The 54,741-nt window shown below is 72.6% G+C and carries 62 protein-coding genes (1 of these 62 only partly in view); 26 read left to right on the top strand and 36 right to left on the bottom strand.

Annotated features, from left to right (window positions below):
- From BOSE127_RS00900 to BOSE127_RS00870, 7 genes are all read right to left on the bottom strand, one after another.
- Positions 1–5: the start of an RBBP9/YdeN family alpha/beta hydrolase gene (locus tag BOSE127_RS00900; protein ID WP_031259252.1), read on the bottom strand. Its footprint begins 610 nt before the window's first position; the window shows 5 of its 615 coding nt (coding positions 1–5); its start codon is at positions 3–5; its stop codon lies off the left edge, out of view.
- A gap of 64 nt (positions 6–69) precedes the next feature.
- The gene (locus BOSE127_RS00895; protein WP_140448001.1) at positions 70–1,053 is read right to left on the bottom strand and encodes a helix-turn-helix transcriptional regulator; all 984 of its coding nucleotides are present in this window, start codon (positions 1,051–1,053) and stop codon (positions 70–72) included.
- 124 nt (positions 1,054–1,177) lie between these two features.
- A complete protein-coding gene (locus BOSE127_RS00890) occupies positions 1,178–1,591 on the bottom strand; it encodes an ATP-binding protein (RefSeq protein ID WP_017886069.1) in 414 nt (137 codons plus the stop codon).
- Positions 1,591–1,926 (bottom strand): STAS domain-containing protein, encoded by a 336-nt coding sequence (locus BOSE127_RS00885; RefSeq protein WP_017886068.1) that lies wholly within the window; start codon positions 1,924–1,926, stop codon positions 1,591–1,593. Before BOSE127_RS00885 ends, BOSE127_RS00890 begins: the two co-directional genes overlap by 1 nt.
- Before the next feature lie 59 nt (positions 1,927–1,985).
- The gene (locus BOSE127_RS00880) at positions 1,986–3,194 is read right to left on the bottom strand and encodes a multidrug effflux MFS transporter (RefSeq protein WP_236559467.1); all 1,209 of its coding nucleotides are present in this window, start codon (positions 3,192–3,194) and stop codon (positions 1,986–1,988) included.
- A 490-nt stretch (positions 3,195–3,684) separates the two neighbouring features.
- Positions 3,685–6,342, bottom strand: coding sequence for a phosphoenolpyruvate carboxylase (locus tag BOSE127_RS00875; RefSeq protein ID WP_159555988.1), 2,658 nt, complete (start codon positions 6,340–6,342; stop codon positions 3,685–3,687).
- 135 nt (positions 6,343–6,477) lie between these two features.
- Positions 6,478–7,161: a biliverdin-producing heme oxygenase gene (locus BOSE127_RS00870; protein WP_159555987.1), complete on the bottom strand. Its 684-nt coding sequence runs from the start codon at positions 7,159–7,161 to the stop codon at positions 6,478–6,480.
- 84 nt (positions 7,162–7,245) lie between these two features.
- On the opposite strand from BOSE127_RS00870, the gene BOSE127_RS00865 reads away from it, so the two are divergent.
- Together BOSE127_RS00865 and BOSE127_RS00860 are read left to right on the top strand one after the other, a co-directional pair.
- Complete coding sequence (locus BOSE127_RS00865) at positions 7,246–8,091, top strand: siderophore-interacting protein (RefSeq protein ID WP_159555986.1); 846 nt, start codon at positions 7,246–7,248, stop codon at positions 8,089–8,091.
- A 116-nt stretch (positions 8,092–8,207) separates the two neighbouring features.
- A complete protein-coding gene (locus BOSE127_RS00860; protein ID WP_159555985.1) occupies positions 8,208–8,774 on the top strand; it encodes a GIY-YIG nuclease family protein in 567 nt (188 codons plus the stop codon).
- Positions 8,775–8,823: 49 nt separating this feature from the next.
- On the opposite strand, the gene BOSE127_RS00855 is transcribed toward BOSE127_RS00860, so the two are convergent.
- The 3 genes from BOSE127_RS00855 to BOSE127_RS00845 all read right to left on the bottom strand — a co-directional run bounded on the left by BOSE127_RS00855 (position 8,824) and on the right by BOSE127_RS00845 (position 12,810).
- Positions 8,824–10,374: a GMC family oxidoreductase gene (locus tag BOSE127_RS00855; RefSeq protein WP_159555984.1), complete on the bottom strand. Its 1,551-nt coding sequence runs from the start codon at positions 10,372–10,374 to the stop codon at positions 8,824–8,826.
- Entirely contained in the window at positions 10,371–11,747 is a 1,377-nt protein-coding gene (locus BOSE127_RS00850; RefSeq protein ID WP_159555983.1) for an alpha/beta fold hydrolase, read from the bottom strand. The genes BOSE127_RS00855 and BOSE127_RS00850 overlap by 4 nt, the downstream gene beginning before the upstream one ends.
- 82 nt (positions 11,748–11,829) lie before the next feature.
- Positions 11,830–12,810 (bottom strand): hypothetical protein, encoded by a 981-nt coding sequence (locus tag BOSE127_RS00845; RefSeq protein ID WP_159555982.1) that lies wholly within the window; start codon positions 12,808–12,810, stop codon positions 11,830–11,832.
- Between the two features lie 159 nt (positions 12,811–12,969).
- Between BOSE127_RS00845 and BOSE127_RS00840 the strand changes: the two genes are divergently transcribed.
- On the top strand, positions 12,970–13,530 hold the full coding sequence (locus tag BOSE127_RS00840) for a histidine phosphatase family protein (RefSeq protein ID WP_140447996.1): 561 nt from the start codon (positions 12,970–12,972) through the stop codon (positions 13,528–13,530).
- 70 nt (positions 13,531–13,600) lie between these two features.
- Here the strand turns inward: BOSE127_RS00840 and BOSE127_RS00835 are convergent, their stop codons facing one another.
- Together BOSE127_RS00835 and BOSE127_RS00830 are read right to left on the bottom strand one after the other, a co-directional pair.
- Positions 13,601–14,623 carry a transporter gene (locus tag BOSE127_RS00835; RefSeq protein WP_159555981.1) on the bottom strand — a complete coding sequence of 341 codons (1,023 nt, stop codon included), beginning with the start codon at positions 14,621–14,623 and terminating at the stop codon, positions 13,601–13,603.
- 78 nt (positions 14,624–14,701) lie between these two features.
- Positions 14,702–15,532 carry a DUF1684 domain-containing protein gene (locus tag BOSE127_RS00830; RefSeq protein WP_236559466.1) on the bottom strand — a complete coding sequence of 277 codons (831 nt, stop codon included), beginning with the start codon at positions 15,530–15,532 and terminating at the stop codon, positions 14,702–14,704.
- A gap of 318 nt (positions 15,533–15,850) precedes the next feature.
- Between BOSE127_RS00830 and BOSE127_RS00825 the strand changes: the two genes are divergently transcribed.
- Entirely contained in the window at positions 15,851–17,083 is a 1,233-nt protein-coding gene (locus BOSE127_RS00825) for a cobalamin-independent methionine synthase II family protein (protein WP_159555979.1), read from the top strand.
- A 102-nt stretch (positions 17,084–17,185) separates the two neighbouring features.
- On the opposite strand, the gene BOSE127_RS00820 is transcribed toward BOSE127_RS00825, so the two are convergent.
- Positions 17,186–18,145 carry an SDR family NAD(P)-dependent oxidoreductase gene (locus tag BOSE127_RS00820; protein WP_042541176.1) on the bottom strand — a complete coding sequence of 320 codons (960 nt, stop codon included), beginning with the start codon at positions 18,143–18,145 and terminating at the stop codon, positions 17,186–17,188.
- Between the two features lie 75 nt (positions 18,146–18,220).
- Between BOSE127_RS00820 and BOSE127_RS00815 the strand changes: the two genes are divergently transcribed.
- Positions 18,221–18,481: a hypothetical protein gene (locus tag BOSE127_RS00815; protein ID WP_017885652.1), complete on the top strand. Its 261-nt coding sequence runs from the start codon at positions 18,221–18,223 to the stop codon at positions 18,479–18,481.
- Between the two features lie 125 nt (positions 18,482–18,606).
- Positions 18,607–19,464: a glycoside hydrolase family 16 protein gene (locus tag BOSE127_RS00810; RefSeq protein ID WP_159555978.1), complete on the top strand. Its 858-nt coding sequence runs from the start codon at positions 18,607–18,609 to the stop codon at positions 19,462–19,464.
- 27 nt (positions 19,465–19,491) lie between these two features.
- Here BOSE127_RS00810 and BOSE127_RS00805 read toward each other — a convergent pair whose 3' ends face one another.
- Positions 19,492–19,707 (bottom strand): hypothetical protein, encoded by a 216-nt coding sequence (locus tag BOSE127_RS00805; RefSeq protein WP_159555977.1) that lies wholly within the window; start codon positions 19,705–19,707, stop codon positions 19,492–19,494.
- A 23-nt stretch (positions 19,708–19,730) separates the two neighbouring features.
- Positions 19,731–20,069, bottom strand: coding sequence for a DUF3140 domain-containing protein (locus BOSE127_RS00800; protein ID WP_071251121.1), 339 nt, complete (start codon positions 20,067–20,069; stop codon positions 19,731–19,733).
- Between the two features lie 114 nt (positions 20,070–20,183).
- Between BOSE127_RS00800 and BOSE127_RS00795 the strand changes: the two genes are divergently transcribed.
- Together BOSE127_RS00795 and BOSE127_RS00790 are read left to right on the top strand one after the other, a co-directional pair.
- Positions 20,184–20,330, top strand: a complete 147-nt coding sequence (locus BOSE127_RS00795; RefSeq protein WP_156155412.1) for a hypothetical protein — start codon at positions 20,184–20,186, stop codon at positions 20,328–20,330.
- A gap of 115 nt (positions 20,331–20,445) precedes the next feature.
- The gene (locus BOSE127_RS00790) at positions 20,446–21,393 is read left to right on the top strand and encodes a methyltransferase family protein (protein WP_056068402.1); all 948 of its coding nucleotides are present in this window, start codon (positions 20,446–20,448) and stop codon (positions 21,391–21,393) included.
- A 192-nt stretch (positions 21,394–21,585) separates the two neighbouring features.
- On the opposite strand, the gene BOSE127_RS17260 is transcribed toward BOSE127_RS00790, so the two are convergent.
- On the bottom strand, positions 21,586–22,203 hold the full coding sequence (locus BOSE127_RS17260) for an acyltransferase (protein ID WP_052481956.1): 618 nt from the start codon (positions 22,201–22,203) through the stop codon (positions 21,586–21,588).
- A gap of 135 nt (positions 22,204–22,338) precedes the next feature.
- Complete coding sequence (locus BOSE127_RS00780; protein ID WP_159555976.1) at positions 22,339–23,295, bottom strand: AraC family transcriptional regulator; 957 nt, start codon at positions 23,293–23,295, stop codon at positions 22,339–22,341.
- A 106-nt stretch (positions 23,296–23,401) separates the two neighbouring features.
- On the opposite strand from BOSE127_RS00780, the gene BOSE127_RS00775 reads away from it, so the two are divergent.
- Complete coding sequence (locus BOSE127_RS00775) at positions 23,402–23,731, top strand: hypothetical protein (RefSeq protein WP_017885660.1); 330 nt, start codon at positions 23,402–23,404, stop codon at positions 23,729–23,731.
- 35 nt (positions 23,732–23,766) lie between these two features.
- Here the strand turns inward: BOSE127_RS00775 and BOSE127_RS00770 are convergent, their stop codons facing one another.
- The gene (locus tag BOSE127_RS00770; RefSeq protein WP_152427129.1) at positions 23,767–24,081 is read right to left on the bottom strand and encodes a hypothetical protein; all 315 of its coding nucleotides are present in this window, start codon (positions 24,079–24,081) and stop codon (positions 23,767–23,769) included.
- A 202-nt stretch (positions 24,082–24,283) separates the two neighbouring features.
- Here BOSE127_RS00770 and BOSE127_RS00765 point away from each other — a divergent pair, with 202 nt between their 5' ends.
- On the top strand, positions 24,284–24,781 hold the full coding sequence (locus tag BOSE127_RS00765; protein WP_017885662.1) for a hypothetical protein: 498 nt from the start codon (positions 24,284–24,286) through the stop codon (positions 24,779–24,781).
- 25 nt (positions 24,782–24,806) lie between these two features.
- Here BOSE127_RS00765 and BOSE127_RS00760 read toward each other — a convergent pair whose 3' ends face one another.
- Positions 24,807–25,160, bottom strand: a complete 354-nt coding sequence (locus BOSE127_RS00760) for a hypothetical protein (RefSeq protein WP_017885663.1) — start codon at positions 25,158–25,160, stop codon at positions 24,807–24,809.
- A 293-nt stretch (positions 25,161–25,453) separates the two neighbouring features.
- Between BOSE127_RS00760 and BOSE127_RS00755 the strand changes: the two genes are divergently transcribed.
- On the top strand, positions 25,454–26,641 hold the full coding sequence (locus tag BOSE127_RS00755) for a glycosyltransferase (RefSeq protein ID WP_017885664.1): 1,188 nt from the start codon (positions 25,454–25,456) through the stop codon (positions 26,639–26,641).
- Between the two features lie 191 nt (positions 26,642–26,832).
- Here the strand turns inward: BOSE127_RS00755 and BOSE127_RS00750 are convergent, their stop codons facing one another.
- A complete protein-coding gene (locus tag BOSE127_RS00750; protein ID WP_159555975.1) occupies positions 26,833–27,501 on the bottom strand; it encodes an arsenate reductase/protein-tyrosine-phosphatase family protein in 669 nt (222 codons plus the stop codon).
- 45 nt (positions 27,502–27,546) lie between these two features.
- Here BOSE127_RS00750 and chrA point away from each other — a divergent pair, with 45 nt between their 5' ends.
- A complete protein-coding gene (gene chrA / locus BOSE127_RS00745) occupies positions 27,547–28,758 on the top strand; it encodes a chromate efflux transporter (RefSeq protein WP_159555974.1) in 1,212 nt (403 codons plus the stop codon).
- Between the two features lie 14 nt (positions 28,759–28,772).
- Positions 28,773–29,165: an arsenate reductase ArsC gene (locus BOSE127_RS00740; RefSeq protein ID WP_017885667.1), complete on the top strand. Its 393-nt coding sequence runs from the start codon at positions 28,773–28,775 to the stop codon at positions 29,163–29,165.
- Here the strand turns inward: BOSE127_RS00740 and BOSE127_RS00735 are convergent.
- Positions 29,143–29,937 (bottom strand): alpha/beta hydrolase, encoded by a 795-nt coding sequence (locus BOSE127_RS00735; protein WP_159555973.1) that lies wholly within the window; start codon positions 29,935–29,937, stop codon positions 29,143–29,145. The genes BOSE127_RS00740 and BOSE127_RS00735 overlap by 23 nt on opposite strands.
- Positions 29,938–29,939: 2 nt before the next feature.
- Positions 29,940–30,467 (bottom strand): phenolic acid decarboxylase, encoded by a 528-nt coding sequence (locus BOSE127_RS00730; protein WP_017885669.1) that lies wholly within the window; start codon positions 30,465–30,467, stop codon positions 29,940–29,942.
- A 63-nt stretch (positions 30,468–30,530) separates the two neighbouring features.
- On the opposite strand from BOSE127_RS00730, the gene BOSE127_RS00725 reads away from it, so the two are divergent.
- A complete protein-coding gene (locus tag BOSE127_RS00725; protein ID WP_042541067.1) occupies positions 30,531–31,001 on the top strand; it encodes a MarR family winged helix-turn-helix transcriptional regulator in 471 nt (156 codons plus the stop codon).
- Positions 31,002–31,241: 240 nt separating this feature from the next.
- A complete protein-coding gene (locus tag BOSE127_RS00720; RefSeq protein WP_017885671.1) occupies positions 31,242–32,186 on the top strand; it encodes a nuclear transport factor 2 family protein in 945 nt (314 codons plus the stop codon).
- A 31-nt stretch (positions 32,187–32,217) separates the two neighbouring features.
- Here BOSE127_RS00720 and BOSE127_RS00715 read toward each other — a convergent pair whose 3' ends face one another.
- A complete protein-coding gene (locus BOSE127_RS00715) occupies positions 32,218–32,793 on the bottom strand; it encodes a GrpB family protein (protein ID WP_159555972.1) in 576 nt (191 codons plus the stop codon).
- A gap of 105 nt (positions 32,794–32,898) precedes the next feature.
- Here BOSE127_RS00715 and BOSE127_RS00710 point away from each other — a divergent pair, with 105 nt between their 5' ends.
- From BOSE127_RS00710 to BOSE127_RS00690, 5 genes are all read left to right on the top strand, one after another.
- Entirely contained in the window at positions 32,899–33,747 is an 849-nt protein-coding gene (locus tag BOSE127_RS00710; protein WP_042541063.1) for an alpha/beta fold hydrolase, read from the top strand.
- Positions 33,740–34,312, top strand: a complete 573-nt coding sequence (locus BOSE127_RS00705; protein ID WP_042541061.1) for a TetR/AcrR family transcriptional regulator — start codon at positions 33,740–33,742, stop codon at positions 34,310–34,312. The genes BOSE127_RS00710 and BOSE127_RS00705 overlap by 8 nt, the downstream gene beginning before the upstream one ends.
- Positions 34,309–34,761: a hypothetical protein gene (locus BOSE127_RS00700; RefSeq protein WP_159555971.1), complete on the top strand. Its 453-nt coding sequence runs from the start codon at positions 34,309–34,311 to the stop codon at positions 34,759–34,761. The genes BOSE127_RS00705 and BOSE127_RS00700 overlap by 4 nt, the downstream gene beginning before the upstream one ends.
- Before the next feature lie 49 nt (positions 34,762–34,810).
- Positions 34,811–35,350, top strand: a complete 540-nt coding sequence (locus BOSE127_RS00695; protein WP_139179683.1) for a hypothetical protein — start codon at positions 34,811–34,813, stop codon at positions 35,348–35,350.
- Positions 35,351–35,453: 103 nt separating this feature from the next.
- Positions 35,454–35,981 (top strand): COG4315 family predicted lipoprotein, encoded by a 528-nt coding sequence (locus BOSE127_RS00690; RefSeq protein WP_159555970.1) that lies wholly within the window; start codon positions 35,454–35,456, stop codon positions 35,979–35,981.
- A gap of 63 nt (positions 35,982–36,044) precedes the next feature.
- Here BOSE127_RS00690 and BOSE127_RS00685 read toward each other — a convergent pair whose 3' ends face one another.
- On the bottom strand, positions 36,045–36,698 hold the full coding sequence (locus BOSE127_RS00685) for a helix-turn-helix domain-containing protein (RefSeq protein ID WP_017885678.1): 654 nt from the start codon (positions 36,696–36,698) through the stop codon (positions 36,045–36,047).
- A 178-nt stretch (positions 36,699–36,876) separates the two neighbouring features.
- On the opposite strand from BOSE127_RS00685, the gene BOSE127_RS00680 reads away from it, so the two are divergent.
- A complete protein-coding gene (locus BOSE127_RS00680; protein WP_042541053.1) occupies positions 36,877–37,374 on the top strand; it encodes a hypothetical protein in 498 nt (165 codons plus the stop codon).
- 24 nt (positions 37,375–37,398) lie between these two features.
- Positions 37,399–38,202 (top strand): trypsin-like serine protease, encoded by an 804-nt coding sequence (locus BOSE127_RS00675; RefSeq protein ID WP_159555969.1) that lies wholly within the window; start codon positions 37,399–37,401, stop codon positions 38,200–38,202.
- A 622-nt stretch (positions 38,203–38,824) separates the two neighbouring features.
- Here BOSE127_RS00675 and BOSE127_RS00670 read toward each other — a convergent pair.
- On the bottom strand, positions 38,825–40,237 hold the full coding sequence (locus tag BOSE127_RS00670; protein ID WP_017885811.1) for a protein kinase domain-containing protein: 1,413 nt from the start codon (positions 40,235–40,237) through the stop codon (positions 38,825–38,827).
- 239 nt (positions 40,238–40,476) lie between these two features.
- Between BOSE127_RS00670 and BOSE127_RS00665 the strand changes: the two genes are divergently transcribed.
- Positions 40,477–41,082, top strand: coding sequence for a dihydrofolate reductase family protein (locus BOSE127_RS00665; protein WP_042540421.1), 606 nt, complete (start codon positions 40,477–40,479; stop codon positions 41,080–41,082).
- 12 nt (positions 41,083–41,094) lie between these two features.
- Here the strand turns inward: BOSE127_RS00665 and BOSE127_RS00660 are convergent, their stop codons facing one another.
- The 4 genes from BOSE127_RS00660 to BOSE127_RS00645 all read right to left on the bottom strand — a co-directional run bounded on the left by BOSE127_RS00660 (position 41,095) and on the right by BOSE127_RS00645 (position 44,146).
- A complete protein-coding gene (locus BOSE127_RS00660; RefSeq protein WP_042540423.1) occupies positions 41,095–41,583 on the bottom strand; it encodes a hypothetical protein in 489 nt (162 codons plus the stop codon).
- A 94-nt stretch (positions 41,584–41,677) separates the two neighbouring features.
- Positions 41,678–42,541, bottom strand: coding sequence for an ABC transporter permease (locus tag BOSE127_RS00655; protein WP_042540425.1), 864 nt, complete (start codon positions 42,539–42,541; stop codon positions 41,678–41,680).
- On the bottom strand, positions 42,538–43,470 hold the full coding sequence (locus BOSE127_RS00650; RefSeq protein ID WP_017885815.1) for an ABC transporter ATP-binding protein: 933 nt from the start codon (positions 43,468–43,470) through the stop codon (positions 42,538–42,540). Before BOSE127_RS00650 ends, BOSE127_RS00655 begins: the two co-directional genes overlap by 4 nt.
- Positions 43,471–43,660: 190 nt before the next feature.
- The gene (locus tag BOSE127_RS00645; protein WP_236559465.1) at positions 43,661–44,146 is read right to left on the bottom strand and encodes a luciferase domain-containing protein; all 486 of its coding nucleotides are present in this window, start codon (positions 44,144–44,146) and stop codon (positions 43,661–43,663) included.
- 70 nt (positions 44,147–44,216) lie between these two features.
- On the opposite strand from BOSE127_RS00645, the gene BOSE127_RS00640 reads away from it, so the two are divergent.
- Together BOSE127_RS00640 and BOSE127_RS00635 are read left to right on the top strand one after the other, a co-directional pair.
- Complete coding sequence (locus BOSE127_RS00640) at positions 44,217–44,753, top strand: ArsR/SmtB family transcription factor (protein ID WP_159555968.1); 537 nt, start codon at positions 44,217–44,219, stop codon at positions 44,751–44,753.
- Positions 44,750–45,979 carry an MFS transporter gene (locus BOSE127_RS00635; protein WP_159555967.1) on the top strand — a complete coding sequence of 410 codons (1,230 nt, stop codon included), beginning with the start codon at positions 44,750–44,752 and terminating at the stop codon, positions 45,977–45,979. The genes BOSE127_RS00640 and BOSE127_RS00635 overlap by 4 nt, the downstream gene beginning before the upstream one ends.
- On the opposite strand, the gene BOSE127_RS00630 is transcribed toward BOSE127_RS00635, so the two are convergent.
- From BOSE127_RS00630 to BOSE127_RS00600, 7 genes are all read right to left on the bottom strand, one after another.
- Positions 45,980–46,834 (bottom strand): hypothetical protein, encoded by an 855-nt coding sequence (locus tag BOSE127_RS00630; RefSeq protein WP_159555966.1) that lies wholly within the window; start codon positions 46,832–46,834, stop codon positions 45,980–45,982.
- Positions 46,835–46,861: 27 nt separating this feature from the next.
- Positions 46,862–48,610 (bottom strand): AMP-binding protein, encoded by a 1,749-nt coding sequence (locus tag BOSE127_RS00625; RefSeq protein WP_159555965.1) that lies wholly within the window; start codon positions 48,608–48,610, stop codon positions 46,862–46,864.
- A gap of 19 nt (positions 48,611–48,629) precedes the next feature.
- Positions 48,630–49,280 carry an HAD family hydrolase gene (locus BOSE127_RS00620; protein WP_083389270.1) on the bottom strand — a complete coding sequence of 217 codons (651 nt, stop codon included), beginning with the start codon at positions 49,278–49,280 and terminating at the stop codon, positions 48,630–48,632.
- Entirely contained in the window at positions 49,277–49,939 is a 663-nt protein-coding gene (locus BOSE127_RS00615) for an HAD-IA family hydrolase (protein WP_017885821.1), read from the bottom strand. Before BOSE127_RS00615 ends, BOSE127_RS00620 begins: the two co-directional genes overlap by 4 nt.
- Positions 49,936–50,451 carry a GNAT family N-acetyltransferase gene (locus BOSE127_RS00610; protein WP_017885822.1) on the bottom strand — a complete coding sequence of 172 codons (516 nt, stop codon included), beginning with the start codon at positions 50,449–50,451 and terminating at the stop codon, positions 49,936–49,938. The genes BOSE127_RS00615 and BOSE127_RS00610 overlap by 4 nt, the downstream gene beginning before the upstream one ends.
- Positions 50,452–50,730: 279 nt before the next feature.
- Positions 50,731–51,936 (bottom strand): acyl-CoA dehydrogenase family protein (locus BOSE127_RS00605; RefSeq protein ID WP_159556196.1); only part of this gene is annotated, 1,206 nt, incomplete at its 3' end.
- Positions 51,933–53,354 (bottom strand): LLM class flavin-dependent oxidoreductase, encoded by a 1,422-nt coding sequence (locus BOSE127_RS00600; RefSeq protein WP_071252231.1) that lies wholly within the window; start codon positions 53,352–53,354, stop codon positions 51,933–51,935. The genes BOSE127_RS00605 and BOSE127_RS00600, both read right to left, overlap by 4 nt.
- A gap of 102 nt (positions 53,355–53,456) precedes the next feature.
- Here BOSE127_RS00600 and BOSE127_RS00595 point away from each other — a divergent pair.
- Positions 53,457–54,741, top strand: a 1,285-nt coding sequence (locus BOSE127_RS00595; protein WP_159555964.1) for an MFS transporter, incomplete at its 3' end; no start/stop codon positions are given.

Here is a 54,741-nt window from a genome sequence, read left to right as displayed (position 1 = left end):
CTCATCCGGGCAGCGTAGCGAACCGGCGACGCACCGAGCCGGAGTGTGACGCGGGGCGTCCTGCCCCGGTCAGGCGTGCGGCACCGCTCCCCGCGGCTGCTGCAGCGTGTCACGCGGGTACTGTCCGAAGCGCGAGGCGTACGCCGCCGAGAACCGGCCGAGGTGCGCGAAGCCCCAGCGCAGTGCCACGCTCGCCACCGTCAGGTCACCGGCCGCCCCGCGTCGGAGCTCCTCGTGCACGCGGTCCAGGCGGATCCCCCGGAGCATGGCGTTCGGTGCCGTGCCGACCTGCCGCTGGAAGGCCTGCTGCAATCCCCGGACGCTCAGTCCGACGTGCTCGGCGACGTCGGTCGTCGTGATCGGGGTGTGTGCGAAGGCGTGCATGAACTCGACGGCCTCGCGGACGCGCCCGGTTGCACCCTGCGGCAGTGTGACGTCGGGGGCGATGGACTCGTGCGGGAAGGTGTCGAGGAAGGCCAGCGCGGTCTCGCGCACCGTCTCGGCGAGGGCGAGGCCGGTGAGTGGCGCCTGACCGAGCACCACGGCTGCCGCACGCTGCACCTGGGCGTTCCACGCGCGGAGGTCCTGGGGCCGGGGCGCCGCGGTGTGGTCGAACACCAGGGGGCCCGGCCGGGTGCCGTGCACCTCGGCGGCGAGGCCTTCGAGGTACGTGCGGTCGAACTGCACCAGGCTCTGCCGGACGTCCTGCAGGTCGAACACGAAGGGGCGTCGCGACGGGAACACCCGGGGCGTCCCCGGTGCGAAGTCGACCTCCTGCCGACCGACGTCCACGCGGCCGCCACCGTCCGAGGTCCACATCACGACGTACTCATCGGGGACCTCGACCTCGCCGCGCATCCGCCCGTCGAACCGGGTGGAGCGGAAGGTCATCGCGTCGTCGCCCACGACCTGGAACCGGTACGCGAACGGACGACCGGTCCGGGACGCCGAGAACCCCGAACTCCCGTAGGCCTCTTCGTACAGTTGCACGGCCGCGTCGAGTCCGGCGCCGGACGTCTCGAACCGGATCCGGGGATCAGGGTCGACAGTCATCGCGCGAATCGTGACACGGTGTCCGGGAAACGCGTCAATCGTCTCCGCGTCATTGCGGTTTGCGGCCCGCGCAGTGCGCTGTGCGGATGAGCGGTCCGACTGCTGGTGCTGGTCCTGGCCCTGGTCAGTGCCGCGACCGCAGGACCGTCCAGCGGTTCCGGTCCGCGACGCGCTCGTACCGCAGGTCGTCGACGACCATGCGGACGAGGGCCAGCCCGCGGCCACCCTCGGCGAAGTCGTCCGGCAGCACGGCGGCATCGGGGTCCACGGTGGCGGCGACCCCGTCGTCGGAGAGCAGCGCCTGGACACGCTCGTTGCCGACCTGGAGCCGGAGTTCGCACGAGACACCGTCCGCACGCGCGCCGTGCTCGATGACGTTCGAGGTGAGTTCGACGAGTGCGAGCTCGAGGGCCATGCGGTCCTCGGCGGAGACGGTCGGCTCGTGCTGCCACACGCCCGCCAGGAACTCGTGCACGGCGGACACGTCGTCCGGCGGGCACGCCAGTGCGAGCATGTGCTCGGCGACGGGGGCGGTCATCACCAGTCGGTCACCGCGGCGTCCCCGTCGGGGTACGTCCGCAGGATCTTGTCGATGTTGGAGAGCTTGAGCACCATCTGCACCTGTTCCGACGGTGCCGCGATGCGGAGGTCGCCGCCGGCCTGTCGCGCGGTCTTCAGGCTGCCGACCAGTGCGCCGAGGCCGGAGGAGTCCATGAACTCGACCCCGGAGAGCTCGACGACGAGCCGCGACCGCCCGTTGCCGACGATCTGGGCGACGGTCTCGCGGAACGTGGGTGCGGAGACCATGTTGAGCCGGCCACTGCACTCCAGCACGGCGGTGTCGGTCTCCGCCTCGTGTACGACGATGTCCATCTCGGTGGGTCTCCTCAGATCGGTGCGCCTTGCAACCAGCAACCTACCGGCTCAGACCCTCAGGTGTGGGACCGGTTTCGCCGCGTCGCCGTCACCTGCACCACGACGGCCGCAGCCATCAGCGCCGCCATGACCCCGCCCATGGCCAGCGCGGTCCCGCCGAGGGCGCCGGCGAGCGGGGTGCCGAGGCCACCGATGCCGAAGGTCAGCCCACCCTGCAGCGCGGCCGCGGTGCCCGGGTGCGCCGAGCCGACGTGCTGCGTCCGGGTCATCGCAGCCGGCAGGACGAAGCCCCACGCGGCCGTCACGACCGCGAGTGCGCACCACACCGGCACCGGCCCGAGGTCGAGGATCGCGGACACCACCACGGCCGTGGCACCGAGGGTCCCGACGACCAGGCCGAGGGTCAGCAGGGCATCCTCGGTGACCCGCCCGACGAGCCGGCCGAACAGCAGCGTGGTGATGATCATCATCGACGCGTTCGTGGCGAAGACGAGCGTGTACAGCCCTTCGGAGAACCCGTACTCCGACTGGAACACGAACGAGCTCGTCGCGATGTACGCGAAGAACCCGACCGTCGACAGCACCCCGCTCAGCACGTACGCCCGGAAGCGCGGGATCGCCAGGAGCTCGCGGATGCGCCGCCCGTTCGCGGCGAACCCGACGCCACCGCGACGCTCGGGCGGCAGGGTCTCGCGGAAGCGCAGCACCACGGCCACGAAGAACACGGCACCGAGCACCGCCAGCACGACGAACATGAGCCGCCACGTGCCGATCGTCAGCACCGCTCCCCCGGCCAGCGGGGCGATCACGGGGCCGATCGCGTTGATGGCCGCGAGGGTGCCGAACACCTTCGCCATCCGGGTACCGCTCGTCACGTCGGACACCATCGCCCGCCCCGCGACAGCACCGGCCGCACCGGCGAGTCCCTGCGCCACGCGGGCCACCACCAGCGTCACGACGTCCGGGGCGAGTGCGCAGCCGACCGACGCCAGGGCGAACAGGGCGGTCCCGGCGACGAGCATCGGCCGACGACCGATCCCGTCGCTCACCGGGCCGACCAGCAGCTGACCCACCGCGAACGCGACGAGGAACGCCGTGAGCGACAGCTGCACGGCGCCGGGGGTCGTCCCGAGGTCCCGCGCGATGGCCGGGAGCGCCGGGATGTACATGTCGGTCGCGAAGGGCGAGACCCCGACGATGAGCGCCAGCGGCACGATCGGGGGCAGCACGGTCGTCGTCGGTCTCGGCATGCGCTCCGTCGTCACCTCGGACACGCTACGCGTCCCCGAATCGATTCGACAGGGCACTTCGTGAGCAGCAACTGTCGGGTCGCGGTGCCGGAGGCGACCGTTGCTGCTCACGGATCGCGGGCCCGCGACGTGCGCGCGGACGGACGGGAGGCCCGGTGCCGGCCCGCCACGGGCCTCCCGTCCGCCGCCGCGAGCGGTCACGACACCCCGCTCACGTCCGCCGAGCGGTCGCGTACCGTCGCCCGGCGACCGCGCGGCCGACGCTTCGTGACCACTCGGCCGGGGCCACCCGACGTGTCGCGACCCCTCGGCGAGGGCAGCGGCGCGAAGCTCCAGCGGTCACGACACCCCGCTCACGTCCGCCGAGCGGTCGCGCTCCGTCGCCCGGCGACGGCGCAACCGACACTTCGTGGCCGCTCGGGGGCGCGGCTCGGGACGTGCGCGGAGACGGACAGGAGGCCCGGTGCCAGCTGGCACCGGGCCTCCTGTCCGTGGGGTGGGGGCGTCAGCCCGTGTTCTGCAGGCCGGCGGCGATCCCGTTCACGGTGAGCAGCAGGAGCCGGTGGTCGGCGTCCGTCGGGTCCGTGCTGCCGGACGTGCGGATGGCGCGCAGCGCGCGGAGCTGCAGGTGCGACAGGGCGTCGACGTACGGGCTGCGCAGGCGCACGGCGCGGGCCAGGACGGGTCGGTCCTCGAGCACGTCGCTGCCGCCGGAGACGCGGAGCACCCAGTCGCGGGTGCGGACCATCTCGTCGAGCACCTTCGCGGCGAGGTCGTCACGGTCGGCGAGCTCGAGGTACCGGCGGGCGATGTGCTCGTCGGTCTTCGCGAGCGACATCTCGACGTTCTTGATCATCGCGGCGAAGAGCGGCCACTCCGCGTAGGCGGCGCGGAGCACGTCGACGTCGCCGACGGCCTCGAGCGCCGATCCGAGCCCGTACCAGCCGGCGAGGTTGATGCGCGCCTGCGTCCACGAGAACACCCACGGGATGGCGCGGAGGTCCTCCAGCGACTCGACCGACAGCCCGCGACGGGCCGGGCGGGAGCCGAGGGGCAGCAGGCCGATCTCCTCCATCGGGGTGACCCGGGCGAACCACGGCGCGAACCCGTCGGCCTTGACCAGGTCGTAGAAGGCGACGCGCGAGACGTCGTCGAGCTGCTGGGCGAGGTCGGCGAAGCGGGCGGCCGCGGCGGCGGTCCGTGCCTCGTTGGACGGCGAGGACGCGAAGAGCGTCGCCGAGGCCATCTGCTCGAGGTGGCGGGCGGCGATGTCCTGGTCGCCGTACTGGGCGAAGATGACCTCGCCCTGCTCGGTGAGCTTCAGCCGACCGTCGATCGATCCCGGCGGCTGCGCCAGGACGGCTTCGTTCGCGGGACCGCCACCGCGGCCGAGCGAACCGCCGCGGCCGTGGAACAGGGTCAGCTCGATGTCGTTGTCGCGGGCCCAGTCGGCGATGCGGGCCTGGGCGTCGTAGAGCGCAAGGTTCGCGGACACCGGGCCGACGTCCTTCGACGAGTCCGAGTACCCGAGCATGACCTCGAGCCGACGGCCGGTCGCGGCGAGGCGTCGCTGGAACGCCTCGGTGCGGACAGCCTCGTCGAGGATGTCGACACTGGCGTGCAGGTCGGCGAACGTCTCGAACAGCGGGATCACGTCGAGCACCGGCGCGGCCTCGGCGGACCCGAGCGCGGCGACCGCGAGCTCGTGCACGTTCGCCAGGTCGGCCGGGGACTGCGTGAAGGACACGATGTACCGGTTCGCCGCGCGGACGCCGTAGCGGGACTGCAGCCCGGCGATCGTGCGGAAGACGGCGAGGACCTCTTCCGTGGTCTCGCTCAGTTCACCACCGGCGCGGATCTCGGCCAGGGCCGTGCGGTGCACCTGCGAGTGCTGGCGGACCTCGAGCTCGGCCAGGTGGAACCCGAAGGTCTCGACCTGCCAGAGGAGGTTCTGCAGTTCACCGTTCGCCGGTCGGATCGCACCGGCGGCGATGAGCGAGGCCTGGATGACACGGAGGTCGGCCAGCAGCGCCTCGGGCCCGTCGTAGGCCAGCGTCGTGCTGCCGGTCCGGGTGGCGTCGATGCGCGCGGCGACGAACAGGAGCGCACGTCGGTGCGTCTCGTTCGGTGCGCGGACACCGATGCGCTCCGCGATGCCCGGGTCGAGCGACTCCTGCGCGGCGACGAGGGCGGTGAGCCCGGCGTCGGCCGGGGTGTCGCTCGCGTCGAGGGTCAGGGCACTGCCGATGCGGGTCGTCGCGCGGGCGAGGCCGAGCAGGATGTGCTCCGCCGCGATCTCGGCGGCCTGACGCGTGACGTCGGCGGTGACGTGCGGGTTGCCGTCGCGGTCGCCGCCGATCCAGGTGCCGAAGCGCACGAACGCGGGGGCGATCACGGGCGCCCGGCCGGCGTCGTCGCCCTGCAGCCGGTCGTCGAGCAGGCGGTACACCTGCGGGACGATCTCGAACAGGGTCTGGTCGAACACGCTCATCGCGGTGCGGACCTCGTCCAGCGGGGTCGGCCGCGTGGTCCGGAGCGGCGAGGTCCGCAGGAGGGTCGTGATCTCCTCGAGCAGGCGGCGCTCGTTCTCGGCGCGGGCCGTGGCGTTGCGGGCACGGTCACGCTCGTCGATGAGGTCCGTGATGCGGCGGACACCCGTCGTGACCGCGCGCCGGCGGGCCTCGGTCGGGTGGGCGGTCAGCACCGGGTGGAACCGCAGGGTGCGGAGCCGCTCGGCCGCCTCGGCCTCGCCCACCTCGGCGACGAGTTCGGCGTACGTGGCGGGGAACGAGTCCCCGGGCACGCCGCCGTCGTCTCCGCGCTGCCGGAGGACGCGCACGCGGTGGTGCTCCTCGGCCAGGTTCGTCAGGTGGAAGTAGGTGGTGAACGCCTGCGCCACTGCCTCGGCGCGTTCGACCGACATGCCCGAGACGATCGCCTGGGCACGTGCGGCGCCCTCGGCGTGGTCGCCCTCGTAGGCGTCGATCACGGCCGCGCGCAGTGACTCCACGTCGTGGAGCAGTTCGTCGCCCCCGTTCTCGCGCAGCACCCGGCCGAGCAGGTTGCCGAGGTACCGGACGTCGGCGCGCAGGTCGCTGTCGACCGCACCGCTGACGTCGTCCCGCGCGCGCTCGTGGCGTGCAGATCCGTCGATCGCCGTCATGGAGTCCTTTCCGGGTCGTCCGGGAGGCTGGTCCCGGGTCCCAGCAGCGTATCGGCACCCGGGGGCGCATGACGTCGACCGTCCGGACGGACGCGGGGCGGGGTCCGGGCCCGGTGCCGGGCTGCCGCTGCCGCGTCAGGCCGGGACGGAGGCCCCGCCCGGCTCCTGCCGGAACGGCGCACGTCGGGCATCGAGGCCGGCGAGCAGCCCGCGGTTCAGCTCGTAGGCCAGCTCGACCTCGGCTATCACCCGTTCCTGCTCGTCGGCCGACCACGGCGCGGCGTCGAGCTGGGCCCGGTAGGTGTGCTCGAAGTCGCTCGGGTCGGCGACCTGGTCGAAGATGTAGAAGAGGATCCCGTTCGTGTCGAACCCGAACCGCTCCGCCAGCACCTGCCCGATCACGTGCCCGCCGGACACGTCGCCGAGGTACCGCGTGTAGTGGTGTGCCACGAAGCCGCCGGGCCACTCGGCCGCGACCTCGTTCAGCCGTCGCACGTACGCGGTCGTCGCGGGCAGCGGGCACACCAGCTCGGACCAGTCCGGGCCGATCAGGTACTCCAGGTCGGCGCGGATCGCCGGCATCCGGGTGAGCTGCGCGGTGACGAACGGCGCCGCCACGGGGTGGTCGGCCATGCGGTCCGCCGCCCGCTCGAGCGCGTCGTACACGAAGGCGTACTGTCCGAGCAGGTCCGCGTAGTCGGCGACGTCGCAGTCGCCGCCGAGCAGGTCCTGCATGAAGCCGCTCGTGGCCGAGGCACCGTGCGAGCGCCGCGTGCGTCGCCGCAGCAGCTCGGAAAACGGGATGACGGTCGAGTCCATGAGGTAAGGCTAACCTTACTGATGCGCGCGTCAAGCAGGGATCACCCAGGTGACGCCGAGCCTCCGAGAGGAAGCTCCCCCACGATGAGCTCGAAACCCAAACGCCAGCAGCACGTCTTCGTCGTCGACCGCACCGAGCGACTCTCGCCCCACATGGTGCGCGTGCACCTGGGCGGCTCGGCGTTCGAGGACTTCGTCGCCCAGGCCGACCCCGACCGCCTCGCCGCCACCGACAAGTACGTGAAGCTCCTGCTCGCGAAGCCGTCGCTGGGGCTCGTGCCGCCGTACGACCTCGAGGCCCTGCGCGAGACCCTGCCGAAGCACGACCGCCCCGCCCGCCGCACCTACACCGTGCGCGCCGTCGACCACACCACGCGGACGATCGCGATCGACTTCGTCGTGCACGGCGACGCGGGCCTCGCCGGTCCATGGGCAGCCTCCGCGCAGCCCGGCGACCGGATCGCCCTGTCCGGACCCGGCGGCGGCTACGCACCGACCACCGACCCGGCCTTCACGCACGTGCTGCTCGGTGACGACAGCGCCCTGCCCGCGATCGGGGCCGCACTCGAGTCGATGCCCGACACCGCCACCGGGGTCGCCCTGGTCGAGGTGGCCGGGCCGGCGGACGAGCAGGACCTCCGGCACCCGGCCGGGGTCGACCTGCGGTGGCTGCACCGGGACGCCACCGGCGCACAGCCGGGCACGCTCCTGCTGGAGACGGCCCGCGGGCTGCCGCGTGCCTCCCGGCCGGTCCAGGTCTTCGCGCACGGCGAGCGGACCGCGATGAAGGCGATCCGTCGACTGCTGCAGGACGACTGGGGGCTGGAGAAGCGCGAGATGTCGCTGTCGGCGTACTGGGCGCTCGGTCGTGGCGAGGACGAGTTCCAGGAGGAGAAGCGCGAGCCGGTCGGGGTGATCTTCACCGACTGACGGCGGGCCTGCGTGCCCGTTCTAGGTCGGTACGCCCGATTCGACCAGGGACGCCCGGCGCGCGCAACGGCCGGGAGGGCCGGGGCACGTCGGTGGGTCCGGCTAGCGTTCGGCGCATGGTCACCTCGTCGTGCTGCGTGCCGGGTTGCGCAGGCGTCCTCACGGACGGACTCGCGGGCGTCCCCCTGTGCGGCACGCACGTCGCGTTGGTCGCCGACCTCGCGGCCGAGCACCCCGGCGTCGAGGACGCCCTGCCCGGCCCGTGCCCGGTGTGCGCGTCGCGGATCGGGGTGCGCTACCCCTCCGGTGCGGTGTGCGCCCGATGCGAGTGGCGGTGGGGCGAGGTACCCGACGGCGATCTGGCTCCCCCACGGGTCGACGTCGTCTACTACCTGCGCATGCGCGACGACTTCGGTGACCGCATCAAGATCGGCACGACGATGAACCCCCGGCAGCGGCTGGCGGCCATCCCGCACCAGGACCTGCTGGCGTTCGAGCTCGGTGACCGGACGCTCGAGCGCCGGCGGCACGCCACGTTCGCGGCCAGCCGATACCCGGGTACCGAGTGGTTCCGGGTGACGCCGGAGCTGCTCGCCCACGTCGACGCCGTCGCCGCCGGGGCCCACGACCCGTGGGACCTGCACGCCCGGTGGACGAGCGAGGCGCTCGCCTTGCGGGGCTGAGCCGCGGCAGGGCGGTCGGGGCGCGTGCGCAGCCGGTCGGGACGCCTGCTCAGGCGGCCTGCAGCATGCGGTCCGCGGTGCGGAGCGAGAGCGCCATGATCGTCAGCGCCGGGTTCGCGATGACCGCGCTCGGGAACACCGAGTTGTCAGCGATCCACAGGTTCGGGACGTCCCACGAGCGGCCGTCCTGGTCGACGACGGAGGTCTCGCGGTCCGTGCCCATCCGCGCGGTGCCGATGGTGTGCGCCGTGCGTTCGAGCACCCGGACGTCCTGACCGCCAGCAGCCTCGACGATGGTCGTCATCGTGCGGACCGCGTGGCGGCGGATCGCCTCTTCGTTCGAGCCCGGGGTGAACGAGACCCTCGCACGCGGGACACCGTGCTCGTCGAGTTCGTCGGTCAGCTGGAGGCGGTTGTCGTCGTACGGCAGGCACTCGGCGTTGATGCCGACGCCGGCCGAGAACGGGTAGTCGTGCAGCGCCCGGACGAGTTCTGCGCCGCGGAGTCCGCCGCCTCGGACCAGCGACGTGGCGAAGGTCTGCGGCTGCGCGCCCAGGCTCTGGATGAGGTAGCCGCCGGCGAAGTCGGCGTCCGCGGGCCGCACGAAGTCCTCGGTGATGATCGACGACGGGTACCCGCGGTACGAACGCATCGACTCGTCGAACCGCGCCCACACCTGGGTGGCTCCGTGCGCGGTGAAGTTGCGACCGACCTGCCCGCTGCCGTTCGCGACACCGGTGTGCAGCAGCAGCCGCGGGGTCTCGACACCGCCCGCGGCGAGGACCAGGGACCGGCAGCGCTGGCGGTGCTCGCGCCCACCCGAGGTGTACACGACCGCCTCGACGCGACCACTCGAGTCGAGCTCGATGCCGTGCACGAAGGACTCCGGTCGGATCTCGGCACCGAAGGCCACGGCCGCCGGCAGGTAGGTCGTGTCCATCGACACCTTCGCACCGTTGCGGCACCCCTGGTGGCACGACCCGCAGGACACGCAGGCCTGGCGCAGCCCGTGGTGCTCCTGGTGGCGGTCCTCGGTGGTCAGCCCGACCGGGGCATCGGTCGCGGTGATCCCTGCGGCAGCGGTGCCGCGCATCATCATGTCCGAAGAAGCGTTCCGGGCCGGCGGGCGCATCCGGTAGCGGCGGGACGGGTCCCACGGGTAGTGCTCGGGACCGGCGACACCGACGTCGTGCTCGACCTGCTCGATCCATCCGGTGAGCTCGGCGTGGCTGATCGGCCAGTCCTGCCCTTCGCCGCTCTCGGTGCGGAGCCGCAGGTCGTGGGCGCTCGGCCGCGGGGTGAACGCGCCCCAGTGCAGCGTCGAACCGCCGACACCCGTCCCGCTGTTGTTCGGACCGAAGGCCGTCGGGGCTCCGCCACCGCTCAGCCGCTCGTCCATCCAGTTGATGTCACCGGGGGCGGCGACCTCGTCCGGCACGTGGTCGCCCGGCTCGGTGTTGCGGCCGGCCTCGAGCGCGACGACCGTCAGGCCACGGCGGGCCAGCGATGCGAGGAGCGGGGCTCCGCCGGCTCCGGTGCCGACCACCACCACGTCGACGACGTCGTCCGTGCCGTACGTGCGTTGTCCGTCGAGTCTCATCGTGCAGCTCCGGTCGTCGGTGCGGTGTCGATCGTGGTGTGGGGTGCGGGGGCTTCGGGCTCCCAGGCCTCGCGCTCCCCCGCCGCGAACAGTCGGAAGCCCTGCTTGCGGACGCCGTCGCCACCGTTCGCGTAGCCGTCGAAGTCGATGGCGGCCATGGTGGCGGGGTGCGCGAGCCAGTGCTTCACCAGGTCGACGCTGGCGTCCTCGAACCACGCACGCAGCTGTTCGGCGTCGAGGCCACCGTCGGCGCGGTACCGACCCACCGCCACGGCCTCGAGCGCCTGGTCGAGCGCACCATCGCGGGCGGGTGCGGCGAGGACGTCGAGCGCGGCACGGTAAGCCTCGGCGTCCACCGGCAGCCCGTCGGGTCGCCAGCCGTCGCCGAGCCCGGCGGCGAGCTGCGCGTCGACCCGCAGCGCCAGGTCGACCTGGTCGGAACCGGGCTGCGGGACGACGATCCTGGCGACCGCGCGGAGGGTGTCCAGCTGCGTCGGGGTGAGGGCCTGCGGTGCGGCCGCCGGGTCATCGGGCAGGGCACGAGCGGCGAGCAGGCCCCGGGTGCGGGCGCTGACCCGCGGCGAAGCGATCACGCGGGCGTGCTCCACGGGGACGACCGGTGACCCAGCGACCCGGCGTTGCCAGAAGTCGCGGATGCGCGCGGCCACGGCCTCGGGCTGCTCCCACGGCAGCAGGTGGGCGGCGCCGTCGACGACGTGGAGCTCGTTGTTCGGCCAGTGCGGCAGGGTCAGGCGGCGCTGGGCGTCGGCGTCGAGGTCGCCGTCCTCGGCGCCGGCGAGCACGAGGGCGGGCACCGGGTTCGGCGCCGCGTCGGACCAGTCTTCACGGCTGCCGCGGGTCAGCCAGTCCCGCCAGGCCTCGGGGTCGGTCCGCTCGACGTCCCGCACCGCCGCTGTGTGCCGCGAGGGCGCGAGGGCCGACGCCGTGTTCGCGGCGACGAACTCCTCGGCGTCGTCGGCGCTGATCGGGCCGTCGGCCGCCCACGACAGCATGGACCGGCGGCGGTCCTCGTCCATCGGCTCCGGGGCGAGCGGGGACGCGGCGAGGAGCACCACGGCACGCAGGCCGAACAGACCGTTCGCACCGGAGATCGTCCGGTCGGCGACCGCCGTGGCGACCTTGCCGCCCATCGAGTGCCCGAGGAGTACCCATTCGGTCGAGCCGCTCGCCCCGATCGCGCGCTCCACCAGGACGGCCATCTCCTCGACGGTGGTGCCGGACGACGCCGGGCTGCGGCCGAAGCCGGGCAGGTCGATGCCGATCAGGTCGAGGTCGCCGACGAGTTCGGCGCGCAGCAGCGCGAACTCCTCGGAACTCGCGCCGAGGGCGTGGAGACAGAAGACGGTGGTCACCATGTATGCCTACCCGTCCCTTGCGGCCGCTCCCAGCCGGGCCGTACCCCGCCGGGTCGTGCGTGTACCCCGATCGACGGCGTCACCGGGCGTACGCGTCGACGAACAGGGCGCCCCGGAGATCACGCAGGGTGTCCGCCAGGCGATCGACGGTGCGGCCGGAGATGCCCGACACCTGCAGGTCGTGCGGGCCGAGCGCCGGCAGCCGTCCGGTGCGGATGCGGACGACCTCCCACCCCACGGCGCGGACGGCGCGGTCCTTCTTCCGGTCGGTCTCCTGCCGCGGGCCGACGTGCTCGAGCCCGTGCCGCCCGGTGGAGTCGTACTCGATGGCGACGCGCAGCTCGGGCAGGATGATGTCCGGCCAGGCCTCGACGTGGTCGAAGAACGGGCGGTCGAGCCGGATCGCGGAGTGGTCGTAGGTGAACGCGAACCGCTCGGACAGCATGCCCCGGAGCTCGGCCTCGACCGCCGAGGCCGTCGCCGGGGCGCAGACGCTCGTGAACGACTCACCCGACGGCAGCCGCGGGGTCTTCGGGCAGATCGTGCGGGGAACGGACTGGGCGCTCCGCCGTGGCGCCCCACCGGCCGACCCGGCGACGGGCCGACGGGACCGGGAACGGCTCGACGCGACGGCGCCGCCCGGGACCCCGCGCACCGGAGCCGCGGGCAGCGTCTGTCGTCCCGCGCTCCGGACGACCCGCTGCGGCACGGGGACCGCCTGGGGCCAGTCCGACGGCAGCACCGGCCACCGCTGCGGCTGCGCCTGCACCGCGCACTCGGGGCACCAGACGGAGCGGCGGCGCTCACGGCCCGGACGGGACCGCTGTTCGGACGGGGTCGCCACGAAGACGTGCCCGACGTCGCACTCCCAGGTGAGCAGGACCTCGGCCGCCGGGGGGACCTGGGTCAGGACGACGCCGTGGTTCCAGTCGGGGTGGTACTGCCGGATGAGCACCGGGTACGGCGCCCAGTCGGCGCGGAACTGTCCGACGGCGTACGGCACCGCTTCGCCGCGCGACCACTGTCGGCGGCGCCACCACGCATCGACGGGTTCGGCCACGCCACCACGCTAGGAACAACCACCGACACCCGCCGCGGCCGGCATTGCTCGGTGCGAGGTTGCCCTCTCGGTGCGGCGGAACAGGGCGGCACGGAGCGGGCAACCTCGCACCAGACTGGGCCAGGGGCGGGCGGGCGCGCACCGTGCGAGGATCGCCGGATGGTCTCGTCGTTCCTGACCCACGCTGAAGTGGTCGTCGACCCCGCGGTCCCGATCGAGTCGTGGGGGCTGTCGCACGAGGGCCGCGCACGGGCCACGTCTGCGCACCGGTTCGCGTGGACGCCAGGCTCCCGGCGGATCGTCTCGAGCACCGAGCGCAAGGCCGTCGAGACCGCCGACCTGCTCGCCAGCGCCGTCGGGCTGTCGGTCGAGCACGACCCCCTGCTCGGCGAGATCGACCGGAGCGCGACCGGCTACCTGCCGCCGTCCGAGTTCGAGGCCGTCGTCGACTCGTTCTTCGCCCTGCCCGAGCAGTCGGTCCGCGGCTGGGAGCGGGCGATCGACGCCCAGGAGCGCATCGTCGCGGCCGTCCGCCGGCACTCCGCCACCGGCGACGTCACGATCGTCTCGCACGGCGCGGTCGGCGCACTGCTCCTGGCCCACCTGCGCGGCGTCCCGATCGCGCGCGCCCTCGACCAGCCCGGCATGGGCAGCGTCTTCCGCTTCGACCCGCCCGCCTGGCAGGCGACCAGCGGCTGGAGACGCGTCCCCGCGACCTGACGGGAGGCGCGGGGCGGGGCCGCCACGGGCCTCCCGTCCGCCGCCTGCGCGGCCCGACCGCCCCGCTTCGTCAGACCACGCGCGTCGCGCCCGTCACGGGGCCGGGAGCGGCGTCCTCGTCGTCGGCGTCGTGCAGGGTCCGCTCGGCCTGTCCGAGCAGGTGGTGCACGGCGAGGCCGATGGAGCGGGCACCGACGACCGCGACGAGCACGCTCAGCAGCGCCAGCAACACGGCGGTGGGGATCCAGGCGGACGGCAGTGCGAGTGCCCGGAACCACTCGACCGATGCGGTGGCGACCGCGGCGGCCGGGAACACGAACGACCAGAAACCGAGCGAGAACGCCAGGCGGACGTACCGCGGCAGCAGGGCCAGCTGCACGAGGGCCATCAGGACACCGAGCCCGGCGATGGCCTGCACGGGCAGGGTGACCGCACCGTCGGTGAGCGCGAACAGCGACAGGGTGGCGACCGCGGGCGGCGCGACGAGGATCGCCATCGTCGGCACGAGCGGCCCCGGCAGCGCCGGGCGGAACGCGAGCCGGATGAGCAGCAGGCCGGTCATGACGCCCCAGAAGAACACGCCGACGCCGAGGGCCGGCCAGGACAGCCAGCCGACGCCGACCTCGTGCGTGGCGACCGAGGCGACCAGGGCCGCGGCGACGGTCGGCAGCAGGTAGCCGCCGTGCACGGACTCCAGGGCGAGCCGGCCCTCGAACCAGGTGCTCAGCAGCCAGGCGGCGAACCCGGCAGCGGTGGCCACGGCGGCGAGCACGACGACCTGCCCGGCGACGGGGGCGAACCGCGCGAGGTCGACGCCGAGCAGCATCGCGGTCGCGGGGACGAGCGCGGCGATCGGCCCCTGGGCCGGGTGGCGGAGCTGGTCGACGAGCCGTTCGCCGACGCGTGCGCCCCGGACGGCGTGCGCCCCGAGCAGCCACACCCACGCGACGGCCGCGATCGCCCAGAACACCTGCGGCACCACGGTGGGCAGGTGCAGCACGGGGGCGGCGTACGACCACGTCTCGGCGAAGCCGGCGAGGCCGAACGGGACGGCGAGGGTGTTGAGCGGGATGCGGGAAGTGGGTCGTGGCATGGCTCCCCCATTCTCCCGGACGGGTCGGCTGCGCCGGTGCGGGCCGTGCGTGCTCGTCGGGCCGTGCCTGCTCCGCGGTCAGGCTGCGGGGCGTTGCTCGCCTGCCTCGATCGCGACGTCGAGCCGGTTCTCGGCGGGCGGCAGCGGGCAGGTCGCGTGCGGGGTGTACGCGCACGGCAGGTTCGTCGCCCGGTTGAAGTCGATGCGGGTGGCACCGTCGGCATCCGGAGCGGCGACGTCGAGGCTCCGGTTGGCCGCGTACGTCGTGACCCCGCTCGTGCGGTCGGTGAACAGCACGTGCAGGCCGCCGTCGTACCCGTTGAACGCGAGGAGCGACCGCGGCCCGTCGAGGTCGAACGTCAGGGTTCCGGGGGCCTCGTACACGTGCAGCAAGCCGTCGACGACGCTGCCCACGGTGACCTCGCGCGGGCTGTCGAACGGCTCGAAGTGCGCGTCCACGACGAAGCGTTCAGCGGGGGCGTACGCCGGAGTGCCGTGGTAGCCGACGCGGGTCGGGTTCGACGGGTGTCGCGGGCGCAGCAGGTCGCTGCCGCCGCGCCGGGCGACCTCGATCACGACGGTCTCGTCGCCGTCGCGCCACACCACGTTCGTGCTCGAGCGCTCCGGCAGCGGGCCGAACCGGTGCGTCCCGCTGACGTGCTGCCCGTCGACCTCGATCGTCTCGCCGTCGGCCAGTGCGACCACCGGGCCGTCCTCGTCCGTCGACCAGCTGCCGGGGGCGTCCTCGAAGCGTTCCGGCGTGGCGGTGAGCCAACGGATGCTGGTGATCGCGAGGAACCCGTGTTCGCTCGCCCGGGCCTGTTCGTGGTCGTCGTGCCAGGCGGTCCACGCTCCGGCGAAGGTCGGAGCGGCCGGGGTCGTGGCGTTCGCCGGGGTCGTCGTGCTCATGGATCGACCGTACGACGCGTGGCCCGGCGGCGCGATGCGCGGCGGCGCGGGCGGCGCGATGCGGAACGACACCGTCGACGTCGCACGACATCGACCCTGTCGTTCGCACGCGCCTGCAACCGTCCGCGCGCGCAACGAGCGACCGAGTCGGTGTCGGACGACGTCGCCCCCCCGTCGTTCGACGTCCGCACGCATCCACAGTCGCGGAACGTAACGGGCCCGATCCCTCGTGGCAGAGTGGCACTGCAGCGCACCGCGAAGCCTCGCGCGCGGCCCCCGACTCCCGACAGTCCGTCCCCATCGAGAGGAAGGCAGCGCATGCCCTTCGAGAACACCGACCGCATCCAGGCCACCACCGCCGGATCGCTCCCCCGGACCCCCGAGCTCATCGCCGCGAACGCCGCGCGGCCCGTCGCCGCCGACGGCTTCACGCTCGAGACCACCGACGAGGTCCGGGCCCTGACGAGCGCGGCCGTCGACGACGTCGTCGCACGGCAGACCGCGCTCGGCATCACGCAGCCCGGCGACGGCGAGTTCGGGAAGGCGATGTCGAACAGCGTCGACTACGGCGCCTGGTGGGGCTACTCGTTCCAGCGCGTCAGCGGCCTGAGCCTGACCGACGAGAACATCTTCTCGCAGCAGCCGGTCCGGTCCACCCCGGGGAACATCCGGCTGACGAGCTTCCCGGACCGCCGCGACTGGACGATCTTCCACGACGCCTACACGGACCCCGAGTCGGGCATCGGCACCGGCACCGGCAAGAACGCCACCGCGTTCCCGACCACCACCGGCCCGATCACCTACACCGGACACGAGGCCGCGGCCACCGACGCCGCGAACCTCAAGCACGCGGTCGAGGCCGCCGGCGTGGACAACGGCTTCATCACGGCACTCTCCCCCGGTTCGGCCGCCCGCATCGCGAACGAGTACTACGCGACCGAGGAAGAACACATCTGGGCCTGGGCCGATGCTCTGCGCGAGGAGTACACGACGGTCCTCGACGCCGGCCTCGTGCTGCAGATCGACGACCCCTCGATCGCCGAGAACTGGGACCAGATCAACCCCGAGCCGAGCATCGAGGACTACCGGGCCTTCACCCGCATCCGCGTCGAGGCGCTCAACCACGCGCTCCGCGGCCTCGACACGAGCCGGGTGCGCTTCCACCTGTGCTGGGGGTCCTGGCACGGCCCGCACACCACCGACATCGAGCTCCGCCACATCGTCGACCTGATGCTCGACATCGACGCCGGCGCGTACTCGTTCGAGGCGGCGAACGCCCGCCACGAGCACGAGTGGGCGCTCTGGCAGGACGTCACGCTGCCCGACGGCAAGGTCATCGTCCCAGGGGTCGTCAGCCACGCCACGAACGTCGTCGAGCACCCCGACCTGGTTACGCAGCGCATCGAGCGGTTCGCCTCGGTCGTCGGACGCGAGCGTGTCATCGCCAGCACCGACTGTGGCCTGGGCGGACGGGTGCACCCGCAGATCGCCGCGGCGAAGCTCGAGTCGCTGGGCGAGGGTGCCCGGCGCGCGAGCGCGAAGCTCTTCTAGCCGCCCGTTCCTTCCCAGAACGGCTGCGGTACCTGGCGAGACCGGGCGCACGCACGAGCGGACTGGAGGCCCGGTGCCAGCTGGCACCGGGCCTCCAGTCCGTCAGCGGCGTCGGCCCAGGGCGACGGCCGCGATCGCCACGAGCGCTCCGGCCCACAGCACCGGGCGCGTGACGCGCCGTCGCTTCGCGACCCAGCCGCCGTCCGTCGCGTTCGCGGCGTCGGCGGGGGCGTAGAGGTTGCCGTCGGTCGGGGCACCCTTGCCGCGGAGCGCGAACGTCTCCACCATCGGCTTCGTGATCTTGTGGAACAGGCCCGGGAACACGTACTGCAGCGGCACGAGCGATGCCTGCAGTCGCCCGACGAAGCGGTAGCGCTTGGGGTGCGTGGCGGCGTGCACCACGGCACGGCCGGCACGCTCGACCGAGACGGTGGGCGGCAGCGGGTGCGAGTTCTTGCCGGTGTAGTTGGCGCCGTTCTGGTAGATCGGGGTGTCGATCGTGGACGGCAGCAGGGCGGTGAACCTGATGCCGGTGCCCGCGAACTCGTCGCCGAGCACATCGACCAGGCCGAGCGCCGCGTGCTTGCTCGTCACGTACGCCGACTGGTACGGGGCGGACAGCAGCGACTGGATCGACCCGACGAGCACGTAGGTGCCCTTCCCGCGCTGCTTCCAGTGCGGCAGCAGGTGCGTGATGGCGTTGAGGTGCCCGTAGAGATTCGTGTCGACGACGCGCTTGAACGCCTCGGTGGGGGTCTGCTCGAACAGGCCGTAGACGAACAGCGCCGCGTTGCCGACGAAGACGTCGATGCGACCGAAGCGCGTCGTGACGGTGCCGATGAGGTCCTTGACCTGGCGCTCGTCGGCGACGTCCGTCGGGATCGCGATCGCCTCGGCGCCCAGCTTCCGGCACTCGGCGGCGGCGGCCTCGAGCGAGTCGTGCCCGCGCGCGGCGAGCACGAGTGTGGCGCCCTGCCGGGCGAACTCGTGTGCGGCGGCCCTCCCGATGCCGCTCGATGCTCCGGTGATGACGACGATCTTCCCGCGGTACCGATGTCCCATGCGTCCTTGGTACCCGTCGTCGGTCCGTTCCCGCACAGCCGGGCCGTACCCCTGGGCACGGTGCGAAGATGGAGCATGCGCAAGGACGACCTGACCGTCGACGAAGCCGCGGTCATCGCCGAACACGCCCGCTCCGGTGCCCTCGACGTCGACGACCCCGAGGTGCGGAAGGTCGTCGAGCAGGCGAACCGGGTGCTCGTGCGTGCGCAGATGTGGGGCGAGGAGCGGAGCCCGAAGCTGCGGCGCCGCCGACGGTTCATCGCGATCGGCGCCCTCGTGATGGTGCTCGTCTGGGTCGCCGGGTTGCTCGTGCCGCTGGCACTGCGCTTCGGCTGACGGGTCCGTCAGCGCCGACTGCGGTGTGCGCGGTGTGGACCGAACACGGTCAGACCCTGGTCAGACGCGCCCCGATGGTGCATGATCCGACGACCACACCACCGCCGCGCTGCAGGGAGCACGACTTGGACCAGCACATCGATCGACGGCGCTTCGTGTCGCTCGGACTCGCAGGCGCTGCCGCCACCGCGCTCGGCGTCACGGCGATCGGCGCGGACGGGTCGGCGCAGGCGGCGACCGGGGCTGCGGCCCCGACTGCCGAACCCGTCCTGCTCGCCGCCGACGAGTTCGACGGCCCGGCCGGCAGTGCACCGAACCCGGCGGTCTGGCGGTACGACCTGGGTGCCGGCGGCTGGGGAAACGCCGAACTGGAGACCTACACGGACTCGCGGCGGAACGCGGCGCTCGACGGCGCGGGCAACCTCGTCATCACCGCACAGCGCGAAGCCGACGGCTCGTACACCTCGGCCCGGCTGAAGTCCGAAGGCACCTCCACCGCGCAGTTCGGCCGCATCGAGGCGCGGATCCGGATCCCTCGGGGGCAGGGCATCTGGCCGGCGTTCTGGATGCTCGGCGCCGACATCGGGCAGGTCGGCTGGCCCGCGTGCGGGGAGATCGACGTCATGGAGAACGTCGGGTACGAGCCGGGGATCGTGCACGGCACGGTGCACGGGCCCGGGTACTCCGGTGCCCAGGGCATCTCGGCGTCGTGCACGGCTCCGTCCGGCGCAGCGTTCGCCGACGACTTCCACGTGTACGGGGTCGACTGGCGCCCCGGTTCGATCACCTGGACGGTCGACGGTGTCGCGTACCGGACCCTCACCCGCGACGACGTGGGCTCGAACCCGTGGGTCTTCGACAAGCCGTTCTTCGTCATCCTCAACGTCGCGGTCGGCGGCACGTGGCCCGGGTCGCCCGACGACTCGACGCAGTTTCCGCAGCAGATGACCGTCGACTGGCTGCGGGTCCACCAGAACGCCTAGTCGGGGTCGCGCCGGAGCAGGAGCGTGTCAGGGACGACGGTTCGCCCGGGCGACGAGCCACAGGTAGGTGCTGTGCCCGACCAGGGCGAGTCCGAAGAACACCGCGGCGACCGCGTACACCCGGTCGAGCTTGCCCTGCCCGATCATGAGCATCACGACGCAGAACACGACGGCGATCGCGAGGACACCGACCTGCACGGTCGACCAGATCCGTCGGAAGCGCGGCATGCCCGTCTCGTTCACGTCACCCATTCTGCCCGATGCCGTCAGTGCTTCTCCGGGTCGTGTCCCCAGTTCATGAGCGAGTACCGCCACGGGGTGTCGTGCACGTCGCCGTCGGGGCGCTGCTCCGCGTGCCGGGCGACGTAGCCGACGACCTTCCGCATGTGCGCCAGGTCGTCCTCGGTCCGGTCGGCCTTGCGCTTCTGGAGGATGCGGATGATGTGCCGACCGCTCTCGTGCCCGGTCGACTCGCCGCCGCCGGAGGGCTTCTGCCCGACGGACTTCGACTCGTCGGTGTCGAGCCACTTTCGCAACTCGGTGGCGGTCATGTTCACCGCGTCGTCGAAGTCGGCCCGGGTCTGCTCGTCGTCGTGCTCGCTCATGCGGTCGAGACAACCCGTCGGTCCTGGACGACTGCGCAGTGCGGGCCGGGTCAGATGGGAATGGAACGACCCCGCGCGGTGTCGAACTCTCCACTGACCACGAAGGAGCCCACCATGAGCGTCGACCTCCACGAGAGCACCGGCACCCGGATCGTCACCGACGAGCGGACGTGCCTGCAGACGACCGTCCTGCCGAAGCTGCACGACGAGCGCACCCCTTCCTTCGGCCGCTGGCTCGGACAGATCAACCACACCGGCTGAGCCGGCACCCGGCGACGGCACGCACGGCCCGGCCCAGACACCCGGCCCGCCAGGCCCGCCAGGCACGGCCTGTCGCGGCCGCAGTCGCCGTCGCCGGCACTGCTACCGTGCACCCATGTCCTGGGGCCGGCGGTACTACGCGCTGCAAGCCGTCGGCGGAGCGGCCTGGTGGATCGCCGTCGCCACGCTGCCGTGGGTCCGGACCACCACGCTCGGTTCGCTCGACCCGGTGCTCGTCGCCGTCCTCGACGTCCCGTTGTTCGTCGTGGCCTCGGCCCTCGCCGCCGCCGGTGTCCGGGCCGCCGCGGTCGTCACGACGGGATGGACCGCCGTGGTGCTCTGCGCGCTCGCCGTCTGGGCAACGGCCACCGGCGAGGCCGGCTGGGGCGTGCTGATCATGCTCGCGGCCACGATCGGCTCGGTGCTCGCGCTCGGTCTCGTACTGCTCGGACGGATCCCGACCGAGTGGGTGACGAGCGGCCCGCTGCGGATCCGCACCGCCGACGCCGACGCCCCGCGGTCCCGGCACGTCGCCGCGACCGTGCTGCAGATTGTCGTGTTCTGGGGTCTGTTCCTCGGGGTGTTCCCCCTGGTCATCGCGTTCGCGGAGCACCGATGGGGCCTGCACCCGGACCCGCCCGTTCCCCTGGTGAGCGCCTCGACCGTCCTCGGGGTGGTCGTGCTCCTGCTGGCGAGCGCACTCGGCATCGCGTCGGCGGCGGCCATGTCGACGAAGGGCGGCGGCACCCCGCTGCCCTCGGCGACGGCGAACCGCCTGGTCGTCGCGGGGCCGTACCGTTCGGTGCGGAACCCGATGGCCCTGGCCGGCATCACCCAGGGCGTCGCCGTCGGCCTGCTGCTGTCGTCGTGGCTGGTCGTCGTCTACGCGGTCGCGGGTTCCGTCGTGTGGAACTGCATCGTCCGACCACTCGAGGAAGCCGACCTCGACGAGCGGTTCGGCGACGACTTCCGCCGGTACGCCGAGCAGGTGCGCTGCTGGGTGCCTCGGTGGCCGATCCCCGCTCGGGTGGGCTCGGTGCCGCTCACCTCGTCGCGCCGCTGAGCGGTTTAACGACGCCGGCGTCGTCGTTCGGCGCCGCCGGGTCGTCGAGACGCCTCCGTTTCCGGCGGCGTCTCGACGACGGGGCGGCGTCTCGACGACACGCCGGCGTCTCGACGTGACGCCGGCGTGTCCAGACCGGCACCGACACCGGCCTGGAGGCGCCAGGCGGCGCCGCCACGGGCCTCCTGTCCGTCAGCCGGCCGGGTCCACCACCGGCGGCCGCGCGGACGGGGCGAGCGCACGGATCCGCTTGGCGGGGACGCCGGCGTAGACGCCGTGCGCCGCCAGGCGGCCGACCACCACGGCGCCGGCTGCGACCACCACGTCGTGCTCGATGTGGGCCCCCGGCAGGATCGTTGCCCGACCGCCGATCCAGACGTGCTCCTCGATGAGGACCGGGCGGCCCGTCGGGACGTCGTTCCACCGGCCGTCGGCGTCGATGTCGTGGTGGCTCGTCATGATGAGCACCTGCATGCCGATCGCGGTGTTCGCACCGATCGTCACGGGTGCCACGGCCTCGACGGTGACGTTCCGGTTGCAGAACACGCCCCGGCCGATCGTCAGGTGCCTGGGATCGCCCGTCAGCGAGAACCCGGCGCCCACACCGGACTCCGCGCGGGCCCCGGCGACGAGCAGCAGGAGCCGCCGCACGATCCGCGGCAGCAGCGCCGACCCGAGCACGGCGGTGAAGAGCAGGTGCTCCCTGGCGTGTGCGGCATCCTCGACGAGCCGCCGACCGAACGTCGACGGGGCAGCAACCGCCGGAGCGGGTGCCGAGGTCGGGACGGGTGGTGCTGCTGAGCCGGCCATGGGGTCTCCAGTCGTCGTGGCTGCGTGTCCGTGCAGCGCCACCGTAGGACGACGACCGTCGGCGACCGGCCGGACGACGGGCGGTTGCGGGATTCTTGCGGGGCCGCGCCGCTCGGCGGCCACGCGCCGGCTCGGCTACGCGCGTGCGCCGTCGCGGGCGGTGGACGCCGTCTGCCGGGGCAGCTCGCCGAACTCCTCGCGGTAGCTCCCCGCGAACCGGCCCAGGTGGGCGAACCCGGTGGCACGGGCGATCTCGGCAACGCTCCGGCCGTCTCCGGACTCGAGCTGTTCGCGCGCGAGCAGCAGCCGGATCCGACGCAGGTACATCGTCGGGGTGATGCCGTGGTGGCGCTGGAACGCCGCCTGCACGCCGCGCACGCTCAGGCCGGCGGCCTCGGCGACGTCGTCGACGCTGATCGGTTCGGTGGCGTGCTCGAGCAGGAACGTCTCGGCTCGGGCGAACCGGGCCGTGGCGGCCACGACCGGTTCGTGCTGGCCGACGGGCCAGTGCGGGATGGCGGTGAGCAGACCACCGGCCGCGAAGCGGGCGAGCTCTCGCTCACGCTCGACCGGCACGGTCTCCGGCCCGGCCAGGACTTCCTGCGCGACGGACCGGACCATCAGCCACCAGGCCGCCAGCGGTGCGCCCTCGGGGACGTGCCGCGGACGGAACTCGAGCGGGCCCGGGGCCCAGTCGCCACGCTCCGCTGCGACCTGCTCGACGATCGCGCGGTCGATGCGCAGGACGTCCTTGTTGCAGTCGATCCACCGGAAGCGCTGCGGGCCCTGCCGGAACAGCATCGGGCGGCCGATCTGCACCGGCTCGCCGTCGAGCTGCGCGACGCCCGACTTCATCCAGACGATCATCATCTCGCTGCCCGGCTCGATCGCTCCGCGCAGGTCGCCCGTGCAGCGGGTGGACTCGAGCGACAGCAGCGACGTCCCGCGGATCCGTTCCTCGAAGACGAACTCGGCGTCCGTCCGCTCGACCGACAGGTCGTGCGTGGTGTGCGTCCGAGCCAGGGCCTCGGCCGCGACCGACGGCTCGACGGTCTGGATCTCCCGCAGCAGGCGGTGCATCGTCTCGGGCACGTGACGATCCTCCCGAGATCTCGGCGTCCGCGCAACGAGCGACGCGCCGGGTTCCTGTACGGCGACCAGCGAGGGCACTGTTTGCTGTGCTCCAGGAGGTCGCCACATGAAGCAGATCCAGTACGACCGCTCGACGATCCTGACGAGCGACGACGTGGCCGATGCGGTGATCGAGTACGCCGCGGCCCTGGCCGGCGGCAACCGGGCGGACACCGTCGCGATCCCCTCGGTGGCGGCGGACGGCACCATGACGACCACCAAGGTGCTCATCGGCCCGTCGAGCCAGCTCGTCGTCGCCGATGCCGACGAGGACGAGCTCGAGCGCGAGGACGCGGACTTCGTCGAGCGGTTGCGTGCCGCCGCACTGACGTTCGAGCACGACGAGGTGATCCACGCGGACACCCGGTCGGACCTGACCGAGGGGCCCGTGGCCTAGCAGGGCCTGCGGGCGCGGGGAGGTGGACCGCTGGACTAGCGCCCGAAGTCCGGCGGCTCGGCGCTCGTGTCCACGGCGAGCACCGCTTCGGTGCGGCGCGCGACCTCGAGCAGGAACGCTTCGCCCTCGGGTTCGAGGTCGTCGTCGGGTGCGGGCTCCACCGCGACCGGGACACCCGGGGCCAGCAACACCTCGACGGTGCTCGCCACCCCGAAGTCGTCGGCGGTGGGGATCGACACGACGTCGCTCAGTCGGCTCTGGTGCAGCGCGGCCGCGTACCGGATCACCGCTTCGGCGATCGAGTCGCTCGTCAGGACACGGACGGTGCCCGCGTAGTTCACGTACTTCAACGTTGCTCCCTGGTGAAGAGGAGCATCCGCCGCGGTGACGGTTCCCTGATCCGGTGCCACGGTAGGCCGCCGTCGGGCCACGCACACATCTTCGCGGACAGAACGGGGTACGCGGCGCCCGGCCGGTCGGTGCCGGGTGACCGGTGTCGGGGGACGCTCCCCCTGAACCGTCGCCCACCGCGAGCGGCCTACGTTCTGGCCCATGTCCACGCGAGCGAAGACCGTCACGGCGCTGTTCGGCGCCGCCACCGTAGCCCTGCTGCTCACCGCCTGCGACCCCGGCGGAGCGCAGAACATCGACCCCGTCGGCAAGGTGCCCGGCTCCGAGCAGAAGTCCCAGTCGGCGCAGTGCGACGTTGCCGCGAGTGCCACCGTCGACATGATCGACGAGGCGGTCGGGTCGCACGACACCACCGAGTTCGCGAACGTCCAGGAGGGCGACGGCGGCTGGTACCTCGGTGCGGCGATCGTCCCGGCGGACAGCAACGACTCGAACGACGACGAGATCACCGTCTGGGCGACCACCGCCGACCCCACGGCCGACGGCTTCGACGGTCCGCTGTACGCCGTGAACGACGTCGCGAAGCAGGCCGTGGCCGACGAGTCGACCACCACCTCGGACGCGCCGACGCCGTTCGCCGACGACTCCGAGGCCGCCCAGCAGGTCGAGAGCTGCGTCGTCGAGGCGTCCGACCGCTAGCCGCCGGACACCCTGCCGTGGCCGGTCAGCCCTTGGGCTGGTCGGCCACCTCCACGTCCACGTGGTATTCGTCGCCCCCGTCGGTGCTGATGGTGGACACCGAGTCGTAGACCACGTCGTAGCCCGCGGTGTTCACGTCGCAGTGCACCTCGGCGCCGTCCTCGATCGCGATGTCGTCCTCGCCGCAGTCGACCTCGGGCGTCGCGTCCGAGATGTCCGCCAGCGCGTCGACGACGACCTGTTCGAAGGCCTCCGGCGTGACGGTCCGCGAGGACGAAGCGGTCGAAGTCGACGTCGTCACCGTGCACCCGCTGAGCGTCACCGCCAGCGCGATCGTCGCGGTGAGCGTCGCGAGCGTGGTGGTGGTGCGCTGCTGCATGGTGTCCCCCGTCGTCCCCTGGCCGGTGGCTGCCCCGCGATCGGGGCCGGCCGTTCCCGACGGTAGTCGCCGCGACGGTGCGAGGACGCCGTCTGGTCCGAATCCGGTGGCGCACCGGCGGCTGGACGTCCGCCCGGGGTGTCGTGAAGGGGCGCTCAGCCGGTGGGCGAGTTCACTAGACGATCGTCTTCTGAACCCCTACGGTTCCGAACACCCCGTCCTGCCGCGAACCGTGAGAGACCGCATGCGCACCCCTCGTCAGACCACACCCCTGATCGGGACCGGCAGCTGACGTGGCAGCTGCGAAGGTCACCGTCCTGCTCGTGAGCGACTTCCCGCTGTCGGCGATGCGCGGCGAACGAGCCGCCCTGGTCCAGCAGGCGAAGGCGTTCGCCGCGTCCGGACACGTCGTCTGGGTGGCGACTCCCCCGACGAGCGACACCGCCGACCTGCGGAAGTCCGGTGTGCGCCTGCTCGAGGTCGAGCCGTCGATCAGCGTCCCGGGGGCGGACCTGCCGGTGGTCCGCAACTCGGTGCGGGTGCGTCGGCACCTCGGCACGGTGATGCTCGAGGAACGGATCGGTCTCGTCGTCACCCACTCGGACTTCGGTCTCGCCGCCGCAGCCCTGACCACGGCGCGCTCGCTCGGGCTGCCGACGATCCACACCGTGCACGGTTCCGCTCCGATCCGCGGGCGGACCGCCGCGGCGTTCGCGCCCCTGGCACGTCGTGCCCACCGCGTCGTGACCGGGCTCCGGACCGGCCGGCACCGCGTCGGCGGCCACCCCATGGAGGACGCGCGCCGCAGGATGGCCGTCGCTGTCTCCGCGGCCGCCGACGTCGTCGTCACCTCGACCACCCGACAGGCGGGAGTCCTGCGTGCCGCCGGCCTGGACGAGGTGCACGTCGTGCCCAACGCCATCGGGAACCGCACGGTGACACCGCCGCCACCGCCGGAGCTCGGCCCGCTCCGGCTCGTCTGGGCGTCGCGGTTCACGCCGGACAAGCGCCTCGACGTGCTGTTCAACGCGATCCGGCTGGTCGAGATTCGGTTGGGGGCGCACGCGGTCCGGGTCGACGTCGCCGGCGGGACCGTCCCTCCGACGCGCACGCCGGTGTCGGTGCGCGTGCACGGCCGCCTGTCCCTGCAGGGCGTCCACGACCTGCTGCTCTGCGGGCACGCAGCGGTCATCTGCTCGCTCGAGCACGACGGCCAGCCGATGACCGCGCTCGAGGCGTTCCGCGACCACCGTCCGGTCATCGTCTCCGACATCCGTCTGGCGAGCGAGTTCGGATCCGCCGCCGTCCTGACGGACGACGAGACCGCGTTCGGGCTCGCCACGACGATCATCGAACTCGCCTCGGACCGGGACCTGCTGCGACCGCACACCGACGCCGCGATCGAGCACGCCCGACTCGCGACGGCGGAACGCCACACCGAGCAGGTCCTCGGGCTCGTCGCGGATCACTGCGGTCCCTGAGCGCACCGTCCCGGAGCGCGCGGTCCCCGCGGCGACGCGCTCGGCCGTGGGGCCGCCACGGGACGGACGGGAGGCACGGTGCGGGCCCGCCCCGAGCCTCCCGCCCGGCGGTGCGTGCCGACCACGGCACAGGGAGAACGCCCCGATGAGGAGGGGGGATCTCATCGGGGCGTTCCGTTCGTGGGGCCGCGTCAGGCGGCGAGGCGCGCAGCGAGCGCCGTGGCGCGGGACCGCAGGTCCGCGTAGGTGGCCTCGTACGCCTCCGGCGTGCCGGTGCGCGAGGGGTTCGGCAGTGACCAGTGCAGGCTGTCACCGTCGTCGATCGACTCGTGCGCACGGTCGCAGACCGTGACGACCAGGTCGCCGTCGGCGAGGACGTCGTGGAAGGACCGCGGGACGTGGTCGCCGAGGTCGAGGCCGTGGCGCGCACCGACGGCGACCGCGCCGGGGGCGATGGCGGGGGCGGGACGCGTCCCGCCGGACAGGGAACCGATCTCGCTGACCTGCGCCCAGACGCCCGCGGCCAGCGGGGAGCGCGCGGAGTTGCCGGTGCAGACGAACAGCACGCGCGACACCGGACCCGGCACCGCCGCCGCCCCGTGCGGGACACCGCTCGGCTCGAGGTGCAGGTAGCTGCGACGGCCGTCGCCGTCGGAGCGGCGCCGCGTGACCAGGCCGGCCTGCTCGAGGACGCGCAGGTGGTGCGCGAGGAGCGGGCCGGACAGGCCGAGGGCGGCCCGGACCTCGCTCGGGCTGGCGTCGGAGGCCGCGAGCAGGTCGACGACCGCCAGGCGTGCGACGTCGCCGAGGGCCGCGTGCTGCGCCGCGCGCTGCTCGAGGTCCTGCTGCCGCATGTTCATCAGTTCAATGTTGACTGAACCATCTGCCGTCGTCAAGATGGGCGGGTGACGACGAGCCCCGAGCCCCTGCGATCGTCCGCTGCCTCGGTGTTCCTGGTGTTCCTGCGGCTCGGGCTGACCTCGTTCGGCGGGCCGGTCGCGCACCTCGGGTACTTCCGAGAAACCTTCGTGGTGCGTCGGCGGTGGCTGGGCGACGACGCCTACGCCGACCTCGTCGCGCTCTGCCAGTTCCTGCCCGGGCCGGCGTCGAGCCAGGTCGGGATGGCACTCGGCCTGCAGCGCGCCGGGATGCTCGGACTCCTCGCCGCCTGGTGCGGGTTCACGCTGCCGTCCGCGGTGCTGCTCGTCGCGTTCGCCCTGCTCGTGTCCGGCACGCCCGACCTGGCCGGCGCCGGGTGGCTGCTCGGGCTGCAGGCCGCCGCGGCCGCGGTGGTGGCGCAGGCGGTGCTCGGCATGGCGCGCTCGCTCACGCCGGACCGCCGACGGGCGACCGTCGCTGCCGCAGCCGCGATCGTGGTGCTGCTCGTCCCCGGCCCGGGGCCGCAGGTCGCGGTGATCGCGGTGTGCGGTGTGGTCGGCGCCGTGTGGCTCCGCGGCGTCGTCGCCGTGGGCGTGGATGCAGGCGCCACCGACACGGGCGGCGCCGTCCGGCTCCCCCGCTGGGTCGCGGTGTCGGCGCTCGTCGCGTTCGCCGCCCTGCTCGTCGCGGCCCCGATCGCCGCGCACGGCACCGGTGCCGTGCGCCTGTTCGGGGTCTTCGCGCAGGCGGGCTCGCTCGTCTTCGGCGGCGGCCACGTCGTCCTGCCGCTGCTCGAGTCGCAGACAGTGGCCACACACCTGGTGGGGCACGCCGACTTCCTGGCCGGGTACGGCGCCGCACAGGCCGTACCCGGGCCGCTGTTCACCTTCGCCGCGTACCTCGGCGCCGTCGCCCACGGCAGCCCCGGCGGGGTCCTCGGCGCAACCGTCGCACTCGTCGCGATCTTCCTGCCCGCCGCGCTCCTGGTCATCGGCGCACTGCCGTTCTGGCACGTGCTCCGCGCCCTGCCGTGGGCCCGACGCGTGCTCGCCGGCGTGAACGCGGGGGTCGTCGGGCTCCTCGCCGCAGCACTCTGGGACCCGGTCATCACCGAGGGGGTCCGCTCGGCACCCGCACTGGCGCTCGCCGTGGCTGCCTTCACCGCCCTCACCCGCTGGTCCGCTCCCCCGTGGGCCGTCGTCATCGGAGCCGGCCTGCTCGGCGCCGTCGTCCTCTGATCGGAGCACCCCGCATGCCCACCGTCCTGTTCGTCTGCGTCCACAACGCCGGCCGTTCCCAGATGGCCGCCGGCTTCCTGCAGCACCTGGCCGGTGACCGCGTCGACGTCCGGAGCGCCGGCTCCGAACCGGCCGACCAGCTCAACCCCGTGGTCGTCGAGGCGATGCTCGAGGAGGGCATCGACATCCGGGGCGAGCAGCCCGCCCTGCTCCGCACCGACGCCGTCCGTGCCGCCGACGTCGTCATCACGATGGGCTGCGGGGACGCCTGCCCGGTGTTCCCCGGCAAGCGCTACGAGGACTGGGAGCTCCCGGACCCCGCAGGGCTCGACCTCGACGCCGTCCGGCCGATCCGCGACGACGTGCGTGCGCGGGTGCAGGACCTCATCGCCCGGACCGCTCCCTGACGCGCTCGAGCAGGCGGTCGACGAGCTGCTCGCGCCACGGGACCGACGACCAGACGTGGTCCGCACCCTCGACCGCGGTGAACGTCGCCCCGCTGAGCAGTTCGCCGTAGCGCCGGCCGTACTCGACCGGGACGATCTCGTCGGCGGTACCGTGCAGCACGTCGACCGGCCCGTCGTACTCGCGCGCCTGGGCGTAGACGTCGAGTCCGTCCCGGACCTCGTCGACGAACCCGCGCCCGAGGGCGGTCCCAGCGAAGTCGAACCAGCCGCGGTCGCGGACGGGCGCGAGCGGCTGCCCCTGGATGGTGTCGTGCACGGCGATGTCGTCGACCACGACCCCGGCCGGCGACCACAGGGTCAGGCTCCGCACCAGGTCGGGGAACCTCGCCGCCGCCATCGCCGACTCGACGGCGCCCAGGCTGTGGGCGACGACGTGGATCGGTGCCCCCTGGTCGGCCGAGAACGCCCGGATCATCGTGACGACCTGCTCGACCTCGTCGCCGATCGAGATGTCCGCGAAGCGTCCGTCGCTCGTGCCGTGCCCGAGACGGTCGTAGGAGCGGACCGTCAGACCGCTGTCGGTCAGGGCGGTCGCGGCCTGCACGAAGAGCTGGCGCGGACCGATCGACGAGTCACCGAACCCGTGCACGAACAGCACCGAGCCGCCGGCAGCCGCGGGCGCCGGGTGGTACTCCCACCCCCGGAGCGCCCCGCCCCGGTGCTCGAGCCGGATGCTCGTCAGGGCACGCTCCAGCGGACGTTCCGCGGTCACGCTCAGTTGCTCCGGTCGGCGAACCCGGCCGGCAGGTCGGCGGGCGCGGTGTCGACGACGGTCTCGTCGTCCTGGCCGACGAACTCGAACAGGGTGATGTGGGCGAACTCGGGGACGACGTAGATCGGGTAGGTGGGGCCGGCGTCGCGGTACTCGCGCATCCGGTCCAGGTGGTCGTTCTGGAACAGCACGGTCTTGCTGCCGTCCTCCTCGACCCAGTGCGGGAAGAAGATCGTGCCGTGCAGCACGCGCTCCCCCGGCACCACGGTCACGACGACGCTCGTGCCGGTGGGCTCGTTCCACGACACCTTGTAGACGCCGGCGGTGAGCACCACGAGGTCGACCTGCTGGTCCTTGACCCAGCGCCCGCCGACCATGCCGGAGTGGATGCGGTAGTCGATGGTGGTGGCGTTCTTGACGTACATCTCGTACTGCCAGCCGTTGGCGTACGTGTAGATGAACCGGTGTCCGACGATGCCGGAGAGGTCCTGCGACGGGACGGGCTGTGCGACTGAGGTGGTGATCGTCATGCACCCATCCTGCGCCAAACATAGTTTTGTTGCAAACCTTTTTCGAGGACCTAAGCTGAGGACATGGGCAGCGAGCACGACACCGCAGGACTCCGGGACATCGCTCGGCGGCTCAGCGACCAGGTCGGCCCGTTCCGCCGCACCCTGCTGAACGCGTCACGCCGTGACGGTGCGCTGCCGGAACTGCCCGACGCCCAGATCGAGGTGCTGCGACGCCTCGACGAGGCCGGGTGGCTCACGCCGACGGCGCTCGGCCGGTCCCTCGGCCTCGCCCGCTCCACGGTCAGCAACCTCGTCACCGCGATGGAGCGCGGCGGGCTCGTCCACCGGCGGCTCGCCACCGGCGACGGCCGCAGCACCGAGATCGCCCTCACCGAGCTCGCGTCCGAGCGGCTCCGGGTCTACGACGCCTCGGCCGAGCACGTCCTGGTCGGCGCGCTCGAACGCCTGGGCCCGGACGGGGTCGACGCGCTGCGCGCCGCGCTGCCCGTCCTCGCCGAGCTCCGTCTGACCATCGAGGAGCCCGGAGCGTAGGGATCGGCTGACAGTGCGCGTGAGCCGTCGCACAGGTCCGGCTCGTCGATCACCAGCGGGAGCGGGTCACCCTGGCAGGGTGTTCGCAGACCACCCGGGAGGCCCGCACCGCGCCTGAGAAGTCGGTCACGGTCGCAGCACGCGACGGCTCCAGGGCGCGCGGCGGCCCCCAGGGACCGGTTCCATCGTTCTGCCGTGCAGACGACATCACTTCTCCCCATCATCGCCAAGGCGTGTGCGGTGGCAGCTCCGGTCGCCATCGCCGTGTCGCTCGTGGCCGGCCCGGCCGTGGCGGCACCCCTCCACACCTCCACCACCACGACCTCCGCGCACCACACGGTGTCCCGCGCGGCGCGGACCACCGAGGGCGGCACGGCCGTCTCGCGGCTCGACCGTCGCGCCGAGCAGCGCAACGAGGCCACCGTCCGGCACCTGTTCCGGTGCGCGTTCCGCTCCCCCGCCTCGGCGACGGCACGCGCTGCGGCCCGGACCGCCGTGGCGTCGGGTGCCGTCGCCCACGGTGCGAAGAGCGCCTCGGGTCCGGCTGCACTGCTCGCCGAGTTCACCGCCGACCGCGCCCGGGTCCCCGGTGCCCACGCCGTGATCAAGCACATCGCCGGTGACGCCGACCTGGTGGCCGTGCACTGGCAGATCACCGCGAAGCCGAAGGACGAACGCACCGGTGACGCCGCCGTCGACCTGTTCCGCATGCGCAACGGCCGCATCAGCGAGTGGTGGGCGCTCCGGCAGACGGTCCCGACGGGCACGCCGGCCAGCGGCAACACGAACAGCATGTTCAGCGACCTGTACCCGGCCGCCAAGCGTGACCACCACCTGACCGAGCGGCAGGAGGAGCACAACCGGGTGCTCGCGGTGACCGCGTACAACCGGCTGTTCCGCGACCACGACGTGTCCGTGCTGGACGAGAAGTTCGACCCGGCGTACCTGCAGCACAACTCGGTCGCCGCGAACGGCACCGCCGCGCTCAAGCAGTTCTTCGCCGGCAGTGCCGCGCAGGGTCTGCCGAAGCAGGAGTCCGTCATCTCGCTGGCCGACGGCGACCTGGTGTGGACGTTCTCGAAGCAGGTCGGGGCGAAGGCCGACGCACCGTTCGGCGCAGCCGACCTGTTCCGGGTGGACGGCAACCTGATCCGCGAGCACTGGGACGTCGTCCCGACGAGCTGAGACCGGGCAGCGGGAACCGGAGCCGCGCGTCTCAGGACGCGCGGCTCCGGCGCGCCCGCTCCTTGATCGCCGTGATGACGGCCGTCTTCGCGTCGGCGTAGGCGTTCATGTCGTCCCAGCTCCGGCCGAGCAGCTCCCGCTTGGTGCGCTCGTACAGCGCGCGGTCGTCGGCGTCGACGCGCAGGTGGTCGCGGAGGAGCAGGTACTCCTCGACCGCCGTCGCGCCCTGCTCGTAGACGTGCACGTGCACGTCGCGAGCCGGTGTCCGGACCAGACGGTGGCCGGGTTCGCGCACGCGGAGCTCGTACCCGGCCGCGAGGAGCTGGTCGAGGTAGGTCGCCTCGGCGGTGATGTCGGCGACGACGACCACGATGTCGACGATGGGTTTCGCCGCCAGGCCGGGGACGGCCGTGGAACCGATGTGCTCGACGACCGCAGCGTCCGCGCCGGAGCCGGGCAGGGCCTCCGCAATGCGTCGCCGGTGGTCCGCGAAGACCGCAGCCCACCCGCTGTCGGCTGGGTGCAGGGTCACGGTGACCGGTTCTGGGCCGCCGATGATCTCGACGGTCGTGACGTCCGGTCGGGGGTGGTCCTCGTCATGGTGCACCCGGCCATGATGGCAGCACCCGGAGCGCGGACCAGAGCAGTCCTTGACTTTCCGGCTACGCGTATTAGCCTTTGAGTTACTACCCGTAGCCGAAGGAGCCACGTCATGCTCGAACACCTGGACACCGAGGGCGGCACGATCGCCTACGACCTCTCCGGCTCAGGGCCGCTCGTGGTCCTCGCCCACGGGATGGGCGACAGCCGCCACTCCTACCGCTTCGTCGTGCCGGAGCTCGTCGCGGCCGGCTACCGGGTCGCGAACGTCGACCTGCGGGGTTGCGGCGACTCGAGCACCGGGTGGTCCGGGTACGAGCGCTCCGACATCGCACGCGACCTGGTCGCCGTCGCCCGGCACCTCGGCGGCCCGGCCGTGGTCGTCGGGCAGTCGATCAGCGGCGGCGCAGCGACGATCGCCGCGGCCACCGCACCCGACCAGGTCGCCGGCATCGTCGAGCTGGCACCGTTCACGCGCAAGCAGTCCGTCGACCTCGGTGGGCTCCTGCGCAACCGCCGACACCGCGCCGGCACCGTCCAGCTCGCACGCGTGATGACGAGCGGCAGCCTGCCCGGCTGGCTCGCGTACCTGGACATCGCGATCCCCGCCAAGCCCGCCGACTGGGCGACCGAGCGCGGCCGCATCGAGACGACCCTGCGGCAACCGGAGCGGATGGCGGTCCTCCGCGCCATGACCCGCACGTCGCCCGCCGACGCCGGCGAGCAGCTGGGTGCCGTCCGGTGCCCCGTGCTCGTCGTCGAGGGCAGCGCCGATCCGGACTGGGCCGACCCCCGCGCCGAGGGCGAGCGCGTCCTCGCCGACCTGCCCGACGGCCTCGGGGAGCTCGCCGTCATCGACGGCGCCGGCCACTACCCCCACACCGAGACGCCGACTGCACTCCTCGCCCTGCTGCTGCCGTTCCTCGCCCGCACCTTGCCCGTCGCAGGCCCCGTTGCCTAGGGCGGGGCTCGACCCGGCGACCGTCACCGAGACCGCGGCGACGCTGGCCGACGAGATCGGTCTGGCCCGACTGAGCATGAGCGTCGTCGCCGACCGCCTCGGGGTGAAGGCACCGTCGCTGTACAAGCACGTCGACGGACTCGGTGACCTCACGCGCAGGATCGCGATCCTCGGCGCGAACGAGCTCGGGGACGCACTCCGCGACGCCATGCAGGGGCGCAGCGGCCGGAGTGCGCTCGAGGCGGCGGTGCAGACCGTGCGCCGGAGCGTCCGGGAGCACCCGGCGCGGTACCAGGCAGCCGTCAGCGTCCGGCCGACCGACGCCCAGGACCCGCTGGCCGTCGCGCTCGGCCGCACCCTGGCGTCCTTCGCCGCGGCGCTCCGCGACTACCCGCTCGACCCCGCCGACGAGGTCCACGCACTCCGGGTGCTCCGCAGCGTCCTGCACGGGTTCGCCACGATCGAGGCGTCCGGCGGGTTCCAGATGGACACGGACGTCGATGCGAGTGCTGCGTGGATGGTCGACTTCCTGGATCGCGGGTTCCGTGCCGCGACAACACGGTGACCGTCACCACGGCGGCGCGCGCGTCGAGGCCCGTCGGTCACGACCCGCTCCGTGGCGGCCTGCGGTTCACGGCGGAGCTCGTCGCATGGGTGGCCGTGCCCTGGGCGCTCTGGCCCCGTTCGCCGGTGCTCGCGATCGCCGCCGTCCTGCTCCTCGTCGTGCCGCCGGCGGTCTTCGGGACGCCGGGTGACCGCCCCGGCGGCGACCCGCCCGTCGCGGTACCGGGAGTGGTGACGATCGCGTCGGTCCTCGCGCACCTGGTCGGAGCCATCGCCGCGTCCTGGGTCGTCTGGCCGGCTGCGGTCGCGGTCGCCGTCACGGTCCTGTGCGTCGCCGTCGTCATCTCGGAACAGCGGCGGTGGCGCGTCCTGGTGGGGCGCGGGCGCGGGCGGGGGCGCGGACGCGGGCGCGGACGCGGGCGAACAGACGATCGTCTGGCCAAGCGGTAGCGTGTGGCGTGGCGACTTCCGCCACACGCCGTCCACGAAGGGGCCGACCATGTCGCGCAGCACCGACCGGGTCCGGGTGTCACCGATCGTCCTCGCCGCGGGGATCGCCGCGCTCGCCGTCGCGCTCGCCCTGCCGGCGCCGCCACCGACCACGACGGGTACCGAGACACTCGGCCTCGGGGCATCGGGAGCGCTCGGTGCCGCACTCGGCGCACCGCCCTCGACGAGCGGCGCGCACCGGTTCGCGATCCGCCCACCACGGACGGTCGGTACCGGCGGAGTCGTGAGCGTGCGCTTCGCCGGGAGGGGCACCCCCGGCGCCGTCGTGGTCATCCACTACGGCGAACCGCGGGACGGCACCGGGGACGATCGCGTTGCGGAGATCGCGCCGGGCAGCAGCGCGGTGGGTCGGACCGGCCGGTTCGCCTTCACCGCGGTCCTGCCGGAGTTGCCCCGCGACGCCGATCAGGCGTCCTGGAGCGCCCGACTGATCGACCCGGAGTCGCTGGACGTCATCGGGCGTGTCGACGGCGTCCACGTGGTCGAGCACACGGACCGCCGCTCCCACGATCCGCGGCCCACCGGATGAGAGGCCGCGCAGGGTGCTGGCCGCCGCTCGGTACTGCGGTTACGTTCGCTAGACGAACGTCTGGCCAGCAGTCAGCGGCGAGACCTGACCACGAGGAGCCCCCGTGTCGACACCCCACCGCACACCGTCATCCCGATCCGTCTCCGTCCTCCTCGGTGCCGCACTGGCCCTGAGCCTCGGACTCGCCGGCTGCTCCACGGCCGGCTCCGCGGCACCGTCGCCCTCGCCGTCCCCCGCCGCACAGGGCGACGCGCCCGCGACGACCGACTCGTCCCCCTCGGTCGACGCGACCGTCGCTTCGACGACACTCGGCAAGGTCGTCGTCGACGGCAAGGGCATGACCGCCTACTACTTCGACGCCGACGTCAAGGACTCCGGCACGAGCACGTGCACCGGTGCGTGCGCGGCGGCGTGGCCGGCGATCGAAGCGTCGACCACGAAGCCGAAGGTGTCGGGCATCACCGGGACGGTCGGCACCATCAAGGGCGTGGACGGCGGGCGGCAGATCACGATCGACGGGCGCGCGATCTACACCTTCGTCGGGGACAAGAAGGCCGGCGACGTGACGGGACAGGGCGACAAGGGCGTCTGGTACGTCGTCAACCCGGACGGCAGCGAGCAGAAGAAGTAGGCCCGGCGCCCCGGTGGACCAGCAGTCCGCCGGGGCCCCTCGCGAGGGGCGAGCCCTGCGGGGTCAGTCCCCCGGGGTGGCCGGGTGTCCGCCGACCCGCACGGGCTCCACCTGTTCGAGCAAGCCGTGCACGCCGGGCAGTCCGAGCCCGGTGAACAGTGCCGCCCACAGGTCCCGGAGCTGCCCCTCGGTGTCACGGGTCAGTCGTGCACTCGTCCGGGCCCACATCACCCCGAAGGTCGACGTCAGCACGAGGTCCGCCGCACGAGCCCACTCGGGATCGGTGGCGGGGCCGACACCCCCGCTCGAAGCCGACAGGTGCCGGCGGACGTAGTCGTCCCACGTGAAGACCCGCGGGATCACCTCTCCCGCGCCGCGGAGTTCGTGACTCAGACGGATGGCCCCGGCAGCCACCGGACACCGGATGGCATCGGAACAGGCGGACGTCAGCATGACGAGCAGGTGCTCGAGGCCCTCGGGTTGCGTGATCAGCGAGTCGATCACCGCCCAGCGGGCCTGCTGCCGCTCGATGACCGCGAAGGCGAGCTCGTGCTTGGACGAGAAGACGTGGTAGCCGATCGCCGACTTCGGGCGGTCCATGGCGGCGGCCACCCGGGCGAACGACGTCCCCGCGTAGCCGTGGCTCGCGAACACCGCCGCCGCGGCCTCGATGATCTGCTCGCGGGTCCGGGTCTTCGCCTGCTGCCGCTGGTTCATCGCACTCCTCGTTCGGGTCTCGGGTCATCATACGAACGTCTGACAGCACGAGGGGAGCACGCCGTCCGGACGGTTTGCCTCTGATCCACTCAGCTTCCGGCATTCGCTAGACGATCGTCTGGCCCGTTGTTAGCGTTCACGCACACCGAGTCAACCCGAGCCGAACCGAGGAGTCCCCATGCGTCCCACCCCGTCCACCGCCCGCAAGCCGGCGTCCCGGCGGCTGACCGCGCTCATCGCCGGCGTCGCCCTCGGCGGAGCACTCGCCGCCGGCGCCCTGGTCCCCGCGCAGGCCGGGGCCGCCACGATCCCGCACACCACGCACACCGCCCACGCCCCGACCCGGTCTGCAGCCGTGGCGTTCACCGCGAAGACCCACGGCGGACCAGACCGGACGAGCTTCACCGGCACCACCTTCGCCGGCGCCGGCAAGCCCGGCACCCTGGTCATCGTCTACTACGACGCACCGGGCAAGCCCCGCGGCCTGTTCAGCAAGCACATCGCCGAGGTCACGAGCGGGGACGACATGGTCAGCGCCAGCGGGCACTACCGCTTCACCGCGGCGTTCCCCGACCTGCCGCGCGGCACGACGACGCTGCACTGGCACGCCCGCCTCGCCGACCCGGACACCCTGTCCGTGATCGGACGCGTCAACGGCACCCGCCGGCTCGGCTGAACCGTGTTCCGTCACACGCAAGCGGTGCGCGTCCGCACCCTGGCCGTCGCCCTGTCCGTCGCGGCCGCCGTCGGCATCGCCCTCGCCGGCACCGCACCGGCCTCGGCTGCCACGAGCGACCCGGACCGCACCGCGGCACCGATCATCGCCGGCACCCAGGTCGGGGTCCCCGGCAGCACCTGCACGGTCGGGGCGGTCCTGACCGCCAAGGGCTTCCGGAGCCAGGTCACCGCGTACCAGCGGGCGACCAGGTGGGTCGTGCTGGCGAAGCGCTGCGCGCCGCTGCAGGCGCCGGTGCGGCTCGACGGCGCGGCCGTCGGCAGCGTGGTCTGGCAGTCCGCGGACTCCGACGTCGAGCTCGCGGTCATCCCACCCCTGGCGTGCACGCGCGTCCGGGCGGCCGCCGGGTCCTGCGACCCGTCCGTCTCGACGTACACGCCGCGAGCATCCGGTCGTGTCTTCACCCGTGTCGACGGCGACCCGGCACCTGCCGCCGTCACCGGCACCGGCCAGCCCGACGCCGATCCCTTCTGCACCAGCGGGGCGGCGAGCGGGGTGCTCTGCTCCTGGACGGCCACACGGGTGCCGACAGCGAGCCGCGCCGGCGCGCAGCACCTCGCCGCCGCACGCACCGATGCCGGCATGGGCATCGAGCCGGGTGACGCCGGCGGACCGGTGATCAGCGCCACGAACCGGCTGTACGGGATCATCTCGGGCAGTTCGACGACGGGCACGACGAGCACGACGAGCACGACGGTGCTGCTCTACACGCCCGTGCAGCAGGTGCTCACCGAGCTGTTCCGGTACCGGCTGGCCCCGGCGTCCTGAGCCGGCTGCGACCGGTTGGTGCACCCGGCCGCGGCCGTCTCGGCGACTGAGCGCTGCCTCATGACCCGGACACACCCCGGTCACCTCGCAGCCACTCGGCCGACCACCCACCTCGCGATCCTGCGGGGATCCGGACGTCACCGCGTCCGGATCCCCGCGACCCCCGGGTCCTGATCAGATCGAGGATGCCCCGTGCCGCCCGCGGAGGCACCCCGGCATTCCGCCCGCTCGGCAACCCCGACCCACGCGCACGAACCCCCACCACCGCGAGCGGGCGAAACACCCGCGTCAGCCCGCGGAGGCACCCCGGCATTCCGCCCGCTCGGCAACCCCGACCCACGCGCACGAACCCCCACCACCGCGAGCGGGCAAAACACCCGGGTTCATGCGCGGAGGCACCCGGGCATTTCGCCCGCTCGGCAGTGCGAGCCGACGCGCGCGAACCCGCACCATCGCGAGGGGTCACGACACCCCGCCGACCGGCGGGCGAGTGGTCACGAACGGTCGGGCGGGAGCGCGTCAGCCGACGGATCGTGACCGCTCGGCGGACGGCGACGGCGCGGCGGGGCACGCCACCACGGGCGGACGGGAGGCGCGGTGCGGGGTGGCACCGGGCCTCCCGTCAGGCGGTGTGGTCGCCGCCCACCCGTGGGACCGGCAGCGAGTCGCTGGTCGTGCGCAGGGACTCCTGCCGGATCTCGAGCTGCGAGACGGCGAGCGCCGCCAGGTCGCGGAGGTTGGCGAGGTCGTCCTCGGTGGCCTGCCGCGGTCGGGTGTCGAGCACGGCGAGGGTGCCGATCGGCGCGCCGTCGTGCCGGACGAGCGGGACGCTGACGTAGAAGCGGATGCCGAGCGGGCCGGTGACCAGGGGGCTGTTGCGCATCTCGGGGTGTGCGGAACCGTCCGGGATCACGACGGGGACGGGCACGGGCGCGAAGCCGTTGGTGAAGCTGATGCTCCGGGCCGCCTCGTCGATGCCCTCGGCGATGTACGACTGGGACCACTCGCGGTCCTCGTCGAGCACCTCGATCAGGGCGATCGGTGCGTCGAAGAGCCGAGCAGCCATGGTCGTGGTGCGCTGCAGCGACTCGTTCGGCAGCGTGTCGAGGGTCGCCGGGCGATCGGTCTCGGGTCGCGTCGGCACCGGGGCTGTCTCGTCCGTCGGCTCGACCACGTGGTCGGGGGCGGCGGTCTCGGCGATCACGACGTCGCGGAGCATCGTGACCAGCTCGGGGCCGAGCGGACGGGCTGCGGGGTCCTGCGCAGTCATGGCGCGGAGCAGGTGCTTCCAGTGCTCGGGCAGGGGTTCGGGGACCACGGGGTCGCGGGACAGCCGCGCGACGGCGGACTCGACGAGCGAGCCCGGGAACTCCCGGCGGCGGGTGAAGCACTGCAGCAGCACGAGGCCGAGCGAGTAGACGTCGCTCGGCGGGCCGACCTCGCCGCCGCGCGCCTGCTCGGGGCTGAGGTAGGCGGCGGTGCCGGTGGTCACGCCGTCGGCGGTCAGGCGTTCGACGCCGGCGGCGAGCGCGATGCCGAAGTCGGTCAGGCGTGCGCGGGCCCGCTCGGAGGCGTTGCCGTAGTCGACGAGCAGGATGTTCGACGGCTTGATGTCGCGGTGCACGACGGCGTTGGCGTGGATGTAGTCGAGCGCCTCGGCCATGTCGTAACCGATCTCGGCGATGTGGCGCGAGGCGAGCGGGCCGACGCTCAGACGTTCCTCGAGGTCCTGCCCGACGACGAGCGACATCACGATGTAGCGCTGCTGGGTGCCGTCCTGGCTGGTGACGACCCCGGCGTCGAGCAGGCTGACGAGGTTGTGGTGCTCGAGCGACGCCAGCACGCCGAGTTCGGCCTCTTGCCGGGCGATGTCGACGATGCCCGCGTGGAAGAGCTTGATCGCGACCGGGCGGTGCAGGCTCTCGTCCACGCCGCGGTAGACGACGGACATGCCGCCCTGACCGATCGCCTGTTCCAGGCGGTACCGACCGTCGAGCAGCGGCGCGCTCGCGTCGTGTTCTTCCGTCGGGATCATCCAACCCTCGTCCTCGGCTCCGGCACCAACGATGCATCTTCGCATCCCGACGGGTATCCGTGTCGCCGAGCGGCGTTTCCCGGATCGGGGCGCGGTGCGCAGGGGCGCCACAACACCGGTGTTCGCGGGTCGAACACGCGCAGGTCGCGGTGCATCTCGGCAACACCGGTGTCGTGCGCCCCTCGGTGGCGCTGGTCGGCAGCGCGCGCGTACGCTCGGCCCGACGAAGGAGTCATGCCATGCCCGCGAGGTTCGTCTACTGGATCAACGTCTCCGTCGACGGGTTCGTCGAACGGGCACCCGGCGAGCACGACGGCCTGGACGGCCCCGACTGGATGCGCATCGACGAGCCACTGCACCGCGAGTTCAACGCCCGGGCGGCCGCGATGACCCTGTCCGTCGAAGGCCGGGTCGTGCGCGACATGATGGACCCGTTCTGGCCCGATGCCCGGCACGACGAGTCGATGCCCGAGTACCTGCGAGAGTACGGCGAGATCTGGACCGCGCAGCCGAAGATCCTGGTGTCCCGGACCCGGACGAGCGCCGACCACGACACCCGGGTCATCGGAGGCGACGGCGACGCGATCGCCGAGCTGGCCGCGATCCGTGCCGAAGGCGAGGGCGACATCGGCGTCGGTGGGCCGAGCATCGCGAGTCAGCTGCTCGACGCCGGGCTGCTCGACGAGGTCATGCTCTTCACGCACCCGTCGGTGCTCGGTGCCGGTCGGCCGCTGTTCGATCCGCCGCTCTCGGGGCACCGCCCGCTCGTGCAGCTCGACCTGATCGAGCAGCAGCGCTCCGACAACGGCGTCACCCTGCACCGGTACGACGTCCGGCGGTCCTGAACGCTCGGGCGATCAGTCCGCGCCGGGCGTTGCGCCGATCACGCGAACGTTCCAGGCGCTGTCGCGGTCACTGTCGAACCCGTTGAAGGAGATGCTGTCGACGTCGGCACGCCAGGTTCGCCGCAGGTCGATGCGTTGCTCCCCGTCGCCGCAGGGCATCGCCTCGATGATGTGGTTCCGCGACGTTTCCCGGGAGACGACCATGACCGAACCGCTCATGTGCCCGTCACCGAAGCACGAGAACTCGAGGTGGTCGACCGTCTCCGGGTGCGCGAACGTGATCGTGACGCCACGGTCGATCTCGTCGTCGTTCCCCGTCGCGCTCTGCCCGGCGGGTTCTTCGGCGAACATCGCGCCGAGGTCCCGGTCCGACTCGGCGGCCATCTGCCGCTTCTCCCAGGCGTGCAGCGCCGCCTCGTCGACGGGCGACGGCCCGGCGCAGCCGGCCAGCAGCAGCACGCCCGCGATCGCGGGCAGGAGCAGGGCGGGGACGGAGCGCACGCTGTGAGCCTAGTGACGCTGCGGACCCACACCGCGAACGACGGGAGGCGCGGTGCCAGCTGGCACCGCGCCTCCCGGCCGTGGGGTGGTCGCGTCAGACGTCGCGACGGCGCGCGAGCGTCAGGGCGAGGCCACCGACGACGAGCACCTCGGCGGCGAGGACGCCGAAGCCGCCCCAGCCGTTCAGCACGACCCCGCTGTTGTCGACCGTGCTCGCGCCGTCGTACGAGTAGGCGTAGAGCTGGCCGCCGGCTGAGTCGGGCAGGAACGCCGCGATGTCCATCGGCCAGTCGACCTTCATCAGTCCGCTCATGAGTGCGAGCACCCCCGGAACGACCAGCAGGAGGCCGAGCGTGATCGCGATGCCGCCGGCGCTCGACCGGACGAGCAGACCGATGCCGTACGCGAGGAGCGCCAGCAGGGTCAGGAAGACCGACGAACCGAGGATCGGCAGGAACACCGACGGGTCGCTGACCTCCGGCTCGATGCCGTTGCCGGCCAGCAGCGGCAGCGAGATGAGGACGCCGATCCAGGTGGCGACGGCGCTGACGACGAAGGTCGCGATGGCAAGGACGGTGGCCTTCGCCAGGATCACGCCGGTGCGTCGCGGGTCGGCGGTGAACGTCGAGCGGACCTGGCCCGTGCCGTACTCACCGGTGATGATGAGGACGCCGAGCACGCCGACGACGAGCGACGAGAGCAGGACACCCACGGCGTTGGCGTTCACGAAGGTGCCGTTGGCGAGGTCCGTCGGCAGCTCCTGGCCGCCGCTGTTCGTGTTCGCCCCGATCAGCGCGGCCATGCCGATCGTGAGGACGACCAGGATCGCGTAGCACCAGAACGTGGACCGGATGCTGCGCAGCTTGATCCACTCGCTCCGCACCAGGTGCGGGAACGACAGGCGGGTCGAGCCGGACATCCGGGTCGACGGTGTGGTGGGCGAGGTGGTGGCGCTCATCGGGTGCCCTCCGATCGGTACTCGACGTCGTCGCGGGTGAGGGCCATGTAGGCCTCTTCCAGGCTCGCGCCGGTCGGGGTGAGTTCGTGCAGGGGGACGCCTGCCTGTGCGGCGATGTTGCCGACCGTCGGTGCGTCGGGCCCGACGACGAGGAATGAGCCGTCCTCGCGCTGGGTGACCGCGGCGTTCGGGCCGATGGCGTTGAACAGGCCGTTCGGGTCCGGCGTGCGGACGATGACACGGCTGACGGCGGCATCGGTGCCGGCAGCGGCGCCGCCACCGGCGACGAACTCCGCGATCGGGGCGTCGGCCAGGACCTTGCCCCGGCCGAGCACGACCACGCGGTCGGCGGTCTGTGCCATCTCGCTCATCAGGTGGCTGGAGAGGAACACCGTGCGGCCGTCGGCGGCCATGCGGCGGGCGAGCTGTCGGACCCAGAGCACGCCGTCGGGGTCGAGGCCGTTGACCGGCTCGTCGAGGATCAGGGTCTTCGGGTCGCCGAGCAGTGCGGCAGCGATTCCCAGGCGCTGCCCCATGCCGAGCGAGAACCCGCCGACGCGCTTCTTCGCGACGGAGTCGAGGCCGGTCATGTCGATGACCTCGTGCACGCGGGACTTCGGGATGCCGTGGGTCGCCGCGAGGGAGAGCAGGTGGTTGTAGGCGCTGCGTCCGGAGTGGACCGCCTTCGCCTCGAGCAGGGCGCCGACCTGCCGGAGCGGGTCGCGGAAGCTCGTGTAGGGCTGGCCGTTCACGGTGGCTGTGCCCGACGTGGGCTGGTCGAGCCCCATGATCATGCGCATCGTGGTGGACTTCCCGGCGCCGTTGGGCCCGAGGAAGCCGGTCACACTGCCGGGACGCACGACGAAGGAGACGTCGTCCACGGCGGTCTTCGGACCGTACTGTTTGGTGAGATGGCTGACTTCGATCACGGCGTCGACGCTACGGGAGCGGTGGTCGGCGCCGCGTCCGCCGTTGGGGGGAGATGTGTGCTCCCACAGGCTGACGCGGATGGGGCGGGGTGACGCGGGCGGGGGGTCGCGCTGTTTCGCGCTGGGCGACAGTTCACGCGCGCGGCGGCCCGTGAGGTGTCGCTGAGCGCGAAAGACCGGTGCGCGGTGATCAGGCGGGCTCGTGCGCCGGACGCTCATCGCCCGGGTCTCGAGCGAAGGCCAGGCTCTCCTCGATGATCGACAGCACGACCGAGAGTTCCTGGGCATCGCGCGGGCCGAACACAATGAACTCGGTCCCGTGGTCCTCGTACTGGTGCGGGATCGCCCACGCCAGCTCGGTCAGCTCGGTTCCCCGCGCGACCGGGAGACAGAGGTGGACTGAAGTGTCCTCGACGCCGTGCAGGTGCACGGGTTCGAGTCGCCCGTCCGGGGCCAGCGAGGTCCACGGGACGACGTGGGAGCGCTGATCACGGAGGAACAATGCGCGCGACGAAGCCGGGGACACCTGACTGTGCCCTTCCTCCACACCGGGCAGGGCCACAGCACGCCCGACCAACGCTCCCCACACTTCCGGTGTGGCACGGTCGGTGAGCTGACGCTGGGGGCCAGTTCCGGACACGGCTGGTCGTTCGCCGCGGCGGGCGGTGTTGATCATCCATCGACAGTATCCGACAACCCCCAAAGAGCCGTTTGACGGTATCGACCGCAGCGGCGACGATGGGCGCATGTCGAGCCTCCAGTCCCTCCGGGCGACCGCCCACCCGATCCGGCTCCGCCTGCTGTCGCTGGTGACGAGCACCGCGATGAGCGCGGCCGAGGCCGCGCGGGAACTCGGCCTCTCGCAGGCCACCGCGAGCTACCACCTGCGGGTGCTCGAACGGGCGGGGCTGGTCGCGGTCGTCGAGGTCGTGCGGCTCCGAGGCGGCGAGGCGAAGCGGTACCGGCACGAGTCGTCGTCCGAACCGTTCGACCTCGACGCCGTCCCCGATGGTGGGCACCCGGAACGCATCTCGGTGCAGGACCAGCTCGTCTACGTCGAGGCGCAGGTCGAAGAGCTCCGGCGACGACTGCACCAGCGGACCACGGGCCCTGCCGTCTCGACCGACGCCGAACTGTGGGTCAGCCCCGAGACGTGGCGGCGCGTGGTGCACCACGTCGGCCAGGCGTCCGCCCTGCTCCACGCAGCAGCACAGCGCCCGCGTACCCCGGGCACGGTGCCGGTGTCGATGACCGTCTCGATGTTCCCCATGCGGCGACCGTGAGCACGCCGACCACGGGCGTCCTCGCCCACGCACCGTTCCGTTGGCTGCTCGCAGCCCGCACGGTGAGCATCGTCGGCAACGCCGTCGCCCCGATCGCCCTGGCGTTCGCCGTCCTCGACCTCACCGGCTCACCCGTCGACCTGGGTCTCGTCGTGGCCGCACGCTCGGTCGCGAACGTCGCGGTCCTGCTGTTCGGCGGGGTCATCGCCGACCGCCTGCCCCGCGACGTCGTGCTCGTCGCCACGTCGCTCGGCGCGGCGGTGACACAGGCCGCTGTCGCCGCGCTGGTCCTGACCGGCACCGCGACCGTCCCGCTCCTCGTCGTCCTGAGCATCCTGAACGGCGCGGTCGCCGCGGTGAGCCTGCCGACGACCGCGGCCATGGTGCCCGAAACCGTTCCGGAGGCGCTGCTCCGCCCCGCGAACGCCGTGATCCGGTTGAGCATCAACGCCGGGACGATCGTCGGTGCCTCCGCCGGGGCCGGCATGGTCGCGCTCGTCGGTGCCGGGTGGGGGCTGGCGGTCGACGCCGCCGGCTTCGCCGTCGCCGCAGCCCTGTACGCGCGGATACGCCTGCCCCGTCGCGCGTCGATCGCACCGGCCGACCGCCCGTCGGTGATCGCGGACATCCGGGAGGGATGGGTCGAGTTCTCGGGACGACGCTGGGTCTGGACGGTGGTCGCCCAGTTCACAGTGCTCAACGCCGCCTTCGTCGGCGCGACGACCGTGCTCGGACCGGTCGTCGCGGACGACTCCTTCGGCAGGGCGGCCTGGGGGCTCGTCGTCGCCGCGCAGACCGTCGGCCTGGCACTCGGTGCGCTGATCGCCCTGCGGTGGCGGCCCCGGCGTGCGCTCGGCATCGGTGTCGCCCTGATGGCGGTGACCGCGCTCCCCGTCGTGGCGCTCGGGGTCGCCCCGGCCCTGCCGACCCTGCTCGTCGCGTTCGCCCTGGGCGGGATCGCCCTCGAGCTGTTCGCGATCGCCTGGGACCACGCACTGCAGTCGAACGTGCCCCGCGCCGTGCTGTCGCGGGTCTACTCGTACGACATGGTCGGATCGTTCGTCGCCGTCCCGCTCGGCGAGGCCCTGGTCGGACCGCTGGCGCACGCCGTCGGGACGAGCACGACGCTGATCGGCTGCGCCGTCGTCATCGTCGTCGCCACCGTGGTCGCGGCGTCGACCCGGAGCGTCCGTCGTGTGACCACCGAGGTGCCCCTGCCCGTCTGATCAGCCAGGCGAGGCTTCGGCATCGACCTCGTACGCCTCGAACCGGTGATCGGCCAGGATCGTGTCGACCAGCGACCGCGTCCCGGCGACGATCGTCGAGTCCCAGTCGATCTCGGTGGCGAGCACCCACTCGTGCCCTTCCGGCCAGAGCATCTGCGGGGTGTGCTCGACGCCGACGTACGTGCCCACGCGGGCGTCGTCCATCCAGGACGGGTCGCCGAGCTGCTGCAGCGACATGGAGAGCAGCAAGCAGTCCCGGGCTGGCCACGGGAAGCGCGGACCCGCGAGCGACTCCCGGAGCGCAGCCTGCTCCCGCCGGTGCTGCGCCTGGGCCCGGGCCATGTGCGCCTGCATCTCCACACGCTCGGCCGCCGTCGGCTCGCCGCTCCCCTGCCACCCGAAGCCCAACGTCGACGCGTTGAGGTCGCCCCATCCGTCCCAGACCGCCCCGACCAGGTCGTCCGGCGTCGACGTGGCGTCGGCGAGGAGCCCGGTGAGCACGGCGAGCTGCGTCGGCTCGTACCAGCCCGTTTCGGGCGGGTGGACGAGCCAGCCGTCCTCGAAGGACAGGTCGGACTCGTCGTCCCGACCGCTGAGCGTCTGCCACGACACGAGGGGATCGATCGTCCGACGGGTGCGCTCGGCGACGGCGGCCCAACGCCACTCGGTCGATTCGATGACCGGGTGGTCGTCGTACTCGTCCACGGTCGAGCGGTCTTCGCGATCCGCGCGGAGCGGGTGCAGGATCCGCGCGTACGCCTCGAAGCCGGTGCCCGCGACGCCGCCGAACGTGGCGAACTCGCCGGCCCGGGCCAACAGCCAGTCGCCGCGCGTGACGTCCGTGATCAGTTCCACGTGCCGAGCCCTGGGTGCCAGTGCGGGTCAGCTCGTCTGCGGGCGGGGCGCGCGGAGGCCGGGGAACTCGTCGTCGCGCCACTCCCCCTCGGCACGTGTGCCGTTGGTCACCGACAGCTCCTCGCGCTCCCCCAGCTCGACGCGACGGATCTTGCCCGAGATGGTCTTCGGTAGCTCCGCGAACTCGACCCGGCGCACACGCGCGTAGGCGGGAAGAGCCGTGCGTGCGTACTCCAGGACCTGTCTGGCGGTGTCGGCCGACGCCTCCCATCCGGCGGCCAACGTGACGTACGCCTTGACGACGTTGAGGCGGGCATCGTCGGGAGCCGGGACGACCGCGCTCTCGGCCACGGCCGGGTGCTGGAGCAGCGCGCTCTCCACCTCGAAGGGCGACACCTTGTAGTCGGAGGACTTGAACACGTCGTCGGTGCGACCGATGAACGTCAGCTCGCCGTCGGCGTCACGGACGGCGATGTCGCCGGTGTGGAAGAAGCCGTCGCGCATCGACGACGCCGTGCGATCGGGGTCGCCCAGGTACTCGGCCATCAGGTTGACGGGCCGCTCGGTCAGGTCCAGGCAGACCTCGCCCTCGTCGCCCGGTTCGCCGGTGACGGGGTCGAGCAGCGTCACGGTGACGCCGGGCAGCGGCTTGCCCATGGCTCCGGGGGTCACGGGGGCTCCGGGGGCGTTGCCGACGATCGCGGTGGTCTCGGTCTGCCCGTAGCCGTCGCGGATGGTGAGCCCCCACGCTGCCTCGACCCGGCCGATGACCTCGGGGTTGAGCGGCTCGCCGGCCGAGATGACCTCGCGGAGTGCACGCGGCTTCGCGCCGAGGTCGGACTGCAGCATCATCCGCCAGGCGGTGGGCGGGGCGCAGAACGTGTTGACCTCGGCGCGTTCGAGCTGGGCGAGCAGGCCGGCCGGGTCGAAGCGTGCGGTGTTGTGGATGAAGACGGTGGCCTCGGCGATCCAGGGCGCGAAGAAGCAGCTCCAGGCGTGCTTGCCCCAGCCGGGCGAACTGATCGTCAGGTGGACGTCACCGGGGCGGACGCCGAGCCAGTACATGGTGCTGAGGTGCCCGACCGGGTAGGACGTCTGGGTGTGCACGACCATCTTCGGCTTCGACGTGGTGCCGGACGTGAAGTAGACCAGGCACGGGTCGGTGGTGCGGGTGATGACCCGCGGGCGTGCCTCGCCTTCAGGGGCGGGCTCGCCCAGGTCGCTCGGGTACTCCGTCCAGCCGTCGGAGTGGCCGCCGATCACGATGCGCGTGAAGGCGCCTCGGACGTCGTCGTACTTGTGTGTCTCGCTCTGGTTCGTGACGACGTGCGCCACCGAACCCCGGTCGACACGGTCCTGCAGGTCGGCGGTGTCGAGCATCGTCGACGTCGGCAGGATGACCGCGCCGAGCTTGATCACGGCGAGCATGGTCTCCCAGAGCTCGAGCTGGTTGCCGAGCATGACGAGGACGTGGTCGCCCTGCTGCACGCCGAAGCCGTGCAGGCGTGCGGCGAGCCGATCGGAGCGTGCGGCCATCTCGGTGTAGCTCAGCCGCTGTTCACGGCCGTCCTCCTCGACGATCCAGAGCGCCGTGCGGCCGTTGTCGGTCGCGATGACGTCGAACCAGTCGGACGCCCAGTTGAACGTCTCGCCGACGTCGGGCCACCGGAACCCGGCGCGTGCCGCTTCAGGAGAGTCCGCAGCGAGGAGTTGGTCGCGGGCGGCACGGTACGCGTCGGTCGGGTTCACAGAAGACACGGACCGATCATGCCGCATCCGCCTCGGAGCGGATCGATCAGGCGAGTCCCCGGAGCCAGCGGTCGAGCCAGGGGACGATGCTCGAGAGGTCGTCCGCGTCCATCGCGTCACTCGCAGCCGCACGTGCAGCCGGGCTCGCGTTGAGCGCCAGCGCGCTCGGGAGCGCCCGGAAGAGCGGGATGTCCGAGCGGCTGTCCCCGACGGCGCAACAGCGTTCGATCGGGACACCGCGGTCGCGAGCGAGCGCGAGCGCCCGGTCCCGCTTGTCGAACTCGTCGAAGTGCTCCGCGACGGAGCCGTCGTGGACGCCGCTGCGCTCCCCCACCCGGGGTCCTCCGTTCGCGACGAACCCGAACCGCCGCGCCAAGGAGCGGGTCACGGGCTGCCAGGCGAGCGACGCGAGCACGGGTTCGACGCCGTGTGCAGCGCACCAGGCGACGACGGCGTCGGTGCCGGGCAACACCGGCAGGTCGTCGAGCCACCGCTCGACCGTCGCAGTGGCCGTGCCGCGCCACCCGAGGGCGTCGACCTCGCTCACCTGCTGGTTGGTGAGCTCGCCGTCGGCGTACCGGGCCTCTGCCTGGTCGAGGGCTCGCTGGTGCCCGAACCGGGCTGCCAGGAAGCTGCTGCTGGAACCGGGGGTGACGAGGGTCCCGTCGACGTCGAAGAACACGATGCCGACGGTCACGGCCGGCCGCTCCCCCGCACGACCGCGTCGAGCACCCGGATCGTCTCGTCGGTGTCGACGTGCAGGTGCGCCCCGATGCCGAGTGCACGGGCGGCCGCGATGTTCTCCGGGACGTCGTCGATGAAGAGCACCTCGGCCGGGGTCGCCTGCAGGCGGTCCAGCGTGATCCGGAACGCCTCGGCATCGGGCTTGTTCACGCCGATCTCGTGGGAGTAGCAGATCGGGTCGAACACCGCCGAGAACCGGAAGCGCCGCTCCTCTTCCTCGCGGGCGCCGTCGCCCGAGTTCGACAGGATCGCCAGGCCGATCGTGCCGCGGAGTCCGGCGAGGAAGTCGTACAGCGGTTCGTTCAGGGTGCCGCAGTACGCATCCCAGAAGTCGGCGCGCATGGCGGCGAGCTGCTCGGCCGACAGCCCGAGCGCCGTGCCGATCGCACCCCAGTACCGGTCGACGACGCCGGTCTGCCGCGAGGCGTCGGGCAGGTCGGCTGCGACGAGCCGAGCGGAGAAGTCGTCCGTCGTCATCCCGAGCCGCTCGGCCCACCGCGCCCGGAAGTGTCCGGGCCACGCGGCGTCGTCGACGAGTTCGAGGACCCCGCCCACGTCGAGCAGCAGCCACCGCACAGCGGGCACGGCCGCCCCGGCCGCCCCGGCGGTCACAGCGATCCCCGCAGCTGTCGGATCATCTCGACCTCGAGCTCACTCGGGTCGAGCACGTACGCCTCGGTCGCGCCCGTCGGCTCGTAGCCGCGCCGGGCGTAGAAGGCCTGCGCGCGGGTGTTCCCCTCGTGCACGTGCAGCCGCAGGGCCGACCCGTGCGTCGCCGCCCACACCTCGATCTCGTCGAGCAGCGCATCGGCGACACCAGTGGCACGACCCCGGTGCGAGGGTGCGACGTAGACGCCGACCAGGAGCGGTCCGACACGGGGACCGGGGACGTACACCCCCATCGTCCCGACCCACGTGCCGTCGGCGTCGATCGCGGCGAGGGTCGTCCCGCCGACGTCGTGTTCACGGCGACCGCGGCGCCGCCAGTCACGTTCCTGCAGCTGCTCGGCGTCGGCGAGCCGCTCCCCGTAGGCCTTCGGGGTGTCCTGGATCATCTCGAGCCGCAGCGCACGGACCCGCTCCCAGTCGTCCTCGGTGGTCGGTCGGATCGTCGTTCCCCGCATGCCCCGAGCCTAGGGGCGACGGGCCCGGAGAAGTCGTCCCAATCCGACGGGCAGAGGGTGCCGAATCACCTGCAACGACCGGGAACCACCCGGAGCGCTCACCAGCCGCACACCGCTGGTTCTCCACCCTGCACCAGGGTGTGTTCGGCGCGCACACAGCAGCCGCGCCGAGCGCGACAACAGCAAAGGACTGATCACGATGCGTAAGAGCCTCAAGACCTCCATCACCCTCGCCACCACCGGTGCCCTCGTGCTGGGCGGTGCCGCGTTCGGCATCTNGTGCAGCGCGTACTCCCCCACGAGCCGCTCCTTGTAGACAGCTGGGTTGTGCGACGCCACCACCCGCGCGTTCCGCCAGTGCCGGTCGAGCGCACGCGTCCGGTCGGCCGCCGACGCCCCGCCGACCTCGAACAGCTCGGACGCCGACCGCAGCACCCGCGGCCCGATCTCGACCTGCGCCTGGTACACGGCGTTCTCGGCCGCGTCGAGCAGCACGCGGTCGACACCGGCCCCGGGTTCGTTCGTCGCGACGACCCCGTCGAGCAGCCCGGCGGCGGCGGCGACGAGCGACCGGGCGGTGAACGCGCCGGCCGACAGTCGCCCGAGCACCGCGAGCACCTGCGGGTCCTGGCCCGGCACGGCTGCGTTGGCGTGGATGTACGTGCGGGTCCGTGGTCGCACGAAGGCCACGGCGTCGTCGGACACCGCCTGCCCGATCCCGGCGAGGACCGCCAGCAGGTACAGCTGGTAGAAGGCCTGGATGTGCGACAGCGGGGCGTCCCGGTACGCCGACACCACCGACGGGTCGACCGACACCCCGTCGAACACGGTCGTGCCGGACGCGGTCAACCGCTGCCCGAAACCGTCCCAGTCGTCGATGCTCGTCACGCCCGGCGCGGAGGCGTCGACGGCGAACGTCACGCGCTCCCCGTCACGGTCCGCCGCCAGGTAGATCCAGTCCGCGTAGAGCGTGCCGGTCGAGTAGAACTTCCGCCCTTCGAGGCGGAGGAGATCACCAGCCGGCGTCACCGTGGTCGAGATGTCGGCCAGCGTCGTCCCGGTCCGCTCCGAGGTCGCGTTCCCGATGATCGCGCCGCCGACGATGCGCTGGAGCCACTCGTCGCGCGACGCGGAGTGCGGCCGCAACAGCACCAGTTCGGTGTACCCGAAGTGTCCCCGCCACAGGTGCGCGATGTTCGAGTCCGCCGCCGCCAGGTCCGCCACCAGGTGCGCGAGTTCCACCAGCGTCACGCCGAACCCACCGCGGTCCTCCGGCACGCGCAACCGCCCGAACCCCGCGTCGGCGAGCGCCCGGACCTCGGCGTGCGGCAGCGGCCGGTCGCCCGGCGTCCCGGACGCCAGCTCACGCTCGACCGCGCCGTCGCGGATCGTCGCGAACACGGGCGCGAAGCGTTCGCGCAGGGTCGACAGACGGTCGGCCGGGAGGCCCGGCGTGCGCCCGTCGGTCGTCGTCGCGTCCGTCATGCGGGCACCTCCACCGCACGGGCTGCGTCCGCGACGCCGCTCGCGCCACCGGAGAACGCCCCGCGCCACTGCCGGGCCGGGTGCGAGTCCGGCAGCTGTGCGTGGCCGGAGAGCTTCTCGCGCAGGGTCCCCTCGCGGTACTCGGACTGCATCAGTCCGCGCTCCTGCAGGGTCGGCGCGATGTGGTCGACGAACTCTTCATACGAGCCGGGCAGCGTCCAGTTGATGACGTTGACGCCGTCGACGCCCACCCGCTGCCAGTCGGCGAGCTCGTCGGCGATCTGCTCCGGCGTCCCGACGACCCGGGCGCGGAGCTTCGCGGACAACCGGGCGAGGTCCGCGATGGTGGGTTCGCGGTCCCCGGCGGCCTCGCGGAGCCACTGCAGGTGCGACTGCCCGGCGTGGGTGCGGACCTCGGACAGCGGCGTGTCCGGGTCGAGGGGCTCGCCGGTGTCCGCGTCGAAGCCGAGGTTCGAGTGCACCAGGAACCCGTCGGCGGCCAGGTACTCGTCGATCTCCGCTTCCTTGGCCTTCGCCTCGGCCTCGGTCGAGCCGGTGACGAAGGTCAGGCCGAGGAAGAACGCGATGTCGTCGCGCCGCCGGCCGGCGGCCGCGGACAGGTCGCGGGTCTCCCGGATGAGCTGTTCGGTGGCGTCACGGTTCGAGGTCAGGATGAACTGGGCCTCGGCGTTCCGGGCCGCGAAGGCTCGGCCGGCGGGCGAGGACCCCGCCTGGAACAGCACCGGCGTCCGCTGCGGTGACGGTGCCGACAGGTGCGGACCCTGCACGTCGTAGCGGGCGCCGTGGTGGTCGATGCGGTGCACCCTGTCGGGGTCGGCGTAGCCGCGGACGGGGTCCTTCAGGACGGCGCCGTCGTCCCAGGATCCCTCCCAGAGCTTCGCGCAGACCTCGAGGTACTCCTCGGCCCAGACGTAGCGCTCGTCGTGCTCCTCGAGCCGGTCGGCGCCGAAGTTCCGGGCGGCGCTGTCGAGGGCGCTCGTGACGACGTTCCAGCCGATCCGGCCCCGGGTGATGTGGTCGAGCGTGGAGACCTTGCGGGCGAAGTCGAACGGGTGCGCCTGGATGACGCTCGAGGTGAACGCCAACCCGAGGTGCTCGGTCGACACGGCGAGCGCGGAGAGCAGCACCGAGGGGTCGTTCGAGGGGATCTGCAGCCCCTCGCGCAGGTTGGTCGAGTAGTCGCCGCGACCGGGGCCGTAGGTGCCGACGACGTCGGCGAAGAACATCGCGTCGAACTTGCCGCGCTCGAGGGTCCTCGCCAGGTCGGTCCAGAGCGTCACGTCGTCGAAGTCGGCCTGCCGAGCGTCGGGGTGCCGCCACAGGCCGTGCTGGATGTGCGACGTCGTGTTCATGACGAAGGCCGCGAAGCGCAGCGGGCGGTTCGGTGCATCGCTCATGCGACCCATCGTGGTCGGCGGGCACCGCCCGCCGACAGCGACGTGACCTCACGTTACGCGTGGTGTTCCCCGGCGCAGTGGACGCGACCATGCTCCTGAGGCATGCCGAGCCAGACCACCGTCACCGCGCCTCCCGGCCGTCCCGCCGCACCGTCGACCAGCGCGACCCGTCGTCGGGTCGCGCTCGCGTCGTTCATCGGGACGACCGTCGAGTACTACGACTTCTACCTCTACGCGACGGCCTCGGCGCTGGTGTTCGCACCGACGTTCTTCCCGTCCGTCACACCCGCGGTCGGGGTGATCGCATCGTTCGCGACCTACGGCGTCGGGTTCGTGGCGCGGCCGCTCGGCGGGGTGGTCGCCGGGCACCTGGGCGACCGGATCGGGCGGAAGAAGCTGCTCGTCGCATCGCTGGTGCTGATGGGCATCGCGTCCACGCTGATCGGGGTGATCCCGTCCGCCGCGACCATCGGGGTCGGCGCCGTCGTGGCGCTCGTGTTCCTGCGGCTGCTGCAGGGTGTCGCTGCCGGAGCCGAGTGGGGCGGCTCGGCGCTGCTGTCCGTCGAGCACGCGCCCGAACGGCACCGCGGGCTGTTCGGGGCGTTCACGCAGATGGGGTCGGCGGGCGGGATGCTCCTGGCGACCGGGGTCTTCACGCTCGTGCGGTCGCTGCTCGGCACCGAGGCGTTCCTGGCCTGGGGCTGGCGGCTGCCGTTCCTGTTCTCCGCCGTGATCGTCGCGGTCGGGCTCGTCATCCGGCTCGGCGTGCAGGACGCCCCGGTGTTCCAGGAGCTGCGTGCCTCGGGTGGGGTCGAACGGTTCCCGGTGTGGCAGGCGATCCGGCAGCACCCGCGGTCGATCCTGGTGACGGCGGGCCTGCGACTCGTGCAACCGGCGCTGTACTCGATCCTGACGACGTACTCACTGACCTACCTCGGCAACGTGCGGGGGCCGTCGGGCTCGGACGCGGGGCTGCAGGCCGTGCTCGTGATCTCGGCGGTGTCGCTCGTGTCGACGCCGTTCTGGGGGTGGCTGTCCGACCGGGTCGGGCGGCGGGTGCTCACGATCTGGTCGGCTGTGGGCATCGCGGTGCTCATCTGGCCGTTCTTCGCGTTCCTCGACGCCGGGCCCCTCGTGCTGCTGCCGCTCGTGGCGCTGATCGGGATGTGCGTGTTCCACGACAGCATCTACGGCCCGCAGGCGGCGTGGTTCGCGGAGCAGTTCCCGACCGGGCGGCGGTACTCGGGGATGTCGCTCGGCTACCAGATCGGGTCGATCTTCTCGGTGGGGCTGACGCCGCTGCTGGCCGCGGTGTTCGTGCAGTTGGGCGGTGGCTCGCCGTGGATCCTGTGCGGGTACCTCGGGGTGTACGCGGTGCTGACGATCG

Origin of the sequence: Curtobacterium sp. 8I-2 (assembly GCF_902506155.1) — a bacterium.
Taxonomy (GTDB): domain Bacteria; phylum Actinomycetota; class Actinomycetes; order Actinomycetales; family Microbacteriaceae; genus Curtobacterium; species Curtobacterium poinsettiae.
This window is presented reverse-complemented; position numbering and strand designations above follow the sequence as displayed.

Excerpts from the sequence above, each read along its gene's own strand:
- BOSE127_RS00895 (WP_140448001.1), bottom strand. The coding sequence starts at position 1,053 with ATGACTGTCGACCCTGATCCCCGGATCCGGTTCGAGACGTCCGGCGCC.
- BOSE127_RS00890 (WP_017886069.1), bottom strand. The coding sequence starts at position 1,591 with ATGACCGCCCCCGTCGCCGAGCACATGCTCGCACTGGCGTGCCCGCCG.
- BOSE127_RS00885 (WP_017886068.1), bottom strand. The coding sequence starts at position 1,926 with ATGGACATCGTCGTACACGAGGCGGAGACCGACACCGCCGTGCTGGAG.
- BOSE127_RS00875 (WP_159555988.1), bottom strand. The coding sequence starts at position 6,342 with ATGACGGCGATCGACGGATCTGCACGCCACGAGCGCGCGCGGGACGAC.
- BOSE127_RS00870 (WP_159555987.1), bottom strand. The coding sequence starts at position 7,161 with ATGGACTCGACCGTCATCCCGTTTTCCGAGCTGCTGCGGCGACGCACG.
- BOSE127_RS00865 (WP_159555986.1), top strand. The coding sequence starts at position 7,246 with ATGAGCTCGAAACCCAAACGCCAGCAGCACGTCTTCGTCGTCGACCGC.
- BOSE127_RS00860 (WP_159555985.1), top strand. The coding sequence starts at position 8,208 with ATGGTCACCTCGTCGTGCTGCGTGCCGGGTTGCGCAGGCGTCCTCACG.
- BOSE127_RS00855 (WP_159555984.1), bottom strand. The coding sequence starts at position 10,374 with ATGAGACTCGACGGACAACGCACGTACGGCACGGACGACGTCGTCGAC.
- BOSE127_RS00840 (WP_140447996.1), top strand. The coding sequence starts at position 12,970 with ATGGTCTCGTCGTTCCTGACCCACGCTGAAGTGGTCGTCGACCCCGCG.
- BOSE127_RS00835 (WP_159555981.1), bottom strand. The coding sequence starts at position 14,623 with ATGCCACGACCCACTTCCCGCATCCCGCTCAACACCCTCGCCGTCCCG.
- BOSE127_RS00830 (WP_236559466.1), bottom strand. The coding sequence starts at position 15,532 with ATGAGCACGACGACCCCGGCGAACGCCACGACCCCGGCCGCTCCGACC.
- BOSE127_RS00825 (WP_159555979.1), top strand. The coding sequence starts at position 15,851 with ATGCCCTTCGAGAACACCGACCGCATCCAGGCCACCACCGCCGGATCG.
- BOSE127_RS00820 (WP_042541176.1), bottom strand. The coding sequence starts at position 18,145 with ATGGGACATCGGTACCGCGGGAAGATCGTCGTCATCACCGGAGCATCG.
- BOSE127_RS00815 (WP_017885652.1), top strand. The coding sequence starts at position 18,221 with ATGCGCAAGGACGACCTGACCGTCGACGAAGCCGCGGTCATCGCCGAA.
- BOSE127_RS00800 (WP_071251121.1), bottom strand. The coding sequence starts at position 20,069 with ATGAGCGAGCACGACGACGAGCAGACCCGGGCCGACTTCGACGACGCG.
- BOSE127_RS00795 (WP_156155412.1), top strand. The coding sequence starts at position 20,184 with ATGAGCGTCGACCTCCACGAGAGCACCGGCACCCGGATCGTCACCGAC.
- BOSE127_RS00790 (WP_056068402.1), top strand. The coding sequence starts at position 20,446 with ATGTCCTGGGGCCGGCGGTACTACGCGCTGCAAGCCGTCGGCGGAGCG.
- BOSE127_RS17260 (WP_052481956.1), bottom strand. The coding sequence starts at position 22,203 with ATGGCCGGCTCAGCAGCACCACCCGTCCCGACCTCGGCACCCGCTCCG.
- BOSE127_RS00775 (WP_017885660.1), top strand. The coding sequence starts at position 23,402 with ATGAAGCAGATCCAGTACGACCGCTCGACGATCCTGACGAGCGACGAC.
- BOSE127_RS00765 (WP_017885662.1), top strand. The coding sequence starts at position 24,284 with ATGTCCACGCGAGCGAAGACCGTCACGGCGCTGTTCGGCGCCGCCACC.
- BOSE127_RS00760 (WP_017885663.1), bottom strand. The coding sequence starts at position 25,160 with ATGCAGCAGCGCACCACCACCACGCTCGCGACGCTCACCGCGACGATC.
- BOSE127_RS00750 (WP_159555975.1), bottom strand. The coding sequence starts at position 27,501 with ATGAACATGCGGCAGCAGGACCTCGAGCAGCGCGCGGCGCAGCACGCG.
- BOSE127_RS00740 (WP_017885667.1), top strand. The coding sequence starts at position 28,773 with ATGCCCACCGTCCTGTTCGTCTGCGTCCACAACGCCGGCCGTTCCCAG.
- BOSE127_RS00730 (WP_017885669.1), bottom strand. The coding sequence starts at position 30,467 with ATGACGATCACCACCTCAGTCGCACAGCCCGTCCCGTCGCAGGACCTC.
- BOSE127_RS00725 (WP_042541067.1), top strand. The coding sequence starts at position 30,531 with ATGGGCAGCGAGCACGACACCGCAGGACTCCGGGACATCGCTCGGCGG.
- BOSE127_RS00710 (WP_042541063.1), top strand. The coding sequence starts at position 32,899 with ATGCTCGAACACCTGGACACCGAGGGCGGCACGATCGCCTACGACCTC.
- BOSE127_RS00695 (WP_139179683.1), top strand. The coding sequence starts at position 34,811 with ATGTCGCGCAGCACCGACCGGGTCCGGGTGTCACCGATCGTCCTCGCC.
- BOSE127_RS00685 (WP_017885678.1), bottom strand. The coding sequence starts at position 36,698 with ATGAACCAGCGGCAGCAGGCGAAGACCCGGACCCGCGAGCAGATCATC.
- BOSE127_RS00680 (WP_042541053.1), top strand. The coding sequence starts at position 36,877 with ATGCGTCCCACCCCGTCCACCGCCCGCAAGCCGGCGTCCCGGCGGCTG.
- BOSE127_RS00670 (WP_017885811.1), bottom strand. The coding sequence starts at position 40,237 with ATGATCCCGACGGAAGAACACGACGCGAGCGCGCCGCTGCTCGACGGT.
- BOSE127_RS00665 (WP_042540421.1), top strand. The coding sequence starts at position 40,477 with ATGCCCGCGAGGTTCGTCTACTGGATCAACGTCTCCGTCGACGGGTTC.
- BOSE127_RS00655 (WP_042540425.1), bottom strand. The coding sequence starts at position 42,541 with ATGAGCGCCACCACCTCGCCCACCACACCGTCGACCCGGATGTCCGGC.
- BOSE127_RS00645 (WP_236559465.1), bottom strand. The coding sequence starts at position 44,146 with ATGATCAACACCGCCCGCCGCGGCGAACGACCAGCCGTGTCCGGAACT.
- BOSE127_RS00640 (WP_159555968.1), top strand. The coding sequence starts at position 44,217 with ATGTCGAGCCTCCAGTCCCTCCGGGCGACCGCCCACCCGATCCGGCTC.
- BOSE127_RS00625 (WP_159555965.1), bottom strand. The coding sequence starts at position 48,610 with ATGCGGCATGATCGGTCCGTGTCTTCTGTGAACCCGACCGACGCGTAC.
- BOSE127_RS00610 (WP_017885822.1), bottom strand. The coding sequence starts at position 50,451 with ATGCGGGGAACGACGATCCGACCGACCACCGAGGACGACTGGGAGCGG.
- BOSE127_RS00600 (WP_071252231.1), bottom strand. The coding sequence starts at position 53,354 with ATGAGCGATGCACCGAACCGCCCGCTGCGCTTCGCGGCCTTCGTCATG.